The sequence below is a fragment of the Acinetobacter sp. YH12021 genome, assembly GCF_013420145.1.
In the GTDB taxonomy this organism is placed as follows: Bacteria; Pseudomonadota; Gammaproteobacteria; order Pseudomonadales; family Moraxellaceae; genus Acinetobacter; species Acinetobacter towneri.
In genome coordinates this window covers 57,066-111,688 of the sequence record NZ_VOYT01000008.1, presented here as the reverse complement: position 1 = coordinate 111,688, position 54,623 = coordinate 57,066, and the positions used below count along the sequence as shown (strand labels likewise).

Sequence of the window (54,623 nt, the reverse complement as noted above, 5' to 3'; positions counted from 1 at the left end):
TAAACATCGTTCGATTGCTGGTTTTTTAGCAGGCGTATTTTCTTCACTATGTGCGTATCAACTTTGCCAAAAGAATAAGCCTAAAATTCATGTGATTAAATCTTTGGCTTATCCGTAACTGGGGTTACTATAATGATTGTAAAATTATGTAATTAAAATGTGTCATATTATTAATGCATTGACCAATTAAAAAAATTTTGCGTCTCTCTTTAAATATGAAACTGGGTTGTTTTTATGAATTTAATAGAAACAGTTTTTGACTTTAAAGCGCTTTCAATGCAGCAGCAATCGTATTTTTTTGAAAAAATTTATCAATTCGATCAAAAAATCTTTCCAAATTCGAGTTTAGAAGAATTTAAAGCCTTTGTTTATGACCCCGATGCAATCGCAGTCACGGTTATTCAATATCATGATCGAGATCAAGTGGTTGGGCAAAATGTTATTCCTTTTATTTTGATTCATTATAATGAACAGCCTATGCATGTGGTCAATTCACGAGCGGGTTTTTTGTCTGAATATCAAAAACAAAATTTGACGATTCCAAGTGCAGTCAAAGCCATGTTGAATCGACGCTTAAAAAATCCATTTATTCCATTGTGGTTTGTGATTAGCATTAATCAACCGAAGATTTATTCTTTGTTTGCTTCGCGTTCTAAAAGTTTTTTCCCAAGAGTCGGGAAAACTATGCCTAAGGAATATCATGAAGTTTTGCAGCTTATGGCGGCACGGTATCCTGAAATTCAAAAGCGCGGTGAAGGCGTATATGTGCATGAAACTCATTCTCCAGCACGAAGTTTTGAGCAACTGATGCATTTGAGAATTCCGCAAGATGTACATTCCAATTTCTTTTTGCAGCACGCGCCTGATTATTTTGATGGTTGGGGCATTATGTGTATTTGTAAATTAGACGGTAAAACTTTATCTGAAACGGCACTCAATTTAGCACTAAACAGAAAAGTGGATTAGGTGCTTATCACATCGAAAAACTGTAATCCTCTGTACGTATCCTGTTGACTCTATACTGCAGTAGATGATGAATTTGGGCAGTGATGGGGTGTAACCATCATCTTCACCAAAGTTTTATTGAGTGAAATAATGATCTTGATGTTTGCAGTTGCGACAAAATAAGGACACATAATTTTCTGCGTCATAATCGACAGTCAGTTCATCCGATCCGCAGTGCATACAGCGTTTAAGTGAATAAAATTTAAGTCGTGCTTCAATTTTTCGCCAAGAACGCCACACAGGTTGAAAGAAAATCCTTTCGTCATAACCCAAAAAGCGGAAGAATAAAATTTCGCTCATATAGCTGAAAGGCAAATTAGGCGGGCGTGGCAGGGTAGAGGTCTCCCATTTTTCAGCCACTGACCGTTCTCGGTATTGCTGCACAGTCTTTTTCAGTAAATTGGTATTAATAAAGTTTTCATTACGCGGTTTGAGTGCTTTTTGTTGGTATAAAAATTCCAAAGCAGTTTGCACCAAGTAATAAATTTGCCCAACCGCCAAGATATCTAAAAGTCGGTAGCAAAAGCTCTGAAAACTATGGTTGCCCGCAATTTGTATTCCCCAAGTCCGACAATAAAATTGCATAAACTGCACAATCTCTTGATACAGCAATAAATACAGCGCATCTTTGACTTCATCTGCTGTTTTGAACGGTGTGCCCATACTCAGATTTTCATAAAACCAATAACGTAATTGTTGTGCAATGCTGAATAAGCTTGGTTCAGAATAACCATCTAAACGGACATTGATATAATATTGCTGCGCATTTTCGGCAAAATCTTTGGCAATTAATATTTGCTCTTTTAGCAAATGTTTGATCATGCCGTGCTGGAAAAAATAGTTGGGGGTAATATTTAAATACTTGATTTTTTCCCAATCTATAAATTCTTCATGTGGAATATGTTCCTGTGCATGCTGATCTAAAATACTCAATAAAAATAATTTATCTATAAAACGCAGCTGATTTAATTCGCGTTCAGGTGCATCCTGTTTTTTGAATTTTTGTTGTTCTTGCAAGCGGGTTTCCGCCATGATTTTTTTGCGTTGTTGGGTACAGCTTGCGCAATGACAGTTTTGTTGTTGGCTATTTTGAAAGATGCGATGTTCACAATGACTACATTGGTGAAAATTTAATTCCTGCTCATATTGTTCTGCTTCTACCCAATACATAGATGCCTGACACAAAGGGCATAATGTGCTTTCATCTAATTGTTTTTGCAGAATTTGTAGCATTGTGAAATAGAAGCTCAAGTAAATCGTGATATGTCATTATACATGGCTTGTGTACTGAAAGGTGGAAGCTTCTGTGCTTTTGATCATCATCAAAATTAGCCTGTGTTGGTCGTATTTGAAGTGAAGTTGCATATCAAAATATTAAATTTACGCGTAATAGCAATACAGGTATTGATTTAAACAGTCTGCTTTTATGTTACTTGTACAGGATTAATCCAGATAGGATTGAAAAGCTTGGGTTGAGCGCCCATATAAATCAGCATTGTTGAACAAGACTGAAATAGATTGTGCGCAGACAGATGTTGAAAGTTGTCGTATGATCATTGCAACTTTACAAAAACAAGCGCATCGCCACAAAGAATGAGGACAAGATGAATATTGCAGCAAATCCTATGGTTGAAGCCAGCCAAACTATCTATTTAAAAGACTATCAAAAACCTTCATTCTTGGTAGATGCTGTAGAGCTAGATATTCAAGTCTATGCAGATTACACCCAAGTGGGTGCAACATTGAAAATGCAGCGTCAGACTGCAGGCGATTTGGTGTTATTGGGCCGTGATTTAGAATTGAAATCTATTATTTTGAATGGCACGGAATTATTGGAAAGTGACTATCAATTAGATAGTGAGCAGCTTCGCATTGCAAATGCACCTGATCAAGTCATGTTAGAAACCATCGTGATCATTCATCCTGAAAGCAATACGCAACTTGAAGGCTTATATCAGGCAAGTTCTGATTTATTTGTTACCCAAAACGAGCCTGAAGGTTTCCGTAAAATTACCTTCTATCCTGACCGCCCAGACGTATTGTCGGTATTTACCACACGTGTTGAAGCCGATAAAAAATATCCTGTGTTATTGGCAAACGGCAACTTGTTAGAAACAGGTGAAGCAGGCGAAGGTCGTCATTATGCGATTTGGCAAGACCCGACCAAAAAGCCAAGCTATTTATTTGCTTGTGTGATTGGCGATTTGGCAGTCATGAAAGACCATTATGTGACATCTGAAGGGCGTAATGTTGCACTGGAAATTTATGCAGAAGAAAAAGACATTCCAAAATGCAAAATTGCTATGCAAGCGTTAAAACATTCGATGCGTTGGGATGAAGAACACTATGGTCTGCCGTATGATTTAGATAATTATATGATTGTGGCGACCAGTGCCTTCAATATGGGCGCAATGGAAAATAAAGGTCTGAATATTTTCAATACGTCATGTGTATTGGCCGATGAAGAATACACCACAGATGCCGCAATTATGCGCGTACAGTCCGTGATTGCGCATGAATATTTTCATAACTGGACAGGTAACCGTATTACTTGCCGCGATTGGTTCCAGTTGTGTTTAAAAGAAGGTTTAACGGTGTTCCGTGACCAATCTTTCTCTGAAGATTTACAGTCTGCCGCAGTACAGCGTATTGATGATGTGGCGGTGCTCAAAGCACATCAATTCCCCGAAGATTCTGGCCCGTTATCGCACCCGCCACGTCCAGATCATTTTGTAGAAATTAATAACTTCTATACCGCAACAGTCTATGAAAAAGGTGCGGAAATTAACCGCATGATGTCGACTTTACTCGGTAAAGAAAAATTCCGTAAAGGTAGTGATGAATATTTCCGTCGTCATGATGGACAAGCAGTCACGGTTGAAGATTGGGTCAATGCTTTAAGCGCAGGTTCAGGTGTTGATTTATCTAATTTCCTGACTTGGTACAATCAACCAGGCACACCAAAGCTTGAAGTGCAGGGCGAATACGATGCGGCTGCGCAGGTTTATCGTTTAAATTTAAAACAAAGTCTGAAAAGCAATGCCAAATATCCAAACTTAAAAGCATTGCCTATTCCTGTTGCATTGGCATTGTTCAATGCAGAAACAGGCGAGCAATATATTTTGCAGTCTGAAGCTTTGGTTGAAAACTCAGTAAAAGATGGTGTGTATTTGTTTGATCAGGCACAAGCAAGTATTGAATTTAGCGGTATAACTGCGCATCCCGTTGTTTCTTTATTGCGTAATTTTTCTGCACCTGTGAATTTAGAATTTAACTATTCTAATGATGAATTGGCATTTTTAATGCAGCACGAAACCAATGGCTTTAACCAGTGGCAGGCGACTCAGACTCTATTGGAACGTATTTTATTGGAAGAACATGCAGCAGATACTTATTTGCAAGCCATGAAAAATACAGTACCTGCTTTAATTGAAAAAGATCCTTTGTTGGCATCACGTATTTTTGATGTACCTTCTGAAGGCTATTTGGGCAGCCGTATTGATCAAAATTATCAACCTGAAAAAATTCAGCAACAACGCAATGCGCTGTTAGATACATTGGCGCGCGAACTTGGTGCATTCTGCAAAGAAACCTATTTAAGCCTTGATCCAGACATGCAGCAAGATTTCTCTCAGGCAATGGGTGTACGTGCTTTAAAGAATATCATGTTGGCGTTAATGGCACGTCAGGGCGATGCCAAAGCGTTTGAGCTGGCACAGCAGCAATACCATACCACTCGAAATATGTCTGAGCGTTTAGGGGCATTGCGTGTCTTGGTGTGGAATGATGCACCGCAAGCCAAAGCTGCTTTGGAAGATTTTTATACACGTTTTAAAGATGAAGCTTTAGCACTTGATCAATGGTTTATGGTTCAAGCTTCACATCCAAAAGCGACAGCTGAAACCATTCAGGCTTTAACTGCACATCCTGATTATGATTTGGGTACACCTAACCGTATTCGTTCAGTCAGTGGTGGTTTAAATAGCAACCCTGTGAATACATGGAGTTTTGGTGTTCAGCATTTTATTGACTTAGCCAAGTATTTAGATGAGAAAAACCCAATTGTAGGTTCGCGTTTATTGCAGGTGTTGTCGCGTTGGTACACTTTGGCAGAGCCACAACGTAACCAAGTGCAAGCAGCGTTGCTAAATTTGCAGTCTGTGGTGAAATCTAAAAACGTGGTTGAAACCCTAAATAGTATGTTAGAGGTTTAAGTTAAAAAACTAAAAGCCATTTCATCAATTCGTTGAAATGGCTTTTTTGTGGCTGGAATATATTAAAAATAATCTAGCTTAGTCACAGCGAATTTGATATTCATTTTTATAGTTGGTGTAAGTTTCATTTAATTCAGCAAGTAATTTTTTCTCGTTATATTGCCGATCTTCAGGTTTAGAATTTTTAAGTACAATTGGCATATATTCATGTTTGTAAATCTGCGTATATTCTTCACAAATAATATGTTTGCGCTCATCTGCAGAATAGTTATCTAAATCGCGAAGCAAGATTTCATTCATTTTGGTATTGATGAGATCGAGTTCATCAAACAAGCTTGGGGCTTGATCTGACGGTTGGGATGGGGAACAGCCGAAAGTGATAAAGCTACATATCAGAACGTAAACCCACTGCTTCACATTGACCCCAATGATAAAAAATCAAATTTATATTATAGCCTTAAAAGCGTAAAATTTAAGTGAATAGTCAGTTTTATTGGCAGTGAAATCAATTGAATGACAGTGTGTCGATTTTGTGTATTTAGACAATATGGCTGACTTGGGAAATGCAGTTTTATGTGTTAGTTTTGATGAAAATGAATGTTTTTCTGCGCTGAATTTCTGCAGATGAGTATCTAAAAAATCACGAAAAATTGAGGCATGAAATGGCTAAACATTATGACTATTTGGTAATTGGGGCAGGAAGTGGTGGTATTGCTTCGGCCAATCGCGCGGCGCAATATGGTAAAAAATGTGCATTAATTGAAGTTGCAGATTTGGGCGGGACTTGTGTCAATGTGGGGTGTGTGCCTAAAAAAGTGATGTGGTATTCTGCGCAAATCGCCGATGCTATTCAAAAATACGGCCCAGATTATGGTTTTAATACTGAATTAAAATCGCATGATTGGAATACGTTAATTCAAAATCGTCAAGCTTATATTCAGCGTATCCATGCATCGTATCAATCAGGTTTAGCTAAAAACAATGTTGATGTGATTCAGGGCTTTGCTCGTTTTGTAAATGAAAAAACAGTTGAAGTAAATCAGCAGCAATACACTGCAGATCACATTTTAATAGCCACAGGAACTGAGCCAACACGTCCAGATATTGAAGGGGCAGAGCTAGGAATTGATTCAAACGGTTTCTTTGAATTGCAACAATTACCAAAACGCACGGCAATTGTCGGTTCGGGTTATATTGCCGTAGAGTTAGCAGGTGTTTTAAATGGGTTGGGTTCAGAAGTTGGATTGTTTATTCGTAAACAATTGCCGCTGCGTAGTTTAGATCAATTTTTAGGTGAAACATTACTTGAATGTATGCGTGATGAACATATCCAAGTGCATACGCAAGCCATTCCAAAGAAAGTCACTCGCCAAGCGGATCAGTCTTTGTTATTACATCTTGAAGATGGTTCACAGCATGAGGTCGATTGTCTGATTTGGGCAGTTGGACGTAAACCAAATACACAAGCATTGAACTTGGCTGCTGCAAATGTGCAGATTGATGAAAAAGGATATATTGTTGTAGATCAATTCCAAAATACCAGCCAAGCAGGTATTTATGCGGTGGGCGATATTATTGGAAAAATTGAGCTGACACCCGTTGCTGTTGCCGCAGGACGTAAATTGTCTGAACGTTTATTCAATCACAAACCTAATGAATATTTAGATTATCAAAATGTTGCCACGGTGGTCTTTAGTCATCCGCCTATTGGTACGGTGGGTTTAAGTGAAGCGCAAGCCATTGAACAGTTTGGGCAAGATCAGGTCAAAGTCTATCAATCTTCTTTTACCTCAATGTACACGGCTGTAACTCAGCATCGTCAAGTGTCTAAAATGAAATTGGTCTGCGTTGGTGATGAACAGAAAGTCGTGGGCGTGCATGGTATTGGCTATGGCATGGATGAAATTTTGCAAGGTTTTGCAGTCGCGGTCAAAATGGGCGCGACCAAGCAAGATTTTGACAATACTGTCGCAATTCATCCAACTGCTGCAGAAGAATTTGTGACTATGCGCTAATGGAGTAGCGTAGTCGCACACAAAGAGTATGGGTTAAAAAAATCCATACTCTTTTTTATTTTTGAAATTTGTAGATAAAAAATCAGAAGATAAACGTCAGAAAGATAAAGTTTGTTATCGTTATTTAGTTAGCCTAATAAGAAACCCACCGAAGTGGGCTTGTGCGATCAAACACCATCCATTGTGTCTGGGGTAGATTATCTCACGAAAATGATTAAGGTTTGATTAAGAAATTTTTGTTTTATTAAGTTTATCTTTACAACTTTGTAGTCCATGCTGCAAAGACTTTAAATCTATGTTATAATATAACTTGTACAATAAAAATATCTCTATTCTCTCGTAGTTATTCATCATCATGCTGTGCTGCATTTATTTTCTATGCACTGCAAATTAAGTGTGATGAATGTTGTTGTATTAAAAACTATGCTCAAAATTTTAATTTGAGCTTGATTTGTAAGTTATAAATGAATTGGTGTAAATATTGAAAAAAATGCAAACAATGCTTGCGAAAGCAGTGAATGGTCGCGAAATTATGGTGTCTTTGGTGGCATCAAAGAAAAAGCAAAATACCCGTGATGGTTTTAAATGGGTCGAAGTCGGAAAACATGTGTTGTTGGAATGTGGTCAGGAAATTGAACTGAATTTAGATGGTCGCAGTTTTTATACCGATACGCATGAAATGTTCCGTTTACCGCATCGGGTTAATTAAGTTTTGGTCTGAAATGAATATTCAACCTAGCTAAACTGGATTGCATAATATGTAATTTAGAAAAGCTTTTAAAAGTTTTATCCAGAAAAATCCCGTTCATTGGCGAACGGGATTTTTTTATTTTATCTTTTACTGTGGCAGAGCACAGTTGGTAATGAATTAAACCTTAACAATCAAAACAGGAACAGGAGACTGAGTCAGTACGTTTTGGGCAACGCTACCGAGCATCATCTTTTTCACTCCAGTACGGCCATGCGAACCCATAATAATCAGGTCAGCACCAATTTCATTGGCAATTTGTACAATCCCTTCAGAGGCTGCAACACCGCGGATAATTTTGGTATCTACCGAAATACCTTCACGGCTAAAGGATTGCTGAATTTCAGCCAAACGATTTTGTGCATTTTGTTCAGCCTGCATGAAATAATCGGTAATTGCAGGTGCAACTTTGTAGAAGTCCACGCCTACAAAAGGGTCAACTGCAATTACACTCATAATAGTAACAGGGCAATTTAGATCTTTTGCCAATGAAAGTGCTTGTTCGGCTGCAGCATAAGACATAGGTGACTCATCTACTGGAACAAGTAAGTGTTTATAAGTTGTCATGGCAAATCCTTATTAAAAATTTATGATGAAAATATGGCTTAAAATAGTGATTAAGCTTTAACTACAAGCACAGGTAATTCTGTATGACGTAATACTTCTGTGGCAAAGCTACCCAATAATAATTTTTGGAAACCTTTACGACCATGTGAACCCATCACAATCACATCGGCATTTAAGTCTTTCGCAGTTTTGATTACACCTTCAGCAGATACCAAACCCTCAACCACGCGAGTTTCTGCATTTACACCCACTGCTTTCGCAATTTCATCTGCTTCTTTTAATGCCTTTTGTGCATTGGCTGTCGCTTGCACAAAGTATTCTTTCATAATGGCAGATGAATAATTATAGTAAAAGTCAGAATCAGTAAATGGGTCTTCCGCAACAAGGCTAATTAAGGTGAGTTTACTGTTAAATACTTTGGCAATTTCAGCTGCATGTTTGACCGCTGAAAAAGAAATTTGTGAACCATCTACAGGGACTAAAATATTTTGGTACGACATGCGGGTAACTCCAGAAATTATGATTATTCGCCTTACACTTTATTGATAGCATATAGTCTATATAGGTTCAATTTAAAATCTGAAAAAAGATTGATAATTCATTTAATTACCCGCCAAATTTGCTGAAAGAAAAGATAAGCTGAAGATGATGAATTTACTCAACTCAACGGCAAAGCTATACGATAAAATAAGATGCTAAATTTGCAAAAATAAATAGACCTTCATAATTTAATTTTAAATTACTTGGGTTTGAATTGGGCGTATGAATCTTGAGGGAAATGTGGTTTGAAAATAATTTGGATGTTGCTGTGTTTTATGTTGTTAAGTGCTTGTCAAACCACGCAGCAGAACAGTCGAATCATTGCTAGTGCATTTAATCTCACCACAGGCTTGCAGCAGAAAATCATGGATCGCTATGCACCCAAAAATATACAAGTGCAACATGATATTGTGTATGCAACGCAGCCTAATTTGAGTTTTGACTTGTATCAAAACAGTCAATTGCAAGATTTAGCCGCACGCCCGACAATTGTCTGGATTCATGGTGGTGGCTGGATTGCTGGCTCAAAAGCACATGCACGTGGCTATTTTAAATTATTAGCCGCGCAGGGCTTTAATGTAATTGCAGTACAATATCAATTCGCCCCGCATGCAACTTATCCTACTCAGTTGCAACAAATTGATCAGGCTTTAAATTACATCACGCAACATGCAGAAAAGTATCAGCTTAATCCACAACAATTATATTTGGCAGGTGATTCTGCAGGGGCGAATTTAGCTAGCCATTATGCCGCATTATTGAGTAATCCTGCATTTGCACAGCAGTCTAATTTACAACCGACTATTCAGCACAAACAACTTAAAGGGCTGATTTTGCACTGCGGGATTTATGATCTAAAAGCGTTTGTTGAAACTGCGCCAGATGAAATGAATATCGTAGAGTGGGGTGTTTATAATTTGGTGCAGGCTTACACGGGAGATCGGAAACAGGACAGTGAATTTCTGAAGAATATTTCGCCTATTCAACATTTAACGGCAAACTATCCTGCGGTATTTATCAGTGGTGGTAACAAAGACTTTTTAACAGAAACTCAATCTATGCCGATGCTGCATGCTTTACAGCAACAGCAGATTCCTGTGACGACAGCATTTTATCCAGATACAAAAGCATGGTTAATTCACGAATATCAATTTTTTATGCACCAAAAAGAAAGCCAGCAAACTTTTGCTAAAACAGTAGAATTTATCCGAAGCACAGCAGACCCTAATGTATCGCGCATACAATAAATCAATACGATGCTTCAGAAAAAGTGTTTTTTAACTGCTTAAGTTATTTAGCTTTTGCTTTGTTTAAACTTTAAAACTGCCAAAACCACACAACCAAAAATCAGTCCCCAAAATGCAGAACCAATACCAAAAAACTGCACCCCAGAAGCACTAAATAAAAAGGTCAATAAAGCGGCTTCACGCTCTGCAACGTGCTGAAAGGCGAGGGCGATGTTGTGTCCAATAGTGCCAAGCAGTGCAATTCCTGCCAAAGCAGTAATAAAAACAGCTGGGAATGACATCAACAAACTGGTGAGCGTTGCAGCAAAGATCCCCATCAAGATATAAAACAAACCGCAGCTAATTCCCGCAATATAGCGCTTACTGGCATCGGGATGCGATTGATCATCTAAGCTAATCGCAGCACTGATGGATGCGATATTGACACTAAAACATCCAAATGGTGCAAAAATAGCTTGTGCTGTGCCTGTCCAACCAATTAAGTGACGTACATTTGGGTTAAAACCATAGCTTTTGATCATGGCAAGACCGGGTAAATATTGCGATGCCATATTAATGACAAACAAAGGCAGGGCTAAACCTAAAATAGCAGACCAACTTAATTCAGGTTGCATCCAAACTGGTTGTGCAATACTCCATTGCACACTCGGCATTTGAAATTGCAAGAAGATTGGGCATAGTGCGACCCCAATCAATACAGTTAAAACAATGCTATAACGCGGGCTAAATCGTTTTGCCAATACATAGGCTGCCAATAAAGACAAAATAAATGCCCATGCTTCTTGCAGACTGGTAAATAGGGCAATCCCAAATTTAAGCAGCACACCTGCCAACATGGCGCTGGTTAAGCTTTGTGGAATATAAGTCAGTACCTTTTCAAAAATACCCAAAAAGCCAAGCACTGCTGTGAGTACGCCACAAAACAAAAATGCGCCAATTGCTTCGTGTAAGCTATAACCGCTGCCCGTGGCGATAATCAGTGCCAAGCCTGCGGTAGACCATGAGGTCGCCACAGGATATTTAAATTTCCAAGATAAAATCAGCCCGCTTAGACCAATACCTAAACCCAACGCCCAAAACCAAGAGCTGATTTGCTCAGCACTTGCGCCTAAAATTTGTGCTGCCTGAATGACTAAAACCGCGGAAACACTAATACCGACCAAGAAGGTAATAAAACCTGCAAATACTGCAGGCACAGAGAAGTCATTTAAAAGTTTTTGCATGCTTTCTTAGACATATTTTCTATAATTTATGAACAGATCATACACATTTGAACAAATAGTCAAAAGTGTTTTTTATACTTTTTTTATAGCGTTGAGCTTGCCAGTCTAAAGCCAAAACCGCAGAACAAAATACCAATGCTTGCAACGCAAATGGCTGCAATTTTATAGCGTTGATTGAAATAACTGGCTAATTTGACTCCTGAAAAAATCAAGATAGATAAATAACCCATGCTAATGATTTGTAGGACGATGGCTAAAACAGCAAAGCTCAGCATCGGGTAGGTGTAATCAGGATTGACGAATTGCACAAAAAAAGACAAATAAAACAAAATTGCTTTTGGGTTAATAACGCTAATCATTAAAGCAGTTCGGTAGGGATGAACCCGTTCAGTTGTATTGCTCGTTGCTGTTGTAGAAAGATTGGCGTGCGAAGTTCTGGTTTGTGGAAACCATGTTTTATAGGCTGCAATCAGTAGTTTAATACCTAAATAGCCTAAGTAGAGCGCACCAACTACTTTTAATAAGGTGAATAGCCATGGAAAAGCATGCAATAATGAGGCTGCCCCTAAAATGGTGCACACAATTAAAATCAGATCACCCGTAAATACACCGAAAGCAGCTGCATAGCCTGTGCGTATCCCAAAGCGTGAAGCCACTGACATGACATAGAGTGAGTTTGGGCCAGGCAAGAGCACAATTAAGGTTGTGCCAATTATAAAAGTGCTGAGGTCACTAATACCAAACACGCAAACTCACCTAAATAAAAACCGATGTTGCAGTATAACAACATCGGTTTTGTGGCTTAGTAAAAATTTTGGAATTTTACTGGGATAGGTTAAAGCTTAAGCTTTAATCTCTGCATCTAAGCCGAAAGACTGGCGTAATAGGGTGGCAAGTTGCTCACGCGCTTTAATAAAGCCATCAATGCCGCCTTGTAACAATTGGAACGCCATCAAATCTGCCTCAAGTTGCGCTTTGAATTGTTCCTTTTCAATTGCTGCCAGTGGTTCAGCTTGAACTTGAATGCCATTGGTCGATAACGCTGCAGCGACTTCTCGTTCATCAGCTTCAAGTTCTGCCAATAAATTTGGTGCAACGGTCAATAAATCACAACCTGCTAACGCCAAAACCTGATCAATACTGCGGAAACTCGCGCCCATAATTTCAGTTTGTACTTGGTGCTGTTTATAGAATTGATAAATCTTCTTCACCGAAAGTACACCCGGATCTTTCTCTATAGGGTAGTACATGACATTTTCAGCTTTTTTATACCAATCTAAAATACGACCCACAAATGGTGAAATCAACGTCACTTTGGCATCTGCACAAGCATGTGCCTGATGCAAACCAAACAATAAGGTTAAATTGGTGTGAATGCCTTCGGCTTCCAACACTTTCGCCGCTTGAATGCCTTCCCATGTCGATGCAATCTTAATCAAAATGCGGTCTGAATGAACACCATAAGCTTGGTACAGTGCTAAAAGTTCTTTGGCTTTGGCAATGGTCGCATCAGTGTCATAAGACAAAGAAGCATCCACCTCAGTCGAAACACGACCTTCAATCAGCTTTAAAATTTCTACACCAAATTTGACCGTTAAAATATCAATGCTGCGCTCAACCAATAGATCATTTGTATAACCTTCAGCTTTGGCTTGCTCAAATGCAGCTTCAATCAACGCTTTATTTTCAGGTTGATTTGCAGCCGCCGTAATGAGTGATGGGTTGGTGGTCGCATCCAAAGGACGAAACTTTTCAATCGCAGCCAAGTCACTACTATCTGCAACAATGGTGGTTAAGTTTTTTAGTTGATTTAAGGCTGTCTGTGTCATTCGAGATCTAGTTCTTAGGTTATTGCTTATACATTCAGTTATATCACAAACAGCTTTTAACCCAAGTACCAAGTAAGAGGGTTTGTGGATTATTTACCAGTTTTTCTCAGATTTCGGACGTGATTAATCAAAAAATGAGCAGCAGCGCCCAATTGATGTTCTCGGCTCCAGACCAAATCGACAAAATATTCAAATTTTGGGGTGAAATCTAGCAGCTGTAAAATTTTTAATTCGTGTTGTAGTTCAGGATGTTCATTCAGCATTTCCAAGGGCAAGACACCCCAGCCTAAACCCTGCTTAATCATACTGCAGGCAGAATGATGATTATCGGTACGCCAATAGTGCTTAGAAAATAACAACTCGGGTTTAATCTGCCGATCACGGCTCGCCACTACAATTTGCCGATTTTGTAAAATCTGTTCAAAACTGACTTGATCAGATTCAGCCAGCGGTGAATGTCGGGCAGCGACAGGCACTAAAATTTCACGTTTTAATTCCACAAATTGTTCACTGCTTTGTAATTGTTCGCGTTCAAACATAAAGGCCAAGTCCGCTGCTTGAGTCATGAGTAAATGCAGTGCATCTTCTTGTGGCGCAGAGAAAATATTGATCTGCAATTCAGGAAATTGCTGTTCTAGTAACACAATATAATCTGTCCAGCGAGTGTGTAGTAATTCAGACACCACCACAATATTTAAGTGTGCTTCCAGCCCAGAACTGAGCGCAAAAGCATGTTGTTTCCATTGCTTCATTTCTATGAGCAGTTGTTTGCTTTTTTCGTAAAGACTCTGCGCTTGTGGGGTAGGCAAAGGTTCACGCCCAATCCGTTCAAACAGTTTTAGGTCTAAATCAATTTCTAAATTAGCAATGGACATACTAATTGCCGAAGGCACCTTGCCCAATTGGCGTGCAGCTGCAGAAAAAGAACCCGTTTCCATGACGGTGATAAAAATAATCAGCTGATCTTGATTGATATTCATGGCTGAGCATTCGTTTCACTTTTCAATATTATTGATGGATTCTAACTCGATTGGTCAATTAAATGAAAATAAAATAAGCGGGGAAGGATAAGTATTTGAGTAAGCAGATGTTGATTTCCAAAAGAAGATGGGTACATGCCCTGAGTTATGAAGTGATTTTATTGGTCATCATTGCTTTGGCATTAAGTTATGTGTTTGAAATGCCAATGCAAGTGACAGGTGGTCTAGGCATTGCGATGGCGGTGACATCGGTGCTGTGGAATATGTTTTTCAATCACTATTTTGAAAAGTTTGAAGCGCAACACCAATTACGCAGAACTTTTAAAATCCGCGTTTTACATGCAATCGGTTTTGAAGGTGGCTTAATGCTCGCCACTATTCCCATGGTGGCGTATGCCTTAGAAATATCCCTGCTGCAGGCAATTTTGATTGATTTGCTGATGACGCTCAGCATTTTGCTCTATACCTTTATTTTTCAATATTGTTATGACCATATTGAAGCGAAACTGGGTTATGCCCCGCAACATTCAGTCAGATAAAACGCTAGTGGCTAATTAAAAGTGAGCTGCTATAAATTAAGCGCTATAAAAAAGCCACCTGAGCGAATCAAGTGGCTTTTATTGCTATCTAAATTGGAACTAGGCAGAATTATTTTTCAATAATGGCTGTTACACCTTGACCGCCTGCTGCACAGATTGACACCAATACGCGACCTGAACCTTTTTGATTCAGAAGTTTCGCCGCAGTGGCAAGAATACGTCCGCCTGTTGCTGCAAATGGGTGACCTGCTGCCAAAGATGAACCTTTGACGTTCAGCTTGCTACGATCAATTGATCCTAAAGGTGCATCTAAACCTAAACGCTCTTTACAGAAGTTCGGATCTTCCCATGCTTTTAAGGTCGACAAGACTTGTGAAGCAAATGCTTCGTGAATTTCGTAATAGTCGAAGTCTTGTAATGTTAAACCAGCACGTTCAAGCATACGTGGGACAGCGTATGCAGGCGCCATCAACAAACCTTCTTTTTTACCTACAAAATCAACTGCGGCAGTTTCTTGGAAAGTCAAATATGCCAAGACTTCATGACCATTGGCTTTTGCCCATTCTTCAGAGGCAAGTAATACGCAAGATGCACCATCAGTCAGTGGGGTAGAGTTACCTGCAGTCATAGTGCGCGCGTCGCCTTTACCAAAAGCAGGTTTTAACTTCGCTAGTTTTTCTACAGTAGAATCTGCACGTAAGTTATTGTCACGTTCTAAACCTAAAAATGGCGTGATGAGATCATCAAAGAAACCTTCGTCATAGGCAGCTGCCATTTTTTGGTGAGATGAAGCTGCTAACTCATCCTGCGCTTCACGAGAGATGCCCCATTCCAACGTAGTAATGGCTTGGTGGTCGCCCATTGATAAACCTGTGCGTGGTTCACCGTTACGTGGCGCATCCATTAAATCTTTAATATTGATTTTGGTTAATGCTTTTAAGCGGTCTTTACCTGTCTTTGCAATATTCAATTCGAGCAATGCTTTACGCAAACCATCACCAAAAGCGATTGGTGCGTCAGAAGTCGTATCTACACCGCCTGCAACACCAACCTCGATTTGACCAAGTGCAATTTTATTCGCAACTAAAAAAGCAGCCTGCAAGCCAGTACCACATGCTTGTTGTATATCGTAAGCTGGTGTTTCAGGAGCAAGGGCAGTATTGAGTACGCACTCACGAGTCATGTTAAAGTCACGGCTGTGTTTGAGCACTGCACCTGCAACAACTTCACCCAAACGCTGACCTTGTAAGTTGAATCGTTCAACAAGACCATTTAATGCTGCTGTAAACATATCTGTATTAGATGCAGTAAAGTAAGCGCCATTAGAACGTGCGAATGGAATACGGTTACCACCGATAATAGCAACGCGGCGAACAGTGTTTTGGCTCATAATTTTATCCTGTTGAACAGAGGTATTGGTATTAGATGGTGCTTTTGTTTGCGTTGAAGCAGTTGTTTTAGCACGGCTAGTCGTGCGGGTACGTGTAGTTTTTGTCGTACTCGTGTTGGAACGGGTTGCAGTGTTGCTACTTTTGCTTGTACGTTTAGCAGTTGATGTATTTGACACAGAATCCGTTGCAGAATTTTCCACTGCTGGATTTTCTTGAGTTGTTTTGCTCATAAGGCTTTTCCAAGCATGTTAAGGGTCTACTTGATGCGTACATTAGCACAATAGTATGACAGCTGAATTGACTACAATGACATTGCAGAATGCATTCAGGTCAAGACATCTGATAATTAACTCAAGTATGATTTAGCACAAACGGGTAACGCTATTGAAATGTGGGCATTTGGCATCATATTGATGTTAAAAGATATCGTGTAATCCATCAAAAAATGAATTTATGAGAGATAATAATCATGACTGATCAATACCAAACATTTGCAAAATCTCCTATTGGTAAATTTGTCATTAAAAATTTGGGTTTACCATCCCCAACTTTTTTAGATCGTTTCGAGTCTGCAACACCAGTGGTAAAAGGTGCAGTACTTTTAGGTGCAGCCCCTGCAAGTGATTTATCTGCTGAAATTGCACAGGTTTTAGCCAATGTACATGCCAATAGTTATGCAGGCAACAATGCAGAATTGCAACAAGCTGCGGCAAAAGTAGGTTTAAATTTAGGTGCGTTCAATTCGGGCGATAAAGAATCTAAATTTAAAGTGGTGGTGTTTGATGCTTCAGGTATTGAAAACTCAGAACAATTAAAAGCGCTTTATGATTTCTTTAACCCAATCGCACGCCAAATTCAGGCTTCTGGTCGCGTGGTGGTGATTGGTACTACACCAGAAACTGCAGGCAGTGTGAAAAAAGCCATTGCACAACGCGCTTTGGAAGGTTTTGTAAAATCGGTAGGCAAAGAATTTAAAAAAGGCATTGCGGCTAACTTAATTTATGTCGATCAAGGTGCTGCAGCAAACTTAGAATCTACGTTACGTTTTGCAATTTCACCACGTTCTGCTTATGTGTCAGGTCAGGTGATTCGTGTGTCGAGTGCTGCAACTGTAGATGTAGATTGGGCAAAACCATTGGCAGGTAAAACTGCAGTGGTGACAGGTGCAAGCCGTGGTATTGGTGAAGCGATTGCGCATGTGTTGGCACGTGATGGTGCACACGTTATTTGCCTAGACGTTCCACAACAACAAGCAGATTTAGACCGTGTTGCCGCTGAAATCGGTGGTTCAACACTAGCAATTGACATTACTGCTGCAGATGCAGGCGAGAAAATTAAAACAGCTGCCGCTGCGCAAGGTGGTTTGGATATTATTGTGCATAATGCGGGGATTACCCGTGACAAAACTTTGGCAAATATGAAACCAGAGCTTTGGGATTTAGTCATTAACATCAACTTGTCTGCAATTGAGCGTGTGAACGATTACTTATTGGCAAATGATGGTTTAAATGCCAATGGTCGTATCGTTTGCGTATCTTCAATTTCAGGTATTGCAGGCAACTTGGGTCAAACCAACTATGCAGCATCTAAAGCTGGCGTGATTGGTGTCGTGAAATTTACCGCACCTGTTTTAAACAACGGTATCACCATTAATGCGGTTGCACCGGGCTTTATTGAAACGCAAATGACTGCTGCAATTCCTTTTGCCATTCGTGAAGCAGGTCGTCGTATGAACTCTATGAGTCAGGGTGGTTTACCTGTAGACGTTGCAGAAACCATTGCTTACTTTGCTTCATCGGCATCGACAGGTATTAATGGTAACGTGGTACGTGTTTGTGGTCAAAGCTTGTTAGGGGCTTAACACCTTCAAAGTTCTCTCCCTTGGGGAGAGGATTTAGGAGAGGGAGATAAGGGGATAGATTATTAACCCTTCTCTCTAGCTTTCTCCCAGCGGGAGAAAGAACTCCATTAAATAAATTAGAAAAACTTCTCAAAGGTTCAGTATGAATACTCGCCATTTTAGTCAACTTCCAAAACCCTATTTAGCCTATCCAAAAGTGATTCAGGGCTTAATTTTTAAAAAGCCAAAAGGTGAAAAAGTTCTGCCGCAAGTTGAATATGTGGTGGATTCATTCAAGGTCGATCAAAAGCACTTAAAAGCCTATAATGCAGTGACAGGTTTTAAAAATAACGGCTATATTCCTGCAATTTATTTGGCTGTATTGTCACAAAGTCTGCAAATGCACATGATGACCCAAGAAGCATTTCCATTTGCAATTTTGGGCTTGGTGCATATTCGCAACCAAGTCAAACAAAGCCGTAAAGTTGGATTGAATGAACAACTGACCTTGTCGTGTAAATTTGGTGAATTGCAACCACATGATAAAGGCGTACAGTTTGATTTTATTACCACTGTTAAAGTAGGCAATGAGGTGGTGATTGAAGGTTTGACCACGTATTTAGCACGTCAAAAAACCACCACTAAAGCTGCTGCAAAGCCTGCAGAAAGCAAAGCGCTAAACTATGCCGTTCAAGCTGAATGGGATATTTCTGAAAATACAGGTCGCCGTTATGCTTTAACGTCTGGCGATTTTAACTTAATTCATATCCACGCGATTACTGCAAAAGCATTTGGCTTTAAACAAGCGATTGCGCACGGCATGTGGAGCAAAGCCAAAGCCTTATCTAGTTTAACTTTGCCAGATGCTTATGAAGTCGATGTGTGGTTTAAGTTACCTATGTATTTGCCATCTAAAGTTGAGTTTTTAACTGCAACGGACGCTAAAAATACAGACTTTTTAATTCGAAACAGTAAAAACCAAAAACCGCATGTGACAGGTGTTGTCACCGCGCTTTAATTCAGTGATCGAAAGCCTAAATCCTTTGGATTTAGGCTTTTTATTTGCGCTAGCTTTTTATTAATAATAAAAACGAGATAGACAGGACGATGCAACATTTAAAGGATTATATTTTTGCTGAAACTGAAAATTATCGTGGATGGGTTGCGCCTGAATTTCATGATTTAGCGATGCAATTTAGCCGTTTGCAAAATGCACGTAGCCAACAGGGCGGGGCTGCTTTAGCGGTGTACTTTCAAGGTCAGAAAGTCGTCGATATTTACACAGGCAAAAAGTCGCCAGATGAAGACTGGCAAGCCGATACGTTATCGGTATGTTATTCCACAGGCAAAGGTGTATTAGCGACACTGGCACATATTTTGGTCAGTCAAGGACTGGTCGATTACGATACTCCCATTTATATATACTGGCCTGAATTCGCCAAAAATGGCAAAGCAACGATGACCTTAAGGCATGTGCTGAGTCATCAAAGTGGTTTATATGACATCCGTAATATCATTGCCGATGCGACTGAAATGGCAGATTGGTCGCACATGCTGGATGTGTTGGCTCAAGCCAAGCCACGTTTTGATGTAGCAAGTGAGGCAGCGTATCAACCTTTAACTTTTGGCTGGCTGGTCGGTGGGATTTTAGAAAAAGCTACAGGTCAAACATTGGCTGAACTGATGCAGCAATACTTGGTTGAACCTTTGGCTTTGGATGGGGCTTATTTTGGTGTGCCTGCATCTGAGCTTTCGCGTGTCGCACGACCATTTAAAACTGCTGTGACATCAGTGCAAACAGATTCATCACCCACAAATAAACAGACAGCTAAAGTTCAAAACCAAGCTAAATCGAGCAAACGTCCTGTATCAATATTCGATAAAGTCATTGCATGGAGTGGGCAAAATCCGCAAGACTTTCAGGATGGCATGATTCCCAAAGGCATGAAAAATTTTAGTTTTTTTAGTGATACTGGTTTGCAAGCTGTGATTCCTGCTGCCAATGGTGTATTTACTGCCCAAAGTTTGGCACGTATTTATGCCATGTTGGCGCAGGGTGGATCATGGCAAGGTCAGCAATTGATTCAGCCTGAAGTTTTTCAGCAATTGAGCCAAGTACAATATGTACAGCGTGATCGGGTTATGCCTATCCCGATGCATTGGCGATTAGGCTATCACCGTGTATTAAGTTTGGGTAAGCGCTCTCACGGTTTTGGACACATGGGTTTTAATGGTTCAGGCGCGTGGTGTGATCCTGACCGTCAACTCAGTTTTGCCTATACCCATAATTTTGCTGCAGGTTCTTTAATTGGTGATTATCGACTTTGGGGACTGAGTCAGGAAGCCATTCGCTGTGCAGATCGGCAATTGCAAGGGCGTAAAGGCTGGTTTTAGGCGTGATTGTACGTTCACTCTTTGCCAAAAAAACAGTATGCTTAGACCTGTAAAAAGGAGCATTCATGTATCAGGTACTTGCGCGTAAATATCGTCCTCGTAATTTTAATGAATTGGTGGGACAAAACCATGTATCACGGGCATTGACCAGTGCTTTGGAACGTGGGCGTTTGCACCATGCTTATCTTTTTACGGGAACACGTGGTGTAGGTAAAACTACCATTGCGCGTATTTTGGCCAAATGCCTGAACTGTGAAACAGGCGTGACATCTACCCCATGTGAAGTGTGTCCGACCTGTACTGCGGTCAATGAAGGTCGTTTTATTGATTTAATCGAAATTGATGCGGCGTCACGTACTAAGGTTGAAGACACACGTGAGTTGCTCGATAACGTACCTTATGCACCGACTCAGGGACGTTTTAAGGTTTATCTGATTGACGAAGTGCACATGCTGTCTACGCATTCGTTCAATGCTTTGCTAAAAACTTTGGAAGAACCGCCTGAGCACGTGAAGTTTCTGTTTGCGACCACAGACCCACAAAAACTCCCTATTACTGTGATTTCGCGCTGTTTGCAATTTACTTTGCGTCCATTGCAGGTCGATGAAATTACCAGTCATTTAACGGATATTTTAGCCAAAGAACAGATTGTTGCAGAGCAAGATGCAATTTGGCAGATTGCTGAATCTGCGCAAGGTTCTTTGCGTGATGCGATGTCTTTGACAGACCAAGCCATTGCTTATGGTCAGGGTGAAATTCATCATCAAGATGTTAAAGACATGCTGGGCTTGATTGATCGCACCATTATCTATGATTTGATTTTAGCGATTCATCAAAACCAACAGCAGCGTGTGAGTCAGTTGTTATTACAATTTAGACAGCAAGCTTTAGATGTGTCTTTGGTGTTGGATCAGTTAATTTCGACACTGCATGAATTGGCAATCATGCAATATCTGCCAGATTTAAACCTAAAATACAGTGCTGAAATTAATCAAAAAATTCAGCAGCTTGCGGGTCTGATCTCTGCACAAGATTTACAGTTGTATTATCAAATTGCTTGTAAAGGACGCGCCGATTTACAAATTGCCGTAACCCAAGAACAAGGCTTTGAAATGTGTGTACTGCGTTTACTGGCATTTCGACCTTTGCAAGCCAATGAAGTGTTGGTTGCTGCGCCACAAAATACTGCACAAACAGCGGCTTCCCAGCCAGTTGCTCAAATGGAGCAAACTCCACAAGCTGTGGCAACTCAAAATACAGCACAAGCGGAACAGCATGTAACTGAATTAGATGCGGTTGCAACACCTGATCTTGATGGATTTGACTATGAGGATGACGATTATTCAGATCACACCACGACACAAACCAGTGTTGCAGAACCTTCTTCAGATGATTTTTTAGATGAGGATGAGCCTGAAGCTTTAACACATCAAGATCAACAGTCGATTCAAGCGCAACAACCGACTCCGCAAGCGCTACACTCAACAGCTGCGATTTCACCAGAATCTATGTCAGAACCTGCAGTGAATGAAGAAACTGCAATACAGGCTGAGGATAAGCAATCTGAATCTATCGTGTTTGATCCAAATGCAGATGCACAATTGTTTGGTTTAGATGAAGATGCCTCATCGGTAAGCACTACATCTGATGTGCAAAGTCATGATGATTTTTTACTGGAAAGTTTTGATGCCGTTGCACCGTTAGGTGATCTTGCTGCATCAGCCGAAACATCGCTAGTTTCATCTACACTACAATCGAATAATGCTTCACCGTCAATTACACAAAATGTAAGTAATGCAGAAACCGCTTTATTTGATTTAGCAGCGACTGAAGTCGAACCGAATGTTGCCAGTGCGACAGCACAACCGCAGCAAACCATAGCATCTAATGCCGATGATCAATTAATGCCGCAGGATATTCTGCGTTTACAGCCGCAAGTTTTAGAAGGTGAGTGGACTTTAGACAAGTGGGAATATTGGTTTAGACACAGCGAGTTGTCACCTGCAGTGCAAGAATTGGCGCAGCATGGCGTAATGACGGGGCAGATTAATGCTGAATCGGTTTTTCATATTCCTGAGCAATATCAGCAGTTATTGACTCAACTGCAACATGCTTTAGAAAGTGCTTTAAAAGAACAGTGGAGTAAAACTCTGTTTAAAGTGCAATATGAAAATGTGGATGACACGACACCGTACATTTTGCAGCAACAGCGCAAACAACGCGCTTATCAACGGGCTGAAAATTTATTGCATCAAGAGCCGATTGTGAAAGATATTTTGCAAAACTTTGATGGCGAATTACATAACATTCAGTTGAAATAACCTGTTGTTAGCTTTTGTTTGCAGAATTTTAAGGCTGGGTCAAACGAGCCTTATTTTTTGCTAAGCGCAAGCTGAATCTGTGCTTTTATATGGCTGTAATGCTTCGCGGATGGAGTCAGGAATCGGGCAGTTTTGGCGTGTAATTCGATCTACAAATACATGCACCACTTGTCCTTGTGCAGCGGCAAGATTTTGATTGTTTTTAAAAATTGCCAAATCATAAATTAAGGATGAGTTTCCAATTTTTTGAATAGCAACACCTACTTCAATCATTTCAGGATAGGACAATTCCTGCAAAAAATGACAGGTGGAATTGACCACTAAACCAATACAGGGTGATCGTTTGGGTTCAAAGCCTGCTTTTTGCATCAGTAGGGCATTGGCTGCGCTGTCAAAATAGCTGTAATAAGTGACATTATTGACATGTCCATACATATCGTTGTCTGCCCAGCGAGTTTGGATGGGAAAGAAAAAAGCGTATTGCTCACGGGTTTTGGTGTCAGGTTTCACAAGTTTACCTATATTTTTATCGACGTGGTGTCATGCTTTAATGGGTGGAAATCATCCCAAATAAATGTAGAAAGTTAAATACAGAACGTTAAGCGTAAATGTTAGGCATAAATGGCTTGGTAAATCTGTAACGCATCCTGCATTTGCATTGCTCTCGGGTTGTTTTGCAATAAACGGCTTTGCAGCATCGCATCTTCTGCCAGTTGTGGCAGCATGTTTTCTGCTATGCCTAGGGCATTGAGTTTTAACACCAAGCCACTTTGATCTAAATGATTTTGTAAATGATCAATAAACAAATCACATAATCCATCTGTGCAGCCTTTACTGCGTGGGTCTAACCAACACATCAGTTCTGCATAATACTGTTTGGCTGCAGGCGCATTAAATTTTAAAACTTCGGTTAGTACCAATGCATTGCTATGCCCATGTGAAATATGGAAATGTCCGCCTAAAGGATAGGCAAGCGCATGTACCGCAGCCACAGGAGCATTGGCAAAGGCTTGTCCTGCCAGCATTGAACCAAACAGCATGTTTTGCCGTGCTTGCATATTGCTGCCATCTTCAAGCACTAATTTTAAGTTTTGATCAAGTAAACGCAGCGCATGTTTTGCCAGAAAATCTGAATACGCATTTTTTTTGATTTTAGAAGTATAGGCTTCAATGGCATGTACCATCGCATCTATACCTGTGGCTGCGGTAATCTGTGCAGGTAGATGACGGGTAAAATTGGCATCTAAAATGGCAACATCGGCATATAAAATAGGAGAAACAATGCCTGTTTTACTGGTTGCACCTGTGGTGACAATGGAAATAGGTGTGACTTCTGAACCTGTGCCTGCTGTAGTGGAAACTAGAATGAGCGGTAAACGTGGTGCTTTCGCATTGCCGACACCGTACAAGTCTGACAGTTGTTGAGTTTGTGCAGGATGACTCAGCACGGCAATAATTTTGGCGACATCCATCGCACTACCCCCACCAAAACCTAATACAACATCAATATTTTGCTGTTTGGCAAAATCAACTGCTTCTAACACAATCTGTTCTGCGGGGTCGGCTTGCACATTCGAGTAAATGGCATAGTCCAGTTGCAGTTGCATTAAAATTTCTAAAATAGGTTGATGTAATTGTTGTTGTAAAATGCCAGCATCGGTGACCAATAACAAACGCTTATAATTTTTTTCGGTTAAAACCGTTTTTAGTTTAGAAATTGAACCCAATCCAGAAATAATGTTGCCAACTGTTTGAAATTGAAAATGCTGCATCGTCTTTATTCCTAATTTTTATACTTAATTCAACATTATTGTAGGGTCACGATATAGGATTCATATCATAAATAACTTAACATAAGACTCTTAAAAATAAAGTAGCTTTGAGGTTGTTTATGTCATCCAAAACGCCATATAAGGTGTTATGTGTTTGTTTGGGAAATATTTGCCGCTCTCCAACGGCAGAAATTGTACTTCGACATTTTTGTGATGAACAACAACTCAATGTGTTGGTAGATTCTGCTGGAACCAGTAATTATCATCCAGGCAAAGCCCCAGATTTACGCAGCCAAAAACATGCGTTCAAACGTGGTTATGACTTATCTACATTGCGCGCGCGTCAGTTACGTATACAAGACTTTGTCGAGTTTGATTTGATTTTGGCGATGGATTTTGAAAACTTAAGCAATATTCAATCTTTAATGCGCCGTGCTGAAGCTGAACTGGGCAGTTTGCGCGCTGAAATAGCCTTAATGAGCGAACACGATCCGCATTATACGCAGCAAGAATTACCCGATCCATATTATGGCGAAGCCGATGGTTTTGAGCGGGTGCTCGATCAATGCGAGTCGAGTAGTCGCGCATGGGTGAAAGTTTTACAACAACAATTTGAATTGAAGGTTTAAGTCATGCACATTCAACACAACATGCAACTCAAACCGTTCAATACGTTAAATTTAGATGCAACTGCATCGCATTATGTCAAAGTTGAAAATATCCAAGATGTGCAGGATGCTTTGGCATTTGCTCAGACAGAACAGTTAAATGTGCTGATTTTGTCGGGTGGTAGCAATATGTTATTGCCTGAACATATTCATGCCTTGGTCATGCACATGGATATTCAGGGCATCGAAAAATGCGCTGAAGATGATGCAAGTATTACCCTAAAAGTTGGTGCAGGACAAGTCTGGCATGATTTTGTGTTATGGAGCACGGAACAAAAATTATATGGTCTGCAAAATCTGGCTTTAATTCCAGGTTTGGTCGGCGCTTCACCTGTGCAAAATATTGGTGCTTATGGCGTTGAAGTCGGTGAGTTTATTGAATCTGTGCAGGTCTATGATCGTGAATGCCAACAATTCAGCTCAATTGTTGCTGCAGATTGTCAGTTTGCCTATCGACACAGTATTTTTAAAGATCATCCCAACCGTTACATCATTACCCATGTGACTTTTAAACTGTTAAAACAGGCTGCGTTAAAATTAAATTATGGCGACTTAAAAGCTGCTGTAGGCGATGAGCAAACTGCTGAAAATCTGCAGCAACAAGTCATTCAAATTCGCCAAAGTAAGCTGCCTAATCCTGCAGAATATCCAAATGTAGGTAGTTTCTTTAAAAATCCTGTGATTTCGACTCAGCAATTTGACCAAATTGCAGCACAATTTCCAAATTTACCCCATTACCCACAGCCTAATGCGCAAGTTAAAATTGCAGCAGGCTGGTTGATTGATCAAGCTGGCTGGAAGGGAAAACAACTGGGTGTGGTGGGTATGTTTCATAAACAAGCGTTGGTTTTAGTCAATTATGCCGATGCCACTTTGGCAGATGTGCAACACACCTATCGTGCTGTGCAGCAAGATGTTTTGAGTCGTTTTGGTATTTCACTAGAACCTGAACCTGTGTTATTTGATGAAACAGGTTTGATTCGTGCACATCAACCGGTAGGTTAAGTGAAGATGAAACAGAATCATTGGATGCTCAGATTGGTACAAATTGCTGCCGTGCTATTTGTATTGTTTGCAGCGTTCATGATTTTTATCTATTCACCTTTTTATTCTACTTTGGTGGTCAAAACGCTGAACACTTTGGTACCTGTAGAAGTGAATCAAGTGGCAGCAAAAAGTCAGCAAATGGCGGCTTTTAGTGATCAAGACAGCTTGGAACCCGGTTCAGATTTATGGATTGCCCGACAAGCTTATTTGAAGCTGATGGAGCAAGAGATTCAATCTGAAAATTCGAAAAATTTAACTTTAATTCAGGCTCGTTATAAAGCCTTACAAGCGCTTATTTTAGAAGAACAAACGCAAAAAAAATTAGCCTCAGAACAAGAGTTGCCGCAAGTCCCATTGTTGGTGTCTAATGCAGCTTCGGAAGCAATTGTAGAAGACCCATCCGAAAATGTAAAAGCCTTACTCAATTTGGATAGTCATGAAAATCAGGCACTGATGGAACAATACTTGGCATTTTTAAGCACTCATAAAATTGCCGAAACCGAAAGTGAGCCTGTAGATGAAGAAATCTTTAAAGATATTGCCTTGATTCATCAACAAAATATTCCAAAAATACCTGAAAACTCGAAACCTTATGCAATTGTGGTATTGGGTGGCGGTTTAACTCTAGATGAAAATGGCAAAGATATTGTGGTGAATCATTACACACGTTTGCGTCTGGAAACCACTTTGGCTGTTGTCAAACAATATCAATTGCCAATTGTATTAAGTGGTGTCGAAGCACCATATATGCAGCGTTGGTTAAAAAAATATGATGTCGATGCAAAACTATTAGAAGATCGCAGCATGAATACTTGTGAAAATTCACGTTTTAGTTCTTTATTATTACAAAAAAAAGGGGGAGCACCGACAGTGATTTTGATTACTGATCGTTATCACATGCCACGCACCCGCCGTTTATTTGCTTTAAATGGAATTGAAACGATTCCTGTCGAAGCTCCAATGCCGACTCAACTGACCGCATGGCGTCCAAGTGAACAAAACTATGATCATAGCCGCCGTGCCAATTATGAAATGCTTGCCGCCATTCGGGATGTCTTGATTGGTTCTAGCGCATGTCGCGAGGTGCCATAATGCCTGATATTCCATTTTTAAACCCAAGCGTGTTGAAGCAATTAGATTTGCCAGTGCCGAGTAGGGAAACCACACCACAAATTCTACAACCTTTAAATTTGAATCGTGGTTTTGAACCGAGTGTTGAGTTACAAGCCTATCGACAGCTATATGGTTTTCATTTGTTGGACTGTGAACATTGGCAAGGCTATGTGCAAATGCCGTTGTTTAAATTGCATGTGCAAATTTTTCAACCCGATTTAAGCAAAACCAAATTTGATCAGGTGCAGGGCACGGTATTTCTACTGCATGGCTATTTGGAACATAGCGGGATTTATCAACCTATCGTCAAAGAATTATTAGAGCAGGGCTTTAGTGTTTTGACTTATGATTTGCCCGGACATGGATTGAGTGATGGTTATCCTGCCAACATCAAAAATTTTGATCATTATCAGCAAGTATTACATGCGGTTTATCAATATGTAAAAAATGCCGATCAATTGCCAAAACCGTGGTTGGGCATTGGGCAAAGTACAGGTGGTGCAATTTGGATGCATCACTTGTTGGAATTTGCTCAGCGCCGTGAAAATCCATTTGTAGAGCGTGTGTTGTTGTTATCGCCTTTGATTCGTCCTGCAAAATCGGCATGGTGGCATAACTCTGTTGGTTTGGGCATTATCCGTCGGATTAAGCGTGAAGTGCCGCGACATTTCCGACGCAATAATCATAATCCTGAATTTTTACGCTTTGTGCGTTTAAAAGACCCGCTGCAACCTAGAATGATGGGCATGGATTGGATTTTAGCCATGTCTAAATGGATGTTGGAGATGGAAGAACGTCCAGCTTGCCGTATTCCTGTTTGGTTGGCACAAGGGGCGCAAGATCAAACCGTAGATTGGCGCTACAACATTGAGTTTATTCGGCGTAAATTCCGCCTGCAAACCTTACTCATGTTAGAAGAAGGCTCGCATCAATTAATCAATGAACGTGCGGATATTCGTGCGGCTTTAACAGGGCTGATTCCTGCATTTTTACATGCACATAGCTCTAAGACTTATTATTAATTTATCAACCATCTTTTAAATACGGCTCTACATTTGCTTTGATGCTGTTCTCGGCATCAAAGCATATTTATGCTGCGCTGCTCATTAAAATGTGAAGCGATTTCTAAAATAAAATAGTACTTCACATTTATTTTTTATTTCATGCTCGAGTTTCATGTTTCAGTGCTATGCTCATGTTTATAAAATAAGCTAAATTTGAAAAACTCCTTAATTCTAGGGATAGTGTTTACATCAAAACGATTGATATATTTACAAACATAATCAAGGGGATGAATGATGGCAGAAATGGAAGCGATATTACCCGTACCGGTTTTAATTGTTGAAGATGAGCCTATTATTCAGTCACGTCTTAGAAAAATTTTGCATGATATTGGCTATCAAGATGACATGCTATTTTTCGTGAGTCATCTTAAAGCTGCAATGACGTGTATAGAAGATCATCCGATTGCTTTAGCTTTAGTCGATTTAGGCTTGCCCGATGGCAATGGTAAAGAACTAATCGAACAATTACATTTTAGAGATCCAAGCGCATTAATTTTGGTGATTTCTGCATGGAGCACCCAAGACAGCTTATTTTCTGCAATTCAAGCAGGTGCAACAGGCTATGTGCTTAAAGAACGTGATGATGCTGAAATTATTATCGCAATACGCAGCATTTTAAGAGGTGGTGCACCGATAGACCCATTTATCGCCCGTGAAATTTTATCGCAAATTTCACATCAAAAAGTACCCGTGCTGACCGAAGATTTATCAGATCGCGCCGATGCTCAAGCATTCAACTCACATTATGAACAGCTCACCAATCGTGAATTAGAAATTTTAAATCTGGTGGCGCAGGGCTTAAGTAACCGTGAAATTGCTGAGCAATTATTTGTGTCGCGTTATACCGTTGAAAGTCATATTAAACATATCTATCGGAAGTTGTCGGTCACTAAACGCACTAAGGCTGTCAGTACCGCTAGAACTTTAGGTCTTTTATGATTCAAAGGCTTTGGCAGTGTGGTTTGGGCGTGTTGTTATTGTTCTGTGCGTGGCAAAGCTATGCGCAGCAAGTGGTGTACCCAATTAATCAGTACTGCAATGTGCATGTACTTTCAATCAGCTCTGCCAAAACAGCATCACATAATAAAAAACCTGAAACGGGTTGGGAAAATGTTCAACTGCCCGACGTTTGGGATGATCGCTGGAAAAATTATAATGGTGGGGCGTGGTACAAAATAGAGTGGGAGTGGTTTTGTGAGCGTGATCATCGTTTAAATCAACCCATCGTTTTTGCACTGAATTTTTTAAATAGTGCAGGGGCAGTTTATCTGAATCAAGATTTACTTTGGGCAAGTCAACATTTAGAAGAGCCTTTGTCAAAAAACTGGAATATGCCACGTTACTGGATTTTACCTATTTCAGGCTTAAAACAAGGTAAAAATCAAATATTGGTCTATGTAAATGGATATGCATTTCAAAATGCGGGTATAGGAAAAATAAGTTTTAATAATGTGCATAACAATATTGAACAGCACCAGCAAAGTATATGGAATAAACGTACTTTATTTGAAATTAATGCGATTTTATCTGCCACTTTAGGCATTTTATGTTTGGTTATTTGGCTGTTTTTACGCCGTGATCAGAGTTTTGGTTGGTTCGCGTTGAGTTGCATGTTCTGGTTATTATTTATTTCTCATTTTTTAACTACAGAAACCTTTCCATACCCAAGTGTATTGGTGGCATCTCAAGCCAATTTAAGCTTTTTTATCCTCTATGTTTTAGCTTTTAGTCTGTATTTAATTAGGTTTGTCAATCAACGCTTGCCAATATTGGAAGAAAGTATTTTTATTCTGAGTTTAGCGGTAATCGTTTGTGTGTTTTTAACACCCTTAGATTATGTCAAACTGGTATTTGGGATTGTCTTTTTAAGTTATGCCAGCTTACTAGTCGTGGTTTATTTTTATTTGGCGTATTTAGCGTATAAATCCCCAAAAACAGAAGTATATCTGCTGCTATTTTGTTTAACCTTGATTGGCTTTTTTGCGGGTGTAGATGTATTTCGTTTAAGTAATGCGGCAACGGCAAGTTTATATCAGCCATTATCACCGTATACCTCGCCAGTAATTACTTTATTTATTGCGATTATTTTAGGCATGCGCCTAAAAAGAAATATTCAAAAAATTGAGAAATTTAATCAAGATTTAGAGCTTAAAGTTTTTGAAGTCAGTGATGATTTAAAACGCAGTATGTCAGAAAAGCATTATTTAGAATTGGAAAATGTGCGTTTGCAAGAGCGGATTCATCTATCGCATGATTTGCATGATGGTTTGGGTGCATCTTTGGTACGTTCCATGATTATGGTCGACCAAAGCGAACAGAACATGAGTAATCAGCAGTTCTTATCTATGCTGAAATTACTGCGTGATGATTTACGTCAAATTATTGATAGTGGTTCTTCCATTGGTTCTAAAGTGCCTGAAAATCCTAAAATTTGGGTTGCGCCAGTACGTCATCGTTTTAGTCAATTGATGGATGAAATGGATATTCATTCCAAGTGGGATTTTCCAAATGAATGGGTGATTGAGCCGAATTCGTTACAGTGCTTAACTTTGATGCGGGTATTAGAAGAAAGTTTAACCAATGTGATTAAACACAGCCAAGCCAAGCATGTATCCGTCAGTATGCAATTTGTACCGCCTAAGCAATTGGTACTTAAAATTCAGGATGATGGTGTAGGTTTTGAAGCCAATAGCGTGCTTGAACATGGCATGAGTATTGGGATGCGCAGTATGAAAATGCGTTTAGAACGGGTTGGAGGGCAATTAAAATTAAATTCGACACCTGGCTATACGTTAATTCAGGCAGTTTTAACTTTAGATCCCGCTTATCTAAATTCCCCAAGATGAATTGATCATCTTGAGGGGGCTGAAACGAATATTTTAAGCGTCTTCAGCAGGTAACAACATTAAAATGGATTCATTGAGCAGTTGTACCAAATCTTCCAAAATATTTGCGTCGTAAAGGTTTTCATCGAGCAGCACGCGTTCACCATTGGCAATTTTTTGCAGCGTAGGGATAGATGCTTCTGCGACACAAATCGCTTCACCATTCGCCCAAAATAAAACTTCATCTAGCTGATTTGCATAAAGTAGGCGAGAGGCGGGTTCCAACATGATTTGATAACCCTGATCTAGCGCATCTTCTAAATCGCCTACACCTATTTCATCTACTTCAGGAATATTTTCAGGATATTTCGGTTCAGACATTAAGCTTAAAATCGCATCATCCAACACCGATGAGTTTTGTAAACGCGCCCACAATTCTGCTTTCAGATAATCCAATTCTGTCGCAGTCATTTCGCCAATTTGGGTATTTTTTTTACGAACAAGGTCTTGTAGTGGCGTGCGTAACATTTCATCGGCAGAGAATTTATCGCTCACTCGATCCATCATTTCACTAATATTCGGCATGCGGAAACCGAACGAGAACGTCAGACAATCATCTTCCGCCACGCCATAATGTGCCAAACCCGGTGGCACATAGAGTAAATCGCCAGGTGCAAGAACTTCATCAAAATTGACCTGCATTTCAGGCAATAATTTTAACGGTTGTCCTGCGACAAATTCAGTTTCAGCATCACACATTTGCCCAAGTTGCCAACGACGATGTCCATAGCCTTGTAGCAAAAACACATCGTAGAAATCAAAATGCTGACCTACAGAGCCGCCTCTAGGGGCATAAGACACCATTATGTCATCACGTCGCCATTGCGGAATAAAAGGAAATTTTTTCCAAAGTTCAGCGAGATCAAAAGAGTAATGATCAACGGCTTGTACCAATAGCGTCCACAACTTTGGCATTTTTTGAAAATCAGCCTTAATGAGCGGTGATGATTTCACAGTCCATTGATTTGGATCGCGATCTTTTTGTTTGATTAAACGGGCAGTCACATCTTCTTCAAGTGCCAGTTCCATTACATCACTAGGTTCAAGTAGGTTGGCAATTTCTGGGAGTGCATTGCGTACCAAAAGTGGTTTTTTTTGCCAATATTCACTTAGGAATTGTTCTGCGGTAATTCCGCCCAAAACATCTAAAGGTTGCGACATAAAATAGCCTAAGCAAGTTTTATCAATAATCTCAATATTGTCTGATTTGTCGCTGCAAAGGGCAAGGTGATTTATAGTCTTTATAAATATTCACGGCTGTTAAATTACACAGTTTTAAACTTAAGGAACCTGAATATTCAGCATTCTTAACATGCGGCATAACTGAATCATCGGCAGACCCATCAAAGTAGTTTGGTCATTGCCTTGCATGGCTTCAAACAGACTAATACCTAAACCTTCGCACATAAAACTACCTGCACAATGTAGCGGTTGTTCCTTTGCAACATATCGTGCAATTTCATTGTCGGTTAAGTTGCGGAATTTAACGGTGTAGTGTTCTACAACTGTTTGTTCAAAGCCTGTAGATTGCTGCTGCACACTCAGCGCAGTGCTGAAATAAACCGTTTGACCTGAATTGGCTTGTAATTGTTGTATGGCTTTTTCTGAAGTGAGCGGTTTACCTATAAAAATATCTGGCTGCTGTTCACGCCATGCCACTTGATCTGAACCAATTACAATCGCATTAGGATATTGCTGCGCAATATAGTGTGCCTTTTCAAAAGCCAAGCGTTGCGCTAAATCATCTGCGTGCAATTCACCCTGCGCAGATTCATCAATATCAGGAGAAATTGACTTATAAGCCAAATGCAGACGATTCATCAATTGCTGACGGGTTTGACTGCCAGACGCTAAAATAATTTCAGGATGTTGCATCAGATCATCACACCGCATAATCCATCAAAATATCTAAAGGCACATAAGACAATACTGACTGATGACAGGCTTGAATTTTAATTGGTGGCGCTTGACCTGCCTGATAGGCTTCAACCCAACGAGTGACGCAAATACACCAAAAATCGCCCGGCTGTAAGCCGTTAAAACCAACTTCTGGCACTGGCGTAATTAAATCATTGCCAATTTTTTGCGAGAAATTTAAAAAATCAGAGGTCATTTGCGCACAAACGGTGTGCTGACCTAAATCGGTTGGGGCGGTATGACAAAAACCGTTACGAAAATATCCAGTAATAGGATCAAAGCAACAACTGGCGAGAGGTTCGCCCAAAACATTTAAACGATTGATATTTGGATCGGGATGAATAGACATAAGTGCGAGAAAGATGGTAGCTTTTCTCTATCATAATCAAAAGTTTTGCTTTAAACAGCAATTCTACAAAAGTTGCTAACCTTTTTCTGCATAATCATTTAAAATCGTGGCGTTTTGATATCAATAAAGTGAGCTATACATGAACTTTCAGCGTATGACTGACCTCGATTTAGCAGGTAAGCGTGTCCTTATTCGTGAAGATTTAAACGTACCTGTTAAAAATGGTGTGATCACCAGCGATGCACGTTTACGTGCGGCATTGCCAACGATTCAAGCTGCTGTTGCCAAAGGTGCAGCAGTGATGGTGTATTCTCACTTAGGTCGTCCTGTTGAAGGTGAGCCAAAAGCTGAACAATCTTTAGCACCTGTAGCTGCGTATTTAACCCAAGCATTAGGTCAAGATGTTCAACTGATCACTGACTATTTAGATGGTGTAGACGTTGCTCCTGGTCAAGTCGTTTTATTGGAAAACTGCCGTTTTAACCACGGTGAAAAGAAAAACAACCCAGAACTTGCCGCTAAATATGCAGCATTGTGTGATGTATTTGTGATGGATGCATTTGGTACCGCGCACCGTGCAGAAGCCTCTACTGAAGGCGTTGCACGTTTAGCACCAGTGGCAGCAGCAGGCCCATTATTGGCTGCGGAATTAGATGCTTTGGGTCGTGCCTTAAAAACACCTGAAAAACCAATGGTGGCGATTGTTGCAGGTTCTAAAGTATCGACTAAGTTAGATGTATTGACTTCATTGTCTGATATTTGCGATCAATTAATTGTAGGCGGTGGTATTGCCAATACTTTCCTTGCTGCAGCAGGCTATAACGTGGGCAAATCATTATGTGAAAATGATTTGATTGACACTGCCAAAGCAATTGCCGCAAAAGTTTCTGTACCACTGCCAACCGATGTTGTAGTTGCAGATGCCGCTGAAATTAATTTTGAAGATTTCTTGGGTTCATTGGCAGCAGCGAAAGCAACTGTGAAAAAAGTTGAAGATGTTGCAGACAACGATATGATTTTAGACGTAGGCCCAGAAACTGCAAAAGCATTTGCTGAAATTTTAAAAACTTCAAAAACAATTCTTTGGAATGGCCCAGTGGGTGTATTTGAAGTTGATCAATTTGGTGAAGGTACGAAAGCACTTTCATTGGCGATTGCAGAATCTGCAGGTTTCTCTATTGCAGGCGGTGGTGACACTTTAGCTGCAATTGACAAGTATGAAGTTGCAGACAAAATCGGCTATATCTCTACAGGTGGAGGTGCATTCCTTGAATTTGTAGAAGGTAAAACCTTACCTGCAGTTGCGGTATTATTAGAACGCGCTTAAATCTAGAAAATTTATCAATAATTTTTAAAAAGGTTGACTTCGGTCAACTTTTTTATATTTATGTCATGCCGTAGTCATCAAAATGTCATAAATGTGCAATAAACTGTAGTAAATGAATGACCTAACTGTAGGAAATGACGATGATTCAAAAACTAACACTTGCTGCTTTAATTGCTGCATCTTTAGCCTTGACTGCTTGTGCAAAAAAAGAAAGCGCACCTGCGACTGAAACTGATGCATCTTCTGCAGTTGTAGATAACGCTCAAGTTACACCAGAACAACAAGCTGCAATCGACGCAATTGACCAACCAATCTTGGATGAAGGCAACACCGATATTCCTGAAGACGTTGCAAATGCACCTGCTGACGTTGCGACTGCAGACACAGAAGTTGCTGCTTCTGAAGCGCAATAAGTGCTGAAAAACGACAAATTGTAGTAATTTGTTTAAAAGTCCCTGCTTTTGCAGGGACTTTTTTTTGAAAAAGGCGATTTGTTGCTGAATTGAAACAAATCACAGGGTAGAATAACCAACATTATTTGGGAGGATATTATGGCTCTTATTTCATTGCGCCAGCTCTTGGATCATGCCGGTGAACATGCTTACGGCGTTCCAGCGTTTAACGTCAACAACTTAGAACAAATGCGCGCAATTATGTTAGCCGCAGATGCAACCAATTCACCTGTAATTGTTCAAGCTTCGGCAGGTGCGCGTAAATATGCAGGTGCGCCATTCTTGCGTCACCTGATTTTGGCTGCAATTGAAGAGTGGCCACATATTCCAGTGGTTATGCACCAAGACCACGGTACAAGCCCTGATGTATGTCAGCGTTCGATCCAACTAGGCTTTTCATCAGTAATGATGGATGGTTCTTTGGGTGAAGATGGTAAAACACCAACGTCGTATGAATACAACGTCGAAGTGACGCGTCGTACTGTGCAAATGGCGCATGCGTGTGGTGTATCGGTTGAAGGTGAGATTGGCTGTTTAGGTAGTCTTGAAACAGGTATGGCAGGTGAAGAAGATGGCGTGGGCGCAGAAGGCGTACTTGACCACTCTCAATTGTTAACATCTGTTGAAGAAGCACGTAGCTTCGTTGCAGATACTAATGTGGATGCTTTAGCGATTGCTGTTGGTACTTCGCACGGTGCATACAAGTTTACTCGTCCACCTACAGGCGATATTCTTGCAATTGACCGTATTAAAGAAATTCATGATGCGTTGCCAAATACACACCTTGTAATGCACGGCTCTAGCTCTGTACCACAAGAATGGTTGGCGGTGATTAACCAATACGGCGGTGACATCAAAGAAACTTATGGTGTACCTGTTGAGCAATTGGTTGAAGCAATTAAGCATGGTGTGCGTAAAATCAACATCGATACAGATTTACGTTTAGCTTCTACTGGTGCAATGCGCCGTATGATGGCAGAACAACCAAGCGAATTTGACCCACGTAAATTCTTCGCAAAAACTGTAGATGCAATGAAACAAATTTGTATCGACCGTTATGAAGCATTTGGTACTGCAGGTAATGCAGACAAAATTCGCCCAATTTCTTTAGAGAAAATGGTTGAACGCTATAAGTAATTCTTAATTTGATTAAGAACTCGAAAGCCCACAGTCCTTGTGGGCTTTTTACTGATGAATCCACAACTTCCAATCAAGAACAAAAACAATCCTCGAGCATGTCATGGAACTGATTGTAGCCGCAGCCTTTTGTAGTGTACTGGTCTCTATTTTATTAAAAGTCTGCAAAATGCAGGGTTTTAACCCTATGCAGATGATCACATGGAATTATGTCAGTGCCAGTGTGTTGTGTTTTTACTGGTTTAAACCCAACTTGGGCACGATCTCAATCCAACATACGCCGTGGTGGCTCATTATTAGTTTGGGTGTGTTGTTGCCGAGTGTCTTTTTAGCATTAGCAAAATCGTTAGACAGCGCAGGTATTTTAAAAACTGAAATTGCACAGCGTTTGTCAGTGGTTTTGTCTTTGGCAGCCGCTTATTTTATTTTTCAGGAAAATTTTAGCCAACTGAAAATTGTGGGAATCGCGCTTGGGATTATCGCAGTCTTATGTATTTTGTATTCGCATCGTGCTGCAGGGCAGTCTGCTAAAGCGCAACAAGGCATCTTATATTTGAGCTGTGTTTGGTTGGGTTATGCACTGATTGATGTTTTGCTTAAATACACCACAGGTTTAGGACTGCAATTTGCAGTTGCACTGAATTTGATGTTTGTATGTGCTTTTGTTTTGGCGATGGCTTATATCTTAATCCGCGATAAAAGCATGGGCAGTATGCAAAATATAAGTGCAGGTTTAATTTTGGGTGCACTGAATTTTGCCAATATTGCCTTGTATGTCAAAGCTCACATGCTGCTCAAAGACAGCCCTGCAGTGGTATTTGCAGGGATGAATATTTTAGTGGTGCTATTTGGCGTGATCAGTGGTGTATTGTTCTTTAAAGAAAAGCTGAAAAGCACGACCACTATTGGGCTAGGCTTGGCATTGCTTAGTGTGCTTTGCCTCGCTTATGCCATGACGGTTTAAGATAACTCAACATAAAGCGAAAAGGATGTCGCAATAAATCTGCAGTTTCTGCAAGACCATGCAGCATTGTGGTTCTATCGCAGATCGGGCAGCGCAGGGTTGGATAGCTTGGTTTGGCTTGATATAAATACAGTTTTTTACAACGTCGGCATTCTAGTTTTAGCGGCATTAAATTGAGCATCATACACCTCATTTTTATTTTTGATAGAGATTGAGTACAGATTGCAAATATAGATAAAGCAAAATTCAGACCAAAAAATAGGGACAAATTTTGTCCCTAGTGTTAACGCATGTTTGTTTTACAGTTGCGTGAAAATCTCGCGTTTATCAAGGCGTGATTTTGGCAGTTTGGCATTAAAATCTTGTTCACTACGATAGCCTAAACACAATAAAACCGAAGGAATCAGTCCTTGCTCAGTTAGTTGCAGTTCTTGAGTTAAAATTGCTTCATCAAAACCACCAATTGGCGTTGCGTCAATTCCTTCAATGCCTGCAGCCAAAAGCATTTGTCCGAGTGCAATAAAGGTTTGATTTTCTGCCCAACGCTGAATATCGCCTTTTTCATTGCGGTAGTAATCGACATAACCTGTGCGGCTGTCTTTCTGACCTTGTTTAGCGGCTTCATCTTTAAAGCGTCCACTAGCAGCATCCTGATTAAGCAGGTTTTCTAAATGTAATTCGCTAATGTCAGCTTTGGTGCAAAATAAAATGGTATGCGAAGCATCTAAAACTTTAGGGGCGTTATAGGCGTACTTTCCAACTAAAGCTTTAGCAATACGTTGTTTGGCTTCAGGGCGATCTGCAATAAAAAAATGCCACGGCTGAATATTAATGGAAGATGGTGCTAAACGCAGAATTTCTAATAAACGCTCAAATTGTTCTGCAGGAATAGTGCGACTCGCATCATAGGCTTTGGTCGTATAACGAGTTTGTGCAACGTTGAGCAAATCCATGAATCATCTCCATTTAAAGACTATATTTGGGGCAGGTGTGCGCCAAAAGCTTAACATGCCTCGCTATGCTAACGGAATGAATCCATGTGCTATTTATGCGGTTAAGATGAGATGAGCACGACATAAACATCTTTAAACTTAGTGTTAAATTCAATCATGCAAGACGTTTTCACTATTGGTTGTTTATAGCAAATAGGCGTTAAATATAAACTTGAGCATGGTGCATCCCAAAGGTGTATGGATGGAATATATCAATTATTTTAAGCGTAAATTAAAAACTCAGCAGCAAATTGGCTTATGGGTAGGTTTAGCAGATGCGTATGGTACTGAAATTGCTGCCAATGCAGGCTATGACTGGCTTTTAATTGATGGGGAACATGCACCGAGTGATTTAAGAACCACTTTGTCACAATTACAAAGTATTGCGGCTTATCCCTCTCAAGCGGTGGTGCGCCCGCCGATTGGCAGTGTGCAACTCATTAAACAACTGTTGGATATTGGCGTACAAACTTTGCTGATTCCTATGGTTGAAAGCGTTGAACACGCTGAGTTGATGGTCAAAGCGGTACGTTATCCACCTGAAGGTATTCGCGGCGTAGGCGCAGCTTTAGCACGTGCAACTCGCTGGAACAGTATTCCAAATTATTACGCGACAGCGCATGAAAATATTTGTTTGCTCATTCAAATTGAATCGGTCACAGGTTTAGAAAATCTGGATGCTATTTTACAAGTCGATGGGATTGATGGGGTGTTTATTGGTGCGGTGGATTTATCTGCCACGATGGGTTATGAAGGTAATCCGAACCATCCAGAAGTACAAGCCGCTGTGGTCGATGCGATTCAACGGATTCGTGCAGCAGGCAAAGCAGCAGGGATTTTATCGACCCAACATGAAGTGACACAAAAGTATTTGGATTTAGGCACAGAATTTGTGGCAGTTGGGGTAGATACCAGTGTGTTGATGACTTCGCTGCGTGAGTTGTTGGCTAAATATAAAGCTGATGCCGAAGTGATTAAAACGGAAGGTGGGTATTAATCTGCTAACTAAGTAGATTTTAGTTTGGTGTACCTGACGAAGTACCTTTAGCGTTGTATCCATTATTTTTATGTAAAGATGTTGCGCTTAATAGTTCCAGCTGCTCAGTTGCCAAGTTGCTAAGGCTTGATTTGGTTCAACTACTAAAATTAGTGCAGCATCTGCGCGCCAATCGCCTAATACAATTCTAGGTTTGCCGTGTTCATTGTGAATATTTGGACGATGCGTATGCCCATGAATTAACACATCTGCATGCTGCAAGGCTTGTGACACAGCATCTGCATTTACGTCCATGACGTCATAACTTTTGACTTGATTGGCTTGCTGACTTTTTTTGCGGAAACCTTGTGCAAGTTTTTGCCGAAAAGCCAAAGGTGTTTTCTTTAAAATCCCTAAAATGATGGGATTGCGAATGATTTTACGGAATTTTTGATAGGACACATCATCGGTACACAGTGCATCGCCATGTTCTAAACGTACCTGTTGAGAACCAATATGCAGCGTGTACACATCGGGCAGGAGTTGTCCTGAAAACTGATCTAAAAATTTCTGACCCAAAGCGAAATCACGATTGCCGACAATAAAGTAAATTTGATTACCTGCTTGGCTAAATTGCTTTAAACGTGCAACAACTTCATCGAGCCACGCTGCGGTGTAATCATCGCCAATCCATGCATTAAACCAGTCGCCTAAAATATACAGTTGGGTGTTTTTATTTTGATAAGCGTCTAGCAAATCTAAAAACCCCCGAACAAGTCGAGGGTGATTTGGTGACAAGTGTAAATCTGCGATAAACAGATAGGTCACGAATTATTCCTTGGAATCTCCCGAAATCCCTCTTTTAAAAGAGGGATTTCTCCTCCCTAAACGAATTTTAAAGCAGTACTTTAAAATGATGTGCGTAAGCGAGGTCGGGTAAGATTCTTATTCAGCAATGATTTTTGCAGATTCAATCACCACATTTTCTAGTGGAACATCTGCGTGATAACCACGGTTGCCAGTACGCACGCCTTTAATTGCATCTACAACGTCCATACCTTCAACAACTTTACCAAACACGGCATAACCCCAACCTTGTGCAGTTTTGCCTGTGTGGTTTAAGAAAGAGTTATTTTTTACGTTAATGAAGAACTGTGCAGAAGCAGAGTGAGGTGCTTGGGTACGTGCCATTGCAATTGTACCAACATCGTTGCTTAAGCCGTTGTCAGCTTCGTTTTCAATCGCATCACGTGTTGCTTTTTCTTTGAAGTTTTCATCCATGCCACCGCCTTGGATCATGAAACCATCAATAACACGGTGGAAAATTACGCCGTCATAAAAACCATCACGAACGTATTCTAAGAAGTTAGCAACTGTAATTGGTGCTTTTTCAGCGTTCAATTCTAAAACAATACGACCTTTATTGGTGTTTAATTCGACTTGAGGAAAACTCATTGTGTAATCTCCTAAACATGGACACGAATGCCATGGGTTTTTTGGTTGAGAGAAGCATAAGCAAACTGTAAACTACAAGGCAAGTAAAAACGTTATTTTCTTTGTTAAAAACAAGGAAAAGCGTTCTAATGGGTGATGTATGCTTCACTACTGAAGTTTCTGTAACCTAGTTTATCCAATTTTATTTTAGAAGTGATTTTATTGCTATGAAGCCAAATGATGTTGTTGCATCTCTGCCAAACACCCCGACACCAAGTTCAAATGCCTCTGTCGATGCTGTGCAGCAAGAACAACAGCCGGGCTTGGACTTTATACGTCAAGTCATTACCGATGATATTGCGGCGGGTCGCACTCAGCAGGTGGTGACACGTTTTCCACCTGAGCCGAATGGTTATTTGCATATTGGTCACGTGAAAGCAATTTGCTTGAACTTTGGCATCGCACAAGAATATCAAGGGGTGTGTAACTTACGTTTTGATGACACCAACCCAGATGCAGAAGAACAAGAATATGTTGATGGTATTGCCAATGACGTGAAATGGCTGGGTTTTGAGTGGAATGGCGAACCACGCTATGCATCAAGCTATTTCGATCAATTATATACATGGGCAATTCAGCTGATCGAACAAGGCGATGCTTATGTCGATTTGCAAACCCCTGATGAGATTAAGCTCAATCGTGGTTCTTTTGTAGAGCCGGGTAAAAATTCGCCATATCGTGATACGCCAGTAGCAGAAAACTTGGCTTTATTTGAAAAAATGCGCAATGGTGAATTAGGCGAAGGTCAGGCAGTACTCCGTGCCAAAATTGATATGGCTTCACCAAACGTACACATGCGTGATCCGATTTTGTATCGTGTTTTACATTCATCGCATCACCAAACGGGCGATAAATGGAAAATGTACCCAATGTATGATTATGCGCATCCATTATCAGATGCCATTGAAGGCATTACTCATTCACTATGTACTTTAGAATTCCAAGACCATCGTCCATTCTATGATTGGGTGGTGGAAAAGGTGAAATCCGAGGCTGTGCCGCGTCAGTATGAATCTAGCCGTTTGAATATTGATTACACCATCACATCTAAGCGTAAATTGCGTAAATTGGTTGAAGGCGGTTTTGTGAATGGTTGGGATGACCCACGTATGCCAACAGTGGTAGGTATGCGTCGTCGTGGCTTTACACCAGAAGGTTTGCGTGATTTCTGTAAGCGTGTAGGTGTGTCTAAGTCGGATGGTATTGTGGATGTTGCAATGCTTGAATATTGCATCCGTCAGTCATTGGAAAATACTGCAGCACGTGGCATGGCGGTGTTGAATCCACTTAAAGTGACTTTGACCAATTTGCCTGAAGCACTGGATTTAGTCCATGCACGTCATCCAAATGTAGATATGGGCGAGCGTAGTATTCCACTGACTTCTGAAATTTATATTGACCGTAAAGACTTTGAAGAAGTGCCGCCTAAAGGTTTCAAGCGTTTAGTGCCAGAAGGTGAGGTGCGTCTACGCCATGCTTATGTAATCAAGTGTGATGAAGTGATTAAAGATGCTAACGGCGAAGTTATTGAGCTGAAATGTTCAATTGACCCTGAAACTTTGGGCAAAAACCCAGAAGGTCGTAAAGTCAAAGGCGTGATTCACTGGGTATCTGCAAGTAAAGGCGTTGCGGCAGAAGTTCGTTTATATGATCGCTTATTTACTGAGTCTGATCCAGAAGTGGGTGATGATTTCTTGGCGAATTTAAACCCCGAATCGTTGACTGTGGTACAAGCCATTGTTGAACCTGCATTGGCAACAGCACAACCAGAAGATCGTTTCCAATTTGAACGTGAAGGTTATTTTGTTGCAGATCAGTATGATCACAGTGCGGAAAAACCAGTGTTTAACCGCATTTTAGACTTAAAAGACAGCTTCAAACCTGGCAAGTAACACCTTATTTAAGTTTTAGCTTGCAACTTGAAAGCCCAACTTGATCAATTCAGGTTGGGCTTTTGGTTTTATCTATTTGAGGTTTATAGAATATTTTGTGAGATATACAGTGTCGCTAAAATGACTGTGATTAGCGGTTTTTATGCTGTTCCTGCTTCATCAGGATTTGCGGTAACTGCATTTTGGCTTTATCGCGTAGTTTCTTCTTAATATAGAGCACTAAAGCAAAGCAAGTGGTGGTCAGGGTCAGCATCATACTGTTCATATAACTCATCAATGAACTGACATAACCAATGGTGGTTAAACGATCCATCATCTTAAATACTTGCGGGCTGCTTTCCACACCTGTAATTGCCCAAGTGCATAAATGTTCACAGTTATTCATAATCAGATGATAATTGTTTTCATGCATTCTGGAGCGCATACGGCGTACCACTTTGCGGCCTTTATACTTGGGCGCATGATACGACTGCACAATAATATTTTTGCCGTGACTAAACTTTTCAATACTGGTCATTTCAATCGGGTGTTTTTTAAAAAGATGTGCAAAACCCGAATAGTGAATCACGCGACCACGCCCGGCATAGATACCATGATGGCTATAGCCGAAGTGTTTCACAATTAAATGTGCCCCTAAAGGAAATCGTGTTTTCTGCTTGAGCATCGTACGCTTGACCAATAAAGTAACATGAGTAGAGAAAAGAAATCAGGTTTTATAGTGTACTGCGTCTGAAGCAAATATGCGATAACCCATTCAGTTATATGCACAATTTGTAACATAGCAGGTATGGAGATGATAATGTTTTGTTCTCGGTGGAAGTGCTTATTGCTCTGTTATTTATTCTGCACGCCTACTGCACAAGCGGAAATTCGCGCATGGACGGTTAACAACAGTAAAATCAATGCAGATGTGGTGGAAGTGACACAGTTGTCACAGTTAGGCTTATATCTGAAAGATCGGCAAGGGAAACCATATCTGCAAATTTCACAACTACAAAAAAATCTACAGTCTTGTGAAAACATGCAATTTGCCATGAATGCAGGCATGTTTCATCCAGATTATTCGCCTGTGGGTTTGTATGTGGAACAAGGACGACAACTTAAAAAGCTGAACCGACAGCAACAGGGATGGGGGAATTTTTTAATTCAGCCCAATGGTGTACTGGCGTGGAATCATCAACGGGTGTTTTTAGGAACAACCCAACAATATGCCAATCAAGCGTTCAAAGCGCAGTATGCGACACAGTCTGGCCCAATGTTAGTTATTAATCGCCAGTTAAATTCACGTTTTTTGGCAGACAGTACTTCTTATAAAATTAGAAATGGGGTTGGGTTAAAAGACCAAAGCCTGTACTTTGTGATTAGCAAGACGCCCGTAACTTTTCATCAATTTGCCACCTTTTTTAAAGATGAGCTGCAAACGCCAAATGCCTTGTATTTAGATGGTTCGATTTCTACAGCGTATATTCCGCAATTACAACGTCATACTCATCCACATCGCAATTTAGGTCCAATTTTAGCTTATATAGATCATCAAGGCTGTAAACCCTAACATTGGAATTTGGTTTTGGCTTGGCTGAATTTATTGTCCAATAAAACCTAAGGCTGTGCCTTGCATCCTGCAGATTTTGACTGCTTCTTCGCTTTTCATTTGTTTGACTTCATTTTCAAATTGCTTTTTTTGTTGTTTAAGTTGCTCATCTGAAATACCCATGTTTTTAGCAAAACTTTCCATTTTCTCCCAAGTTTCGGCACATTCTTTCGGCATTGGGCTACAGGCTGTTAAACTTAGGCTGAGTAGGGCAAGACAGCTAAGGCTAGTTTTTTTCATTGTCATTTTCTCTGTTTGAATAATTCGAATTTATTGGTGTAATGATTATGTGTAGAAATATTAGCGCATGATTATGAAGATATGATTGACTGCGTTTGAAAAGATTAGCGTTTTTGTGCAAGTTCAAGCACGTGTCGCGATTTATAAAATTTATCGTTCTAATATATATGCAGCCATTAAAAAAGGCACTTAGTTCAACTAAATGCCTTTTTTATCATATTCCATTACTGGAATGGTAGATGCTGGAGTTCATTTAACTCTTTGCGGCTATAACCTCGCGAAGCGAGAACCTTCTTAATCCCGATAATGACATCTTCATCTGTGGCTTTGGTTAAAGCTTCGAGAAGTTGTTCATTTGTCTTGCAAGAGCAATCATTTTCAACACAAGCAATTTGATTTTTATGCTCGTTTTGCTGTTCTGTAGAGAACAACTTTTGCCAAAAACTCATAGAGCCTTCATTCACAACCTAACATAGATCGAAATATAGCCAATATAAAAAATAAATCAAGTCGACCTAAGTGATAAAAGCAGCAATCGAGTTGCAGAATTTTCGATGATATTGCATTTTTTTAACGAAATTATGACAGCTAAAGGGCTTGTAATGCTTTAACTGATTCATTTACATCATAATATTTACAAGTGCTCAAAAGCAGAACTTGTAAATATTGAAGAAAAATGCAACAAATTGTTTAAATCTTTTCCAGTAAAACAGCCGATTCAACATGATGGGTGTATGGGAATTGATCAAACAGTGCAAATTTCGTCACTTTATGGCTTTGACACAAGGTTTTTAAATTGTCATGCAAAGTGTCTGGGTTGCACGAAATATAAATAATACGTTTAAAACGCTGTAGGAGTTTTAAGGTGTCATCGTCAATTCCTGCGCGTGGCGGATCGACAAAGACCGTATCAAAATCATAACTTGCAAGATCAATGTTCGCTTCTTGCAAGCGGCGGAATTCACGCTCACCGTTATAGGCTTGAGTAAACTCTTCAGCCGATAAGCGTGCCACTTGAATATTCTCAATCTGGTTTTGTTCAATATTCCACTGCGCTGCATATACCGAAGATTTAGCCAGTTCTGTGGCAAGTACACGACGGAAACGAGTCGATAGCGGCAGGGTAAAGTTACCATTACCACAATAAAGTTCTAATAAATCTTGCTCAGAATGTTCGGCAACCGTACATGCCCATTCCAGCATTTTTTGGCAAACTTGCGCGTTTGGCTGGGTAAAGCTGCTTTCAATTTGCTTATAGGTATAAGTGCGCTCAAAAACCTGTAATTGTTCAACTACATACTCATCGGATAGCACGAATTTTTGCCCACGGCTGCGTCCAATCAGTTTAATGTTTAATGCTTTGCTCAAAGCTTGGGCTGCAGGCTCCCAATCAGATTCAAGTTTGCGGTGATAAAGCAGTGAAACCAACATTTCGCCACTTAAAGTCGCTAAAAAATGCACTTCAAATAAACGAGCCGATAATACGGGATCGGCTTTCAGGGCGGCTAACAGCTTTGGCATTAATAAGTTAATGCTGCGGTCTGCAATCGGAAACTCATCTACACGAATAACTTTTTTCTGCTTATCTTCACTGCGTTCAAACATGGCATAAAACAGATCATCTTCAATATGCCAAATTCGGAACTCTGCCCGCATACGGTAGTTGTGTTCTGGTGAGGCAAATACTTGCAAGGCAGGCGGGTTATATTCGGCAAATTGGGCAGAAATACGGGCAACTTTTGCATCAAGTTGTTGCTGATAAGATGAGGTCATATGCAGTAAACATCACAAACACAGAGAAAGAGCGATGGTAACAAAGTTTTAAAGAGATACCTAAAACTATTATGAAAATGATGCAATCCTGCAAGATGTCAAAATAGCCTAAGCATGTTGATGACATCTTACAAGTGGAAAAATTTAGATACTGTAATTACTTTAAACTTGATGTAATTGATCGAACAATTGCTGCATGCCCTCAGTGGCAGTTTTGGAAATCCGTTGAAATTGAGCAGGAAGTTGGGCTTGCATGGCTTTTGGGTCAATATAATAAGCCTGACAATTTGCAGGAATTTCGTGTACTAATCCAGCAACAGGGTACACCACCAAACTTGTACCAATCACAATAAAAATATCGGCATCTTGAATCAAATCCAGTGCTTCTTCATAGGCAGGAACTGCTTCGCCAAACCAGACCACATGCGGACGTAAAGGATAGCCTTGTGGGCAAAGATCCTGTTGCAAGTTCAGCGAGTCACCTTCAATTGGAAAAAATTCTGTCGTGTATTGTGCATGAGGCCCTGAGCTTTTGGCTAAACGAATATTGCCGTGTAAATGCAAAACTTCTGAACTGCCTGCACGTTCATGCAAATCATCAATATTTTGGGTGATCACTTGTACATCAAAATCATCTTCAAGTTCAGCAATTAAGCGATGCGCCAAGTTAGGCTGCGCATTAAGAATGTTTTTACGACGTTCATTATAAAAGCGTTGGACTAATTCAGGATTCCTTGCCCATGCTTCAGGACTTGCGACATCCTCCACGCGATGTTTTTCCCATAAGCCATCACCATCTCTAAAGGTGTTGATTCCACTTTCTGCGCTCATACCTGCACCCGAAAAAACCACTAATTTACGCATGTTTTATTCTCTTGATGGATGGTTAGATTTGAGTATAAGTGCCGAAAATAGAAACACAAATCTACAGCTCATTTTTTCAGAATTTTAAGTATCTAAATATGTGAAAGTTTAGTGCTGTCTATAACTTTGCTGAATAATTGAATCAAAGTTCACTTTTTATTGCTTGTTATTTCATTTTAATGATAGAACATAAAGTAAAGTAGTATGACGCTACAAAATCAAATATTGATGAACCAGAACCTATAATAATGTGCAGAGGATGCCATGTCACAACACAATCCATCGCCAAATCACACGCCTGCAACTCACAGTGAAAAAGTGAAATTTGATTGGAAAGATCCTTTTTTGCTTGAACAGCAATTGACTGAAACCGAACGTATGATTCGTGATAGTGCCTATGCTTATTGTCAGGAAAAATTACTGCCGCGGGTACGTGATCAGTTTAGACATGAAACGGTAGATCGCAGCATCTTCCGTGAAATGGGTGAGCTTGGTTTGTTAGGCTCAACCATACCTGAACAATATGGCGGTGCAGGTTTAAATTATGTGAGTTATGGATTAATTTCACGTGAAATTGAACGGGTCGATTCAGGCTATCGTTCTATGGCAAGTGTACAAAGCTCATTGGTGATGGTGCCAATTTATGAGTTTGGCAGTGAAGCACAAAAACAGAAATATTTACCCAAACTTGCTTCGGGTGAATGGATCGGATGTTTTGGTCTGACTGAACCTGATTTTGGCTCCGACCCTGGCAGTATGAACAGCAGAGCACATAAAGTTGCAGGCGGTTATCGTTTACACGGTGCGAAAATGTGGATTACCAATAGTCCAATTGCCGATGTATTTGTGGTGTGGGCAAAAGAAGTTTCGGCAGATGGGCAGGTGGGTGATATTCGCGGTTTTATTTTAGAAAAAGGTTGGGATGGACTTTCTGCGCCAATCATTCAGGGCAAGGTTGGTCTACGCGCATCAATCACAGGTGAAATTGTCATGGACAATGTTTTTGTGTCTGAAGAAAATATGTTACCTGAAGTGCGTGGTTTAAAAGGGCCGTTCACTTGTTTAAATAGTGCACGTTATGGCATTGCTTGGGGTGCTATGGGTGCGGCTGAGTTTTGTTGGCATACTGCGCATCAATATACGATGGATCGGATTCAGTTCGGACGTCCTTTGGCGGCCAATCAGCTCATTCAAAAGAAACTTGCCGATATGCAAACCGAAATCGCGCTGGGTTTACAAATTGCTTTACGTTTTGGTCGTATGAAAGATGAGGGTATTGCTTCACTCGAAGGTACTTCGCTGATTAAACGCAACAACTGTGGCAAGGCCTTAGAGATTGCTCGTATGGCGCGCGATATGCTTGGTGGGAATGGTATCAGTGATGAATATGGCGTGGCGCGGCATTTGGTCAATTTGGAAGTCGTGAATACCTATGAAGGGACGCACGATGTGCATGCGCTAATTTTAGGTCGTGCGCAAACGGGTATCGCGGCTTTTGCCAATTAAATCTAGATCTAAACTAAATCTAGGTCTAATGATGCTACGGTGGAAAATATTGCAAACCACATTTTCCACCGTTTTACTTTAGCTGTTTAGTTTTAAAAATTGGCTAATTTCCTGATTAAATTTCAACGGTTCGGTCAGTAAAGGGGTATGCCCAGATTGGTGAAATATGACTTGTTTCGCATTCGGCATAGCTTCTACCACTTGACGTTGTCCTTCTGCCGCATACAAGGTCGATTGTGCGCCTGTAAAAAAGACTGTCGGACAACCCAGTTGAGTTAAAGCCTCACGATAATCTTCCTGATTGTGTAAATAATTGTCGATATACCAGCGTAAATAATCTAAACGCTGTGTAGGTAAAATATAGCGTTGTAAAACAGGACGTTTGACGGCCAGTTTAAATAAAAACGGACTGATTTTATTGCTGGCTTGTAATTCTATAAATTCTAGCCAAAGTTCGACTAAGTTTTTACGCTGCAACACATCTATTTGTTGAATATCAGTATATTGCGCGTGATCATGTAAAAACTCGGACAGATGAATCAATAACTGTTTAAATTGTTGATGTTGATTGCCAAATAAGCCATAAGGCCAGTTTTCATCTACCCCAATTTTTGGTGCTTGGTCAATTTGTAAATAACTGCTTAAATGCGCAGCCAATTGTCCATATTGCATGCCATGCATGGCAGTGGTTGCCCCCATGGAATAGCCAATCAGTTTAAATTGTTGCAGGTTCTGTTGTTGAAGCAGACTGTTTAAATCTTGCCAATGGCTCGAAATAGCATCCAGTTCTGGAACGGCACACAGGTTTGAACCCCCAAAACCACGCCAGTCTGGAATAATAAAACGATACTGCTTTTTATGTTGATACAGAAATGGCAACCATTGCCAACTGTGCATGCCTAAACCTGAAAGCACAACCACAGGCTCACCTTGACCAAATTCACGTACAAATAGAGCTTCGCCATCGGGCATGCGGTAAAAAGGCATCAGCATTTCCTTGCATGGTTGTAATTAAAGATGCGTTATTCTTTATAGCATAGCCTGATCATTTCTGTATGGTGAGCAACCCTGATTTCACATTGATGTGGTTGCTATTACTTAAAAATATACTTTTAAGATGAGGCTTCGGCATCAAACTTTTTCAGTTCAGGAATCACATTTTCTAGCCATTCAATCCAGCCAATTTCCTGATCTATCCCTAGCTGCAAAATCATTTTATGAATATACAGGGTACGGTTGTTCGCAGGTGCTTGGCTAAAGTCTTTGGCAAAAATCTGTTGATAGGTGTGCAACTTGGCTTTGTGAAGCAGCAAATGTCGTTCTAGTTCGGGTAAGACGCTGTTGCCGCCAAGTTGGGCTTCGGCACGTAAACGTACCATAAGTTCTTCGCGTAATTGTGCAGGCGGGCTTTGCTCGACCATCCAGTTTGCCAGTTCATGCCGCCCCAAAGCTTCTACCTGATAGGTTTTGCTACGACTGCTAGAATCTTCATCTTCTAAGGTTGAAATCCAACCTTTTTTCAGCATGGTATTTAGTTCGCGATAAATTTGTTGATGGGTCGCATTCCAGAAAAACCCCATAGAGCGGTCAAAACGGCGTGCCAATTCAATACCGTTACTGGGTTTTTCAATTAAACTGGTCAATAAAACGTGAGCGAGCGACATAAACAGAGCAACTTTATTTTTTTCAGCTTTAATTATGCAACATGTTGCATAAAAATTAAATCTAGAATATAAAAGTATGCAACAAGTTGCATTAAGCATAAAGCAGCCAGCATTTTTGCCAGCAGGGAGATTCTATGTCTGACTATCCACATTTACTTGCGCCTTTAGATTTAGGCTTTACCACTTTAAAAAATCGGGTCTTAATGGGTTCAATGCACGTTGGACTAGAAGAAGCACTGGGTGGATACGAACGTATGGCGGCTTTTTATGCAGAGCGTGCCAAAGGTGGCGTTGGGCTGATTGTAACAGGTGGTATTTCACCGAATGATGCAGGCTTAACCTTTGCGGGCGGCAATAAACTTGATACTCGTCAAGAAGCAGAAAAACATAAAGTGGTGACTCAGGCTGTGCATGATGCAGGCGGCAAAATTGCTTTACAGATTTTACATACGGGACGTTATTCCTATCAGCCCGATATTGTCGCACCGTCAGCAATTCAGGCACCGATTAACCCAAGTAAACCACATGCACTAACATCGGCAGAAGTACAGCAAACCATTGCCGACTTTGTGAATTGTGCCAAATTGGCACAATACGCAGGCTATGATGGTGTCGAAATCATGGGTTCGGAAGGCTATTTAATTAATGAGTTTATTGTTGCGCGTACCAACCATCGTGATGATGAATGGGGCGGCAGTTATGAAAACCGTATTCGTTTCCCAATTGAAATTGTTAAACGTACCCGTGCAGAAGTGGGTGAAAACTTTATTATTATTTACCGCTTGTCGATGTTGGATTTAGTCGAAGGCGGTTCGAGTTTTGAAGAAGTGGTGCAATTGGCACAAGCGATTGAAAAAGCAGGTGCAACCATTATCAATACAGGGATTGGCTGGCATGAAGCACGTATCCCAACCATTGCTACCAAAGTCCCTCGCGCAGCTTTTACATGGGTGACAGAGAAATTAAAAGGTTTGGTTAAAGTGCCACTGATCACTTCAAACCGTATTAACACCCCTGAAATGGCTGAGCATGTTTTGGCTGCAGGACATGCCGATATGGTATCGATGGCACGTCCAATGTTGGCAGATGCTTTCTTTGTGCAAAAAGCAGAGCAAGGTCGCAGTGATGAAATCAACACATGTATTGGTTGTAACCAAGCTTGTTTAGACCATATTTTCTCAATGAAGATTGCTTCATGTTTGGTCAATCCACGTGCTTGCCATGAAACAGAACTCATTTTTAAAGAAGTAACACAGACTAAAAAAATTGCGGTGATTGGTGCAGGGCCTGCAGGTTTGAGCTTTGCAACCTATGCTGCAGAACGTGGGCATCAGGTGACGATTTTTGAAGCATCGAATCAAATTGGTGGGCAGTTTAATATTGCTAAAACCATTCCTGGTAAAGAAGAGTTTTACGAAACTTTGCGCTATTTCAAACGCCAAATTGAGCTGCAACCGAATATTAAATTGGTATTGAATCATACGGCTAGTTTTGAACAATTGCTCAATGCTGACTTCGATGATGTGGTTGTGGCAACAGGTGTAACCCCGCGTCAATTGGATATCGCAGGTATTAATCACCCTAAAGTGCTGAGCTATATTGAGGTATTAAAAGAGCGTAAGCCTGTAGGTCAACGTGTTGCGATTATTGGCGCTGGTGGTATTGGTTTTGATACTGCAGAATATTTAAGCCATGAAGGTGAAAGTGGTAGTCTAAATCCTGAAAAATTTTACGATGAATGGGGAATTGATACCAATTATGCGCATGTCGGTGGTTTAAAAGCAGCAAAAGTTGAAGAATCGCCACGTGAAATTTATTTATTGCAACGTAAAGCATCATCCGTGGGTGCTGGCTTGGGTAAAACAACAGGCTGGATTCATCGTACAGGTTTAAAAAACCGTGACGTTAAAATGATTGCAGGGGCAAGTTATGACCTGATTGATGATCAAGGCTTGCACATCACCGTCAATGGTCAAAGTACAGTGCTCGAAGTTGATCATGTGGTGATTTGTGCAGGGCAAGAGTCTTACACCGCCATGTATGAGCAATTACAGGCAGCAGGCAAAAATGTGCATTTAATTGGTGGGGCGAAAGAAGCAGGCGAGTTAGATGCCAAACGTGCAATTCGTCAGGGTGCTGAATTGGCAGCGAAAATTTAATGTAATTCCTTCTCCCTCTCCTTTGGGAGGGGGCTGGGGAGAGAGTTAATAATCGCTTCTGCCCAGTGCAGCAGTGCTTCAGTCTCACTCAGGGACTCTGCATAGAAATGAAATATCAAAACAAAAAAAAGGAACTTAACATGACTTTGGAAACAACAAAATTAGCGGTACAGCGTTGGCATACAATGCTGCAAAACCATGATATGTCTATTTTGAGTGAATTGCTGGCAGATGATGTGGTGTTTCGTTCACCTGTAGCGTACCAACCTTATGCGGGTAAACAAGTGGTATTTTTTATTTTGACCAATGTAATTCAGGTCTTTGAAAACTTTACTTATCACCGTGAGTTTTATACTGAAGATGGTTGCAATGTTGTACTTGAATTTTCCGCCAATGTGGGAGATAAAAAACTTAAAGGAATTGATATGATTCAATTCAATACACAAGGACAAATTGTGGACTTTGAAGTGATGATTCGCCCGAAAAGTGGTTTAGAGGCATTGGCTGTGCAAATGGGACAACGTATGGCTGCCTTTATGCCAACCGAAAAATAAAATACCGCGTGTGTATGGCAATGAAGTTGTTTTATAGAAATCGGTTTCGGGTTGGCATGCTTGAAAGTGCATGTATTGCTTGGGAGTAAAATGATGTCTACATTACAAAAAATAGCGAAAATTACACAAGCGGTTTTAGATCAGGTCACAGGCGCAGATTTACCGACGTTGTATTATCATCCACATGGAGAAATCCGTCGGGTATTGGATTATTTACCACAGCTCAAAGAAAAATACCGTCCAACACCGTGGCTGTCCAATACACATGCGCATCTTTTATATTTTGATTTAATTAAAAAGAAAACCATTCGTCAGCAGTATGATCGGGTTGATCAACTCACTATGCAAGATGGCGGTATCACCGCAGTTGCTTGGGTGGGTTATGACTTACCTGCAGATACTCCCACAATTGTTTTAATGCATACCATTACAGGTTCTTTGGAAAGTATGCGTGAGTTGGTGCGCGATTTACATCAACAGACACAGTGGCGTATTGCCTTATGTTTACGTCGTGGGCATGGCAATTTACCTATGCCTGTACCACAAATGAATCTGTTTGGTTCGACGCATGATTTGCGTGAACAAATAGTGTTTATTCAGCAACAATTTCCACAATCTGAATTATATGCTGTTGGTTCTTCCGCAGGGACAGGATTATTGGTGCGCTATTTGGGCGAAGAAGGCGAGCAAACCCCAATTAAAGCCGCGTTTGCACTGTGCCCAGGATATAACACTGAACTAGGCTTTCAGCATGTGCATCCTTTTTACAGTAAAGTGATGACCAAAAAATTATTCCAGTTTTTTATTCAGCCCCATCAGGACATTTGGCAAAACGTAAAATCTTTATCGCAAGTGTTAAGTGCGACTACATTGGCAGAGTTTGAAAAGGCGTATTTTGAATTGGCGGGTTTTGAAGATTATGACAGCTACACACAAGCCATTAACCCAATTTATGTGTTTGAGAATGTCAAAATTCCGCTTATGGTTTTAAATGCAGAAGATGACCCAGTGTGCCACATCAAAAACTTTGATCCTTATAAAGAAACCATACGGAAAATGCCAAATATTATGGTAGTGACGACCCGTAAAGGCAGTCATTGTGGTTTTTATGAAGGTGTCGGTTTTACTAAATCTTGGGCATCGCGTTTAATTTCTAATTATTTTAAAGTGCAATCGCAGTTGCTGCAGGCAAGTTAAAGTGAAGCGCACAAACTTATATAGAAATAGGTAGCTGTATTGCAAATGTATTCACGAGTTATCTCAGCGAAGACTCATCCAAATGAATAAAAAACCCAGTACACAATGACTGGGTTTTTTAACGTCAATTCAAATCTAAGATAAGAACTTACACCTTAAAACTGACTTTAACT

At 40.4% G+C, this 54,623-nt stretch carries 52 protein-coding genes and 1 pseudogene; 28 read left to right on the top strand and 25 right to left on the bottom strand.

The annotated features are described in order from the left end of the window. Both FTT91_RS08575 and FTT91_RS08570 read left to right on the top strand, forming a co-directional pair. Nucleotides 1-118 (top strand): annotated as a pseudogene (locus tag FTT91_RS08575) (IS982 family transposase); the annotation flags it as partial. Nucleotides 119-234: 116 nt separating this feature from the next. Beyond that, nucleotides 235-966 (top strand): hypothetical protein, encoded by a 732-nt coding sequence (locus FTT91_RS08570; protein WP_004973230.1) that lies wholly within the window; start codon nucleotides 235-237, stop codon nucleotides 964-966. Between the two features lie 114 nt (nucleotides 967-1,080). Here FTT91_RS08570 and FTT91_RS08565 read toward each other — a convergent pair whose 3' ends face one another. After that, nucleotides 1,081-2,238, bottom strand: coding sequence for a hypothetical protein (locus FTT91_RS08565; RefSeq protein ID WP_167846056.1), 1,158 nt, complete (start codon nucleotides 2,236-2,238; stop codon nucleotides 1,081-1,083). A 371-nt stretch (nucleotides 2,239-2,609) separates the two neighbouring features. Between FTT91_RS08565 and pepN the strand changes: the two genes are divergently transcribed. Beyond that, nucleotides 2,610-5,219 (top strand): aminopeptidase N, encoded by a 2,610-nt coding sequence (pepN, locus tag FTT91_RS08560; RefSeq protein WP_180169266.1) that lies wholly within the window; start codon nucleotides 2,610-2,612, stop codon nucleotides 5,217-5,219. Between the two features lie 78 nt (nucleotides 5,220-5,297). On the opposite strand, the gene FTT91_RS08555 is transcribed toward pepN, so the two are convergent. Next, the gene (locus FTT91_RS08555; RefSeq protein WP_180169265.1) at nucleotides 5,298-5,636 is read right to left on the bottom strand and encodes a hypothetical protein; all 339 of its coding nucleotides are present in this window, start codon (nucleotides 5,634-5,636) and stop codon (nucleotides 5,298-5,300) included. Nucleotides 5,637-5,881: 245 nt separating this feature from the next. Between FTT91_RS08555 and gorA the strand changes: the two genes are divergently transcribed. Together gorA and FTT91_RS08545 are read left to right on the top strand one after the other, a co-directional pair. Then, nucleotides 5,882-7,234, top strand: a complete 1,353-nt coding sequence (gene gorA, locus FTT91_RS08550) for a glutathione-disulfide reductase (protein ID WP_180169264.1) — start codon at nucleotides 5,882-5,884, stop codon at nucleotides 7,232-7,234. 490 nt (nucleotides 7,235-7,724) lie between these two features. After that, the gene (locus FTT91_RS08545) at nucleotides 7,725-7,943 is read left to right on the top strand and encodes a hypothetical protein (protein WP_004973244.1); all 219 of its coding nucleotides are present in this window, start codon (nucleotides 7,725-7,727) and stop codon (nucleotides 7,941-7,943) included. A 159-nt stretch (nucleotides 7,944-8,102) separates the two neighbouring features. Here the strand turns inward: FTT91_RS08545 and FTT91_RS08540 are convergent, their stop codons facing one another. Together FTT91_RS08540 and FTT91_RS08535 are read right to left on the bottom strand one after the other, a co-directional pair. Next, entirely contained in the window at nucleotides 8,103-8,549 is a 447-nt protein-coding gene (locus FTT91_RS08540; protein ID WP_004973247.1) for a universal stress protein, read from the bottom strand. A 50-nt stretch (nucleotides 8,550-8,599) separates the two neighbouring features. Beyond that, the gene (locus FTT91_RS08535) at nucleotides 8,600-9,049 is read right to left on the bottom strand and encodes a universal stress protein (RefSeq protein ID WP_180169263.1); all 450 of its coding nucleotides are present in this window, start codon (nucleotides 9,047-9,049) and stop codon (nucleotides 8,600-8,602) included. A 315-nt stretch (nucleotides 9,050-9,364) separates the two neighbouring features. Here FTT91_RS08535 and FTT91_RS08530 point away from each other — a divergent pair, with 315 nt between their 5' ends. Beyond that, complete coding sequence (locus FTT91_RS08530; protein ID WP_171525034.1) at nucleotides 9,365-10,336, top strand: alpha/beta hydrolase; 972 nt, start codon at nucleotides 9,365-9,367, stop codon at nucleotides 10,334-10,336. Nucleotides 10,337-10,383: 47 nt separating this feature from the next. On the opposite strand, the gene FTT91_RS08525 is transcribed toward FTT91_RS08530, so the two are convergent. The 4 genes from FTT91_RS08525 to FTT91_RS08510 form a co-directional block, all read right to left on the bottom strand. Further along, complete coding sequence (locus tag FTT91_RS08525; protein WP_178318669.1) at nucleotides 10,384-11,559, bottom strand: benzoate/H(+) symporter BenE family transporter; 1,176 nt, start codon at nucleotides 11,557-11,559, stop codon at nucleotides 10,384-10,386. Nucleotides 11,560-11,642: 83 nt separating this feature from the next. After that, the gene (gene leuE / locus FTT91_RS08520; RefSeq protein ID WP_004973255.1) at nucleotides 11,643-12,305 is read right to left on the bottom strand and encodes a leucine efflux protein LeuE; all 663 of its coding nucleotides are present in this window, start codon (nucleotides 12,303-12,305) and stop codon (nucleotides 11,643-11,645) included. Between the two features lie 96 nt (nucleotides 12,306-12,401). Then, a complete protein-coding gene (gene tal, locus FTT91_RS08515) occupies nucleotides 12,402-13,388 on the bottom strand; it encodes a transaldolase (RefSeq protein WP_136144603.1) in 987 nt (328 codons plus the stop codon). Between the two features lie 89 nt (nucleotides 13,389-13,477). Next, complete coding sequence (locus FTT91_RS08510; RefSeq protein ID WP_004973259.1) at nucleotides 13,478-14,368, bottom strand: LysR family transcriptional regulator; 891 nt, start codon at nucleotides 14,366-14,368, stop codon at nucleotides 13,478-13,480. A gap of 107 nt (nucleotides 14,369-14,475) precedes the next feature. Between FTT91_RS08510 and aceI the strand changes: the two genes are divergently transcribed. After that, nucleotides 14,476-14,907, top strand: coding sequence for a chlorhexidine efflux PACE transporter AceI (gene aceI / locus FTT91_RS08505; protein WP_104852103.1), 432 nt, complete (start codon nucleotides 14,476-14,478; stop codon nucleotides 14,905-14,907). A gap of 109 nt (nucleotides 14,908-15,016) precedes the next feature. Here aceI and FTT91_RS08500 read toward each other — a convergent pair whose 3' ends face one another. Then, on the bottom strand, nucleotides 15,017-16,528 hold the full coding sequence (locus FTT91_RS08500; protein WP_096900885.1) for an acetyl-CoA C-acetyltransferase: 1,512 nt from the start codon (nucleotides 16,526-16,528) through the stop codon (nucleotides 15,017-15,019). A 239-nt stretch (nucleotides 16,529-16,767) separates the two neighbouring features. On the opposite strand from FTT91_RS08500, the gene FTT91_RS08495 reads away from it, so the two are divergent. The 4 genes from FTT91_RS08495 (at nucleotide 16,768) to dnaX (ending at nucleotide 22,853) form a co-directional block, all read left to right on the top strand. Further along, entirely contained in the window at nucleotides 16,768-18,159 is a 1,392-nt protein-coding gene (locus tag FTT91_RS08495) for a 3-oxoacyl-ACP reductase (RefSeq protein ID WP_180169262.1), read from the top strand. A gap of 142 nt (nucleotides 18,160-18,301) precedes the next feature. After that, complete coding sequence (locus FTT91_RS08490; protein ID WP_180169261.1) at nucleotides 18,302-19,156, top strand: MaoC/PaaZ C-terminal domain-containing protein; 855 nt, start codon at nucleotides 18,302-18,304, stop codon at nucleotides 19,154-19,156. 89 nt (nucleotides 19,157-19,245) lie between these two features. Continuing rightward, nucleotides 19,246-20,532, top strand: coding sequence for a serine hydrolase (locus FTT91_RS08485; protein ID WP_180169260.1), 1,287 nt, complete (start codon nucleotides 19,246-19,248; stop codon nucleotides 20,530-20,532). A gap of 65 nt (nucleotides 20,533-20,597) precedes the next feature. Further along, nucleotides 20,598-22,853, top strand: a complete 2,256-nt coding sequence (gene dnaX, locus FTT91_RS08480) for a DNA polymerase III subunit gamma/tau (RefSeq protein ID WP_004973273.1) — start codon at nucleotides 20,598-20,600, stop codon at nucleotides 22,851-22,853. A 60-nt stretch (nucleotides 22,854-22,913) separates the two neighbouring features. On the opposite strand, the gene FTT91_RS08475 is transcribed toward dnaX, so the two are convergent. After that, nucleotides 22,914-23,363 (bottom strand): thioesterase family protein, encoded by a 450-nt coding sequence (locus FTT91_RS08475; protein WP_004973275.1) that lies wholly within the window; start codon nucleotides 23,361-23,363, stop codon nucleotides 22,914-22,916. A gap of 101 nt (nucleotides 23,364-23,464) precedes the next feature. Then, on the bottom strand, nucleotides 23,465-24,625 hold the full coding sequence (locus FTT91_RS08470; protein ID WP_180169259.1) for an iron-containing alcohol dehydrogenase: 1,161 nt from the start codon (nucleotides 24,623-24,625) through the stop codon (nucleotides 23,465-23,467). 119 nt (nucleotides 24,626-24,744) lie between these two features. Between FTT91_RS08470 and FTT91_RS08465 the strand changes: the two genes are divergently transcribed. From FTT91_RS08465 to FTT91_RS08440, 6 genes are all read left to right on the top strand, one after another. Next, a complete protein-coding gene (locus FTT91_RS08465) occupies nucleotides 24,745-25,254 on the top strand; it encodes a low molecular weight protein-tyrosine-phosphatase (RefSeq protein ID WP_004973278.1) in 510 nt (169 codons plus the stop codon). Between the two features lie 3 nt (nucleotides 25,255-25,257). Further along, nucleotides 25,258-26,298, top strand: a complete 1,041-nt coding sequence (gene murB, locus FTT91_RS08460) for a UDP-N-acetylmuramate dehydrogenase (RefSeq protein ID WP_180095635.1) — start codon at nucleotides 25,258-25,260, stop codon at nucleotides 26,296-26,298. Nucleotides 26,299-26,304: 6 nt separating this feature from the next. Continuing rightward, nucleotides 26,305-27,432 carry a YdcF family protein gene (locus FTT91_RS08455; protein ID WP_180169258.1) on the top strand — a complete coding sequence of 376 codons (1,128 nt, stop codon included), beginning with the start codon at nucleotides 26,305-26,307 and terminating at the stop codon, nucleotides 27,430-27,432. After that, the gene (locus FTT91_RS08450) at nucleotides 27,432-28,475 is read left to right on the top strand and encodes an alpha/beta hydrolase (protein WP_096900878.1); all 1,044 of its coding nucleotides are present in this window, start codon (nucleotides 27,432-27,434) and stop codon (nucleotides 28,473-28,475) included. Before FTT91_RS08455 ends, FTT91_RS08450 begins: the two co-directional genes overlap by 1 nt. A 276-nt stretch (nucleotides 28,476-28,751) precedes the next feature. Further along, nucleotides 28,752-29,456: a response regulator transcription factor gene (locus FTT91_RS08445; RefSeq protein WP_004973283.1), complete on the top strand. Its 705-nt coding sequence runs from the start codon at nucleotides 28,752-28,754 to the stop codon at nucleotides 29,454-29,456. After that, nucleotides 29,453-31,363, top strand: coding sequence for an ATP-binding protein (locus tag FTT91_RS08440; protein WP_178318678.1), 1,911 nt, complete (start codon nucleotides 29,453-29,455; stop codon nucleotides 31,361-31,363). Before FTT91_RS08445 ends, FTT91_RS08440 begins: the two co-directional genes overlap by 4 nt. A gap of 33 nt (nucleotides 31,364-31,396) precedes the next feature. On the opposite strand, the gene FTT91_RS08435 is transcribed toward FTT91_RS08440, so the two are convergent. The 3 genes from FTT91_RS08435 to FTT91_RS08425 all read right to left on the bottom strand — a co-directional run bounded on the left by FTT91_RS08435 (nucleotide 31,397) and on the right by FTT91_RS08425 (nucleotide 33,668). Then, nucleotides 31,397-32,563, bottom strand: coding sequence for a cupin domain-containing protein (locus FTT91_RS08435; RefSeq protein WP_180169257.1), 1,167 nt, complete (start codon nucleotides 32,561-32,563; stop codon nucleotides 31,397-31,399). Between the two features lie 120 nt (nucleotides 32,564-32,683). Then, nucleotides 32,684-33,277, bottom strand: coding sequence for a nucleoside triphosphate pyrophosphatase (locus FTT91_RS08430; protein ID WP_180079434.1), 594 nt, complete (start codon nucleotides 33,275-33,277; stop codon nucleotides 32,684-32,686). Between the two features lie 7 nt (nucleotides 33,278-33,284). Next, a complete protein-coding gene (locus tag FTT91_RS08425) occupies nucleotides 33,285-33,668 on the bottom strand; it encodes a DUF2237 family protein (protein WP_136144481.1) in 384 nt (127 codons plus the stop codon). Between the two features lie 139 nt (nucleotides 33,669-33,807). Between FTT91_RS08425 and FTT91_RS08420 the strand changes: the two genes are divergently transcribed. From FTT91_RS08420 to FTT91_RS08405, 4 genes are all read left to right on the top strand, one after another. After that, the gene (locus tag FTT91_RS08420) at nucleotides 33,808-34,995 is read left to right on the top strand and encodes a phosphoglycerate kinase (RefSeq protein WP_004973295.1); all 1,188 of its coding nucleotides are present in this window, start codon (nucleotides 33,808-33,810) and stop codon (nucleotides 34,993-34,995) included. 140 nt (nucleotides 34,996-35,135) lie between these two features. Further along, entirely contained in the window at nucleotides 35,136-35,408 is a 273-nt protein-coding gene (locus FTT91_RS08415; protein ID WP_131260911.1) for a hypothetical protein, read from the top strand. A gap of 138 nt (nucleotides 35,409-35,546) precedes the next feature. Then, nucleotides 35,547-36,584, top strand: a complete 1,038-nt coding sequence (gene fba / locus FTT91_RS08410) for a class II fructose-bisphosphate aldolase (RefSeq protein ID WP_180169256.1) — start codon at nucleotides 35,547-35,549, stop codon at nucleotides 36,582-36,584. A gap of 103 nt (nucleotides 36,585-36,687) precedes the next feature. After that, nucleotides 36,688-37,548 carry a DMT family transporter gene (locus FTT91_RS08405; protein ID WP_179990790.1) on the top strand — a complete coding sequence of 287 codons (861 nt, stop codon included), beginning with the start codon at nucleotides 36,688-36,690 and terminating at the stop codon, nucleotides 37,546-37,548. Here FTT91_RS08405 and FTT91_RS08400 read toward each other — a convergent pair. Further along, nucleotides 37,511-37,732, bottom strand: coding sequence for a hypothetical protein (locus FTT91_RS08400; RefSeq protein WP_081402487.1), 222 nt, complete (start codon nucleotides 37,730-37,732; stop codon nucleotides 37,511-37,513). The genes FTT91_RS08405 and FTT91_RS08400 overlap by 38 nt on opposite strands. Before the next feature lie 115 nt (nucleotides 37,733-37,847). Beyond that, complete coding sequence (gene nfsB / locus FTT91_RS08395) at nucleotides 37,848-38,501, bottom strand: oxygen-insensitive NAD(P)H nitroreductase (protein WP_004973304.1); 654 nt, start codon at nucleotides 38,499-38,501, stop codon at nucleotides 37,848-37,850. Nucleotides 38,502-38,742: 241 nt separating this feature from the next. Here nfsB and hpaI point away from each other — a divergent pair, with 241 nt between their 5' ends. Continuing rightward, nucleotides 38,743-39,537: a 4-hydroxy-2-oxoheptanedioate aldolase gene (hpaI, locus tag FTT91_RS08390; protein WP_096900940.1), complete on the top strand. Its 795-nt coding sequence runs from the start codon at nucleotides 38,743-38,745 to the stop codon at nucleotides 39,535-39,537. Between the two features lie 87 nt (nucleotides 39,538-39,624). Here hpaI and FTT91_RS08385 read toward each other — a convergent pair whose 3' ends face one another. Together FTT91_RS08385 and FTT91_RS08380 are read right to left on the bottom strand one after the other, a co-directional pair. Continuing rightward, nucleotides 39,625-40,344, bottom strand: coding sequence for a UDP-2,3-diacylglucosamine diphosphatase (locus FTT91_RS08385; protein WP_180169255.1), 720 nt, complete (start codon nucleotides 40,342-40,344; stop codon nucleotides 39,625-39,627). A gap of 117 nt (nucleotides 40,345-40,461) precedes the next feature. After that, the gene (locus FTT91_RS08380; protein ID WP_004973310.1) at nucleotides 40,462-40,971 is read right to left on the bottom strand and encodes a peptidylprolyl isomerase; all 510 of its coding nucleotides are present in this window, start codon (nucleotides 40,969-40,971) and stop codon (nucleotides 40,462-40,464) included. Nucleotides 40,972-41,177: 206 nt separating this feature from the next. Between FTT91_RS08380 and FTT91_RS08375 the strand changes: the two genes are divergently transcribed. Then, nucleotides 41,178-42,902, top strand: coding sequence for a glutamine--tRNA ligase/YqeY domain fusion protein (locus FTT91_RS08375; RefSeq protein ID WP_154320707.1), 1,725 nt, complete (start codon nucleotides 41,178-41,180; stop codon nucleotides 42,900-42,902). Between the two features lie 130 nt (nucleotides 42,903-43,032). Here FTT91_RS08375 and FTT91_RS08370 read toward each other — a convergent pair whose 3' ends face one another. Continuing rightward, the gene (locus FTT91_RS08370; RefSeq protein ID WP_096900868.1) at nucleotides 43,033-43,566 is read right to left on the bottom strand and encodes a lecithin retinol acyltransferase family protein; all 534 of its coding nucleotides are present in this window, start codon (nucleotides 43,564-43,566) and stop codon (nucleotides 43,033-43,035) included. A gap of 135 nt (nucleotides 43,567-43,701) precedes the next feature. Here FTT91_RS08370 and FTT91_RS08365 point away from each other — a divergent pair, with 135 nt between their 5' ends. Further along, nucleotides 43,702-44,454: a phosphodiester glycosidase family protein gene (locus FTT91_RS08365; protein WP_225530198.1), complete on the top strand. Its 753-nt coding sequence runs from the start codon at nucleotides 43,702-43,704 to the stop codon at nucleotides 44,452-44,454. Between the two features lie 30 nt (nucleotides 44,455-44,484). Here FTT91_RS08365 and FTT91_RS08360 read toward each other — a convergent pair whose 3' ends face one another. The 4 genes from FTT91_RS08360 to FTT91_RS08345 all read right to left on the bottom strand — a co-directional run bounded on the left by FTT91_RS08360 (nucleotide 44,485) and on the right by FTT91_RS08345 (nucleotide 47,370). Then, nucleotides 44,485-44,733 (bottom strand): hypothetical protein, encoded by a 249-nt coding sequence (locus tag FTT91_RS08360; RefSeq protein WP_004973320.1) that lies wholly within the window; start codon nucleotides 44,731-44,733, stop codon nucleotides 44,485-44,487. Between the two features lie 224 nt (nucleotides 44,734-44,957). Then, on the bottom strand, nucleotides 44,958-45,182 hold the full coding sequence (locus FTT91_RS08355) for a hypothetical protein (RefSeq protein ID WP_004973321.1): 225 nt from the start codon (nucleotides 45,180-45,182) through the stop codon (nucleotides 44,958-44,960). Between the two features lie 241 nt (nucleotides 45,183-45,423). Beyond that, nucleotides 45,424-46,506, bottom strand: coding sequence for a tRNA (uridine(54)-C5)-methyltransferase TrmA (gene trmA, locus FTT91_RS08350; protein ID WP_178318681.1), 1,083 nt, complete (start codon nucleotides 46,504-46,506; stop codon nucleotides 45,424-45,426). A 162-nt stretch (nucleotides 46,507-46,668) separates the two neighbouring features. Further along, nucleotides 46,669-47,370: an NAD-dependent deacylase gene (locus tag FTT91_RS08345; RefSeq protein WP_004973326.1), complete on the bottom strand. Its 702-nt coding sequence runs from the start codon at nucleotides 47,368-47,370 to the stop codon at nucleotides 46,669-46,671. Between the two features lie 264 nt (nucleotides 47,371-47,634). Here FTT91_RS08345 and FTT91_RS08340 point away from each other — a divergent pair, with 264 nt between their 5' ends. Continuing rightward, on the top strand, nucleotides 47,635-48,876 hold the full coding sequence (locus FTT91_RS08340; RefSeq protein WP_180169254.1) for an acyl-CoA dehydrogenase: 1,242 nt from the start codon (nucleotides 47,635-47,637) through the stop codon (nucleotides 48,874-48,876). A gap of 78 nt (nucleotides 48,877-48,954) precedes the next feature. Here the strand turns inward: FTT91_RS08340 and FTT91_RS08335 are convergent, their stop codons facing one another. Both FTT91_RS08335 and FTT91_RS08330 read right to left on the bottom strand, forming a co-directional pair. Next, nucleotides 48,955-49,863 (bottom strand): alpha/beta fold hydrolase, encoded by a 909-nt coding sequence (locus FTT91_RS08335; RefSeq protein WP_180169253.1) that lies wholly within the window; start codon nucleotides 49,861-49,863, stop codon nucleotides 48,955-48,957. Between the two features lie 125 nt (nucleotides 49,864-49,988). After that, nucleotides 49,989-50,540, bottom strand: a complete 552-nt coding sequence (locus FTT91_RS08330) for a PadR family transcriptional regulator (protein ID WP_004973333.1) — start codon at nucleotides 50,538-50,540, stop codon at nucleotides 49,989-49,991. Nucleotides 50,541-50,674: 134 nt separating this feature from the next. Between FTT91_RS08330 and FTT91_RS08325 the strand changes: the two genes are divergently transcribed. The 3 genes from FTT91_RS08325 to FTT91_RS08315 all read left to right on the top strand — a co-directional run bounded on the left by FTT91_RS08325 (nucleotide 50,675) and on the right by FTT91_RS08315 (nucleotide 54,450). Then, a complete protein-coding gene (locus FTT91_RS08325; RefSeq protein WP_180169252.1) occupies nucleotides 50,675-52,699 on the top strand; it encodes an NADPH-dependent 2,4-dienoyl-CoA reductase in 2,025 nt (674 codons plus the stop codon). 140 nt (nucleotides 52,700-52,839) lie between these two features. Next, nucleotides 52,840-53,253 carry a nuclear transport factor 2 family protein gene (locus FTT91_RS08320; RefSeq protein WP_004973337.1) on the top strand — a complete coding sequence of 138 codons (414 nt, stop codon included), beginning with the start codon at nucleotides 52,840-52,842 and terminating at the stop codon, nucleotides 53,251-53,253. A 90-nt stretch (nucleotides 53,254-53,343) separates the two neighbouring features. After that, the gene (locus tag FTT91_RS08315; protein WP_026438425.1) at nucleotides 53,344-54,450 is read left to right on the top strand and encodes a YheT family hydrolase; all 1,107 of its coding nucleotides are present in this window, start codon (nucleotides 53,344-53,346) and stop codon (nucleotides 54,448-54,450) included. Nucleotides 54,451-54,623: the final 173 nt, after the last annotated feature.

Excerpts from the sequence above, each read along its gene's own strand:
- FTT91_RS08365 (WP_225530198.1), top strand. The coding sequence starts at position 43,702 with ATGTTTTGTTCTCGGTGGAAGTGCTTATTGCTCTGTTATTTATTCTGC.
- FTT91_RS08495 (WP_180169262.1), top strand. The coding sequence starts at position 16,768 with ATGACTGATCAATACCAAACATTTGCAAAATCTCCTATTGGTAAATTT.
- aceI (WP_104852103.1), top strand. The coding sequence starts at position 14,476 with ATGTTGATTTCCAAAAGAAGATGGGTACATGCCCTGAGTTATGAAGTG.
- FTT91_RS08465 (WP_004973278.1), top strand. The coding sequence starts at position 24,745 with ATGTCATCCAAAACGCCATATAAGGTGTTATGTGTTTGTTTGGGAAAT.
- FTT91_RS08435 (WP_180169257.1), bottom strand. The coding sequence starts at position 32,563 with ATGTCGCAACCTTTAGATGTTTTGGGCGGAATTACCGCAGAACAATTC.
- FTT91_RS08440 (WP_178318678.1), top strand. The coding sequence starts at position 29,453 with ATGATTCAAAGGCTTTGGCAGTGTGGTTTGGGCGTGTTGTTATTGTTC.
- FTT91_RS08565 (WP_167846056.1), bottom strand. The coding sequence starts at position 2,238 with ATGCTACAAATTCTGCAAAAACAATTAGATGAAAGCACATTATGCCCT.
- FTT91_RS08530 (WP_171525034.1), top strand. The coding sequence starts at position 9,365 with ATGTTGTTAAGTGCTTGTCAAACCACGCAGCAGAACAGTCGAATCATT.
- dnaX (WP_004973273.1), top strand. The coding sequence starts at position 20,598 with ATGTATCAGGTACTTGCGCGTAAATATCGTCCTCGTAATTTTAATGAA.
- FTT91_RS08415 (WP_131260911.1), top strand. The coding sequence starts at position 35,136 with ATGATTCAAAAACTAACACTTGCTGCTTTAATTGCTGCATCTTTAGCC.
- FTT91_RS08490 (WP_180169261.1), top strand. The coding sequence starts at position 18,302 with ATGAATACTCGCCATTTTAGTCAACTTCCAAAACCCTATTTAGCCTAT.
- tal (WP_136144603.1), bottom strand. The coding sequence starts at position 13,388 with ATGACACAGACAGCCTTAAATCAACTAAAAAACTTAACCACCATTGTT.
- fba (WP_180169256.1), top strand. The coding sequence starts at position 35,547 with ATGGCTCTTATTTCATTGCGCCAGCTCTTGGATCATGCCGGTGAACAT.
- FTT91_RS08485 (WP_180169260.1), top strand. The coding sequence starts at position 19,246 with ATGCAACATTTAAAGGATTATATTTTTGCTGAAACTGAAAATTATCGT.
- FTT91_RS08325 (WP_180169252.1), top strand. The coding sequence starts at position 50,675 with ATGTCTGACTATCCACATTTACTTGCGCCTTTAGATTTAGGCTTTACC.
- trmA (WP_178318681.1), bottom strand. The coding sequence starts at position 46,506 with ATGACCTCATCTTATCAGCAACAACTTGATGCAAAAGTTGCCCGTATT.
- FTT91_RS08540 (WP_004973247.1), bottom strand. The coding sequence starts at position 8,549 with ATGACAACTTATAAACACTTACTTGTTCCAGTAGATGAGTCACCTATG.
- FTT91_RS08510 (WP_004973259.1), bottom strand. The coding sequence starts at position 14,368 with ATGAATATCAATCAAGATCAGCTGATTATTTTTATCACCGTCATGGAA.
- gorA (WP_180169264.1), top strand. The coding sequence starts at position 5,882 with ATGGCTAAACATTATGACTATTTGGTAATTGGGGCAGGAAGTGGTGGT.
- FTT91_RS08360 (WP_004973320.1), bottom strand. The coding sequence starts at position 44,733 with ATGAAAAAAACTAGCCTTAGCTGTCTTGCCCTACTCAGCCTAAGTTTA.
- FTT91_RS08450 (WP_096900878.1), top strand. The coding sequence starts at position 27,432 with ATGCCTGATATTCCATTTTTAAACCCAAGCGTGTTGAAGCAATTAGAT.
- FTT91_RS08545 (WP_004973244.1), top strand. The coding sequence starts at position 7,725 with ATGCAAACAATGCTTGCGAAAGCAGTGAATGGTCGCGAAATTATGGTG.
- FTT91_RS08335 (WP_180169253.1), bottom strand. The coding sequence starts at position 49,863 with ATGCCTTTTTACCGCATGCCCGATGGCGAAGCTCTATTTGTACGTGAA.
- FTT91_RS08380 (WP_004973310.1), bottom strand. The coding sequence starts at position 40,971 with ATGAGTTTTCCTCAAGTCGAATTAAACACCAATAAAGGTCGTATTGTT.
- pepN (WP_180169266.1), top strand. The coding sequence starts at position 2,610 with ATGAATATTGCAGCAAATCCTATGGTTGAAGCCAGCCAAACTATCTAT.
- FTT91_RS08470 (WP_180169259.1), bottom strand. The coding sequence starts at position 24,625 with ATGCAGCATTTTCAATTTCAAACAGTTGGCAACATTATTTCTGGATTG.
- FTT91_RS08535 (WP_180169263.1), bottom strand. The coding sequence starts at position 9,049 with ATGTCGTACCAAAATATTTTAGTCCCTGTAGATGGTTCACAAATTTCT.
- FTT91_RS08500 (WP_096900885.1), bottom strand. The coding sequence starts at position 16,528 with ATGAGCAAAACAACTCAAGAAAATCCAGCAGTGGAAAATTCTGCAACG.
- FTT91_RS08430 (WP_180079434.1), bottom strand. The coding sequence starts at position 33,277 with ATGCAACATCCTGAAATTATTTTAGCGTCTGGCAGTCAAACCCGTCAG.
- FTT91_RS08355 (WP_004973321.1), bottom strand. The coding sequence starts at position 45,182 with ATGAGTTTTTGGCAAAAGTTGTTCTCTACAGAACAGCAAAACGAGCAT.
- FTT91_RS08405 (WP_179990790.1), top strand. The coding sequence starts at position 36,688 with ATGGAACTGATTGTAGCCGCAGCCTTTTGTAGTGTACTGGTCTCTATT.
- murB (WP_180095635.1), top strand. The coding sequence starts at position 25,258 with ATGCACATTCAACACAACATGCAACTCAAACCGTTCAATACGTTAAAT.
- FTT91_RS08525 (WP_178318669.1), bottom strand. The coding sequence starts at position 11,559 with ATGCAAAAACTTTTAAATGACTTCTCTGTGCCTGCAGTATTTGCAGGT.
- FTT91_RS08340 (WP_180169254.1), top strand. The coding sequence starts at position 47,635 with ATGTCACAACACAATCCATCGCCAAATCACACGCCTGCAACTCACAGT.
- hpaI (WP_096900940.1), top strand. The coding sequence starts at position 38,743 with ATGGAATATATCAATTATTTTAAGCGTAAATTAAAAACTCAGCAGCAA.
- FTT91_RS08420 (WP_004973295.1), top strand. The coding sequence starts at position 33,808 with ATGAACTTTCAGCGTATGACTGACCTCGATTTAGCAGGTAAGCGTGTC.
- FTT91_RS08315 (WP_026438425.1), top strand. The coding sequence starts at position 53,344 with ATGATGTCTACATTACAAAAAATAGCGAAAATTACACAAGCGGTTTTA.
- FTT91_RS08370 (WP_096900868.1), bottom strand. The coding sequence starts at position 43,566 with ATGCTCAAGCAGAAAACACGATTTCCTTTAGGGGCACATTTAATTGTG.
- nfsB (WP_004973304.1), bottom strand. The coding sequence starts at position 38,501 with ATGGATTTGCTCAACGTTGCACAAACTCGTTATACGACCAAAGCCTAT.
- FTT91_RS08320 (WP_004973337.1), top strand. The coding sequence starts at position 52,840 with ATGACTTTGGAAACAACAAAATTAGCGGTACAGCGTTGGCATACAATG.
- FTT91_RS08400 (WP_081402487.1), bottom strand. The coding sequence starts at position 37,732 with ATGATGCTCAATTTAATGCCGCTAAAACTAGAATGCCGACGTTGTAAA.
- FTT91_RS08445 (WP_004973283.1), top strand. The coding sequence starts at position 28,752 with ATGGCAGAAATGGAAGCGATATTACCCGTACCGGTTTTAATTGTTGAA.
- FTT91_RS08570 (WP_004973230.1), top strand. The coding sequence starts at position 235 with ATGAATTTAATAGAAACAGTTTTTGACTTTAAAGCGCTTTCAATGCAG.
- FTT91_RS08425 (WP_136144481.1), bottom strand. The coding sequence starts at position 33,668 with ATGTCTATTCATCCCGATCCAAATATCAATCGTTTAAATGTTTTGGGC.
- FTT91_RS08455 (WP_180169258.1), top strand. The coding sequence starts at position 26,305 with ATGAAACAGAATCATTGGATGCTCAGATTGGTACAAATTGCTGCCGTG.
- FTT91_RS08375 (WP_154320707.1), top strand. The coding sequence starts at position 41,178 with ATGAAGCCAAATGATGTTGTTGCATCTCTGCCAAACACCCCGACACCA.
- FTT91_RS08330 (WP_004973333.1), bottom strand. The coding sequence starts at position 50,540 with ATGTCGCTCGCTCACGTTTTATTGACCAGTTTAATTGAAAAACCCAGT.
- FTT91_RS08345 (WP_004973326.1), bottom strand. The coding sequence starts at position 47,370 with ATGCGTAAATTAGTGGTTTTTTCGGGTGCAGGTATGAGCGCAGAAAGT.